This is a genomic window from Exiguobacterium sp. s26 (assembly GCF_018618235.1).
Classification (GTDB): Bacteria; Bacillota; Bacilli; order Exiguobacteriales; family Exiguobacteriaceae; genus Exiguobacterium; species Exiguobacterium chiriqhucha.
The window spans coordinates 1-57,671 of the sequence record NZ_JACSLS010000011.1; the positions used below are offsets into that span (position 1 = coordinate 1).

The window sequence follows — 57,671 nt, forward strand, 5'->3', positions numbered from 1 at the left end:
ATTAGGCTACCTCACACCGATAAAATATGGTGTGGCGGCAGCCTAATCAAGGTGTTTTTATTAGTGTCTCATATAGCTAGGTCAGTCTACTTGTGAGTTTTTTTATGCAACTGATATTATAAGTATTATATCGATTGTCGTGGATTTAGTGTTGAATGACGATGTTTCTCGTTGAACAATCACAACAATAAATGGAGGGAACACGATGACCATCATTAGTGAAAATGAAAACATGATCAGTGCTATGGAATCAATATTACAAATCATCAATTCTATAAATTCCCAAGAAAAGATTCAGGATAAACAAGTAAGTCGACTCTCAGAGTTTACAGCAATGTATAACACACTAAGAAGGTTATATAAAACAGACTACATCGTAGAAGCTAACAGAATGACCACGTCAAACAATTTTGAAATTCACCATAATGATGATGACAGTACATTTTATTTAGGAATTGATACCGGTTTAACTCTAAACGATTTGAATTTATTCACCGGGGACATTCTTAAAGCTTCTAACGGAGAGAACGGAATGATTGTCGCATTCGAATACTATATCGCATCCGAAACATATCACAAGGAACCTTCACTAGGATTGAAACTTATTATGAAGGATAAAAATATTATTATAAATCCAAACCAAGTAAAAGAATTATCAGCTTTCGGTGGACTTGCAAAATTTAAATTAGAAAAACCTTACTATTTGCTTAAAGATCTTGAAGACGTCATTTTTGATGAGAACGATACAAAGAATAGTTTGTACATCACTATAAACGAGCGAAATCATGATGAGGCTCTTGAATGGGAACGACGTAGTGATGAAGAAACCACCAATGAAATGATTCGGCAATTGTTCCCAGAGTATTTCGATTAATAAAGTGATGTTCTTCTCATGCGCAAGGTTAAGTCAGGTGACGCTTCCTCAGCTGCCCATTGCACCTTATCATTGACCTTGCACTTGTATCATTGGACCATAAATACTTGCTTCGTAACCCTCATTCATCTAAAGTGAAATTATCTTATCCTTTAGCAAGCACCCTTAGCTGAGCAAGAGACCCGTCAACAATGTCTCAAACAGCATCTATCAATAAACACGCATAAAGGGGTGATTGTCATGAAAAAATTGTTTACAAGTGCAAAAGGAATGTTAATCGTGTTACAAACCATCACTCTATTAGTAGCATTTCAAGTTTTTTCAAACGAGACTGTTGAGGGAATTGCTAAAGCATAAGAATCAGAATTCAGCTATCGTTTTAAAATGAAAAGAGTCGCGAAACCTTTTATAGGTTCCGCGACTTTTTGGCTTTTATCGCAGTTCTTGACTGAGCGGGATAACTGTTTCATCTAACGTGGTTCGCCACTCCCGCTTCATCGCCGGACCATACTTCAAGGGCATAGCCTCGGGATTGGCTTCCTTGTAACTTGCGAAATCTTTACTGTTGATAATACCGCCGATGTTTGGAATCGGGTCAGCACCGATATTGTATTGAACGGCAGAGGCGTATAGTTCCCTCTCCTCGACAAACCAGAGCTCAGCAAAATCACGGACGGCTTGTTCGTATGCGCCTGTGAAATAGCTTCGTTTCAGTGTGAAGATGTCATCTTCCTCGATTTCGCCACCATCAATCGCATTCAAGATGGAGCGGTATACTTCTTTGACGACCTCAGACTTGTTCAACTTCTGGAGCGCTTTCTCGATCTCAGAACGGACGTCGGCATTATTGGCCGAATAGGTGCCGAGTAACTTGTCGATATAGCTCGAGTCGACATCATAGAGCCTCGCGGTATTGTCCCCAAAGAACTCGATATCCGAGAAATCAGGCGTGTTGTCCGGGTCTCTACCGTCAGGGTCAGGCTCTTCCAGTAGTGATCCTTTGACCGTATTGTAACTGCCGACGAAATCCTCGACCGTCTTCACTTGGTCTTGGAGGGTCTTCGATTTCTCCATATCATCGTTATACTCGTCGTAGGTAACGAGTGCCTCGAAAGCATTGCTCAGCTCCTGGAATGCCTTGACGTACTCGACTCGCTCCTCCAAAGTCGAGTGTTCATCAATCTCGCCAGGGTCTGCCGCCAATTCAAGCAGCGCCTTATGCGCTTTCTTGAATCGCTTCTTCGACTCCTCGTACGTCGGATAGACAAGGCTCGAATCGTCGTTCTCGTTCGAATAGAGGCGGGTCGCATCCTGGACGTTCTTCTCCATGAGGGCCGGCTTCCGGAACGTCACGATCAACCCTTTCGTCTTATCCGGATACGTCCGGTTCGTTCGGGAGAACGCCTGGATCAGGTTCGCATAGCTCAGGTTCCGGTCGACGAAGAGCGTCTGGATGGTCGGCGCATCGAAGCCGGTGAGCAGTCGGTCGACGACGATGACGAGGTCGATCTGGTTCCCGAACTCCTTGAACTCCGCCTTCTTGCGCGCGAGACGGTTGTTGATGTCCCCGTTGTAGCGCTCGATGTCCTCAATCGACCACGCCGTCCCGTAATACGCGTTATAGTCACGGATGACCTGTCGCATCTCGTCCTCGACCTGCTTCGAGTTGTCCTCGTTCTCCTGCATCGAGTACGTGATGGCGATGCGTGGGAAGTCCGGGTCCTCGATGGTGCGTCCCTTCCGGATCGTGTGTCCCACGAACTCGTTCGTCATCCAGTCCGGGTCCTGCTTCATCGCCTGGATGGCCTGATAATACCGTTTCGCCATCGCGATCGAGCTCGTGGTCAGGATGGCCGACTTCTGCGGGCGCCCGTTCTTGAAGTCGAACTTCGTATAGGCATTGTCCGGGCGGAACATCTTACGGATGACCTTCTGGATATGCTCGTCCCGCTCGTACAGGTCGTTCGGGATATGCTTCTCCTTCTCCATCGCGTCCATCTGGTCTATGAGCTCGTTCAACTCGTTGTCGGAAAGGTTGGCATGCCTCTCGTCCTGACGGAGGATGCTGAAGATGCGGTTGTTCAGCGAGGTCGGTTTGATCGTGTCCTCATGTTCGACCTGGAAGCCGAGCACGGCCCCGTCCTCGAGCGCGTTCTTGATTGTGTACGAATGGAGCAGCTCCCCATACTGGTCACGGGTCGTGCGGGCGAGCTGGCCTTGCGCCTGCTTCTTGTTCTCGTTGAAGATTGGCGTGCCGGTGAACCCGAACCAGGTCGAGTTCGGGAAGAATCCTTTGATGGCCTCCATCCCTTCCGCACTAAGCGCACGGTGACATTCGTCGACGACAAAGACGATATGTTGCCCGATGAGTTTTTGGAAGCGATGTGTTCCCTTCTCCTCTTCCTGCTTCTGTGCGATTCGGAGCGCCGCTTCGAGCTTCTGACGCGTCGTGATGATGACCGTGTTCGAGTTCGTGTCGGACAGGAGCGTCTCGCTCAACTTCTTCGAGCTCGACGTCCCGACGATCAGACTGTTGGCCGCGGCGTTTCCCGATGAGATGCCGGTGTTGAACTCCGAGGCGAACTTCGTGAACTCGCTCGTCGTTTGGCTGTCGAGGTCCTTCCGGTCGATCAACATGATAGTCCGGTCGACCCCGGGCTTCCGGGCAAGAAGTTTCGTCGACACGAAACTCGTCAAGGTCTTCCCGGACCCGGTCGCGTGCCAGACGAATCCCGACTCATGTCGCGCCGCCGATGCAAAAAGTGCCTCGATGGCATGGATCTGATACGGATGCAGGACCATGAGTGCCTTGTTGTCCTGGTCCTCACTGACAATCGTGTAGTTAGCGATCAAGCGGTGTGCGTCCGGAATGTTCAACATCTGTTTCACGAACTCGTACAGGTTGTCGACTTTCCGGTTCTCGGTTGTGCGCCAGCTGAAGACGAACTTCCGATGCATGTCCTTCGGGAGCGCGTTCGCGAAATAGCGCGTCGTCTGTTCGTTCGAGATGACGAAGAGTTGGAGCGTCGAGAAGATGTTGTTGCGGAACAGTCCCTCTTCCGCATACTTCTTGATCTGGTTGTGCGCCTGGTATACCCCGTCCTTCGCCGTCACCTTCTTCAACTCAATCTGGACGATCGGGAGGCCATTGATGAGGAGGGTCACATCGAAACGACGGTCACGTCCGTCCTCGTCTACCTTTTGTTTCGCAATTTGGTGGACGACCTCATACGTCGAGATGCCGCCCCCGATGTCACGGTTCGAGTAGAGGATGAGCGACATCGAACCGAGCGAAGAATCTTCCCGCTCGATAGTAATTCCGGCGATGCCGTTCTCGCCTTTCAGCCAACGTGCCGCGTCGAACGGTGTCTGCGTCTTCGAGAGGAGCTCCGTCTTGATAGTGTCGAACTCCTTGTCCGTGAGCGGATGTTCACCGATCTCTGATAGGTTGTTGCGCGTGATCTTATGACGGAGGTTGTCCCAGAGATCCGCCTCCGATTTCAAATCCGGTCGATAGTTCCATTGGTTGTGCCCTTCCCCGAGCACCTCGATCAGTCGATGTTCGACCGCGAGCTCATCACTATGTGTCGTCTTCACCACGATTCCCCTTTTCGTTTTATCAGATTATACGAACATTTTCTGAAGGAAGCCTTTCTTCGTTTCCTTCAAGGCCTCAAGTTCTTTCTCTTTCAACTCGATGACCTCATCCAGTTGCCTGAAGAACTCACCGATTTTGATTTGTTCTTCAATTTCTGGAAAAAGAAGCTGTACTTTTTTAATCTCAGAATTCTGTAAGTGAACTACCGATTTTCCTTGAGCAAATTTACTTAACTCCCGCTGTACTTTCCCGTTAGATAAAGCTAATGCTAAAAATATCGGTTCGACTTTATTTGTCGGGCGGATAATATTTAAATCTCCACCAATGATAATACCAGGCACAGTAATAGCAGAAGCTCGAGCAATATCCTCCGAAGATTCACCAGAAGCAGGAACCACCACCTCATTCCCAGCGCTAATAACTGATTTTTCTTTTTCACTTACATAACTAGATACACTTGAAATAATAGATTTATAATTCGTATATAACTGACCGTAGAGCAAAATAGGAGTACCTTCAGTAATTAAATCTCCTTTTGAATACCCACTACCCTTCGAGAAATCGGCCAAGTTTGCTAGCTTTTCTTCATTCCATTTCTCAGTGAACCCATTAAAACGAAACTGAGGCACAGATTCCCCGTTTTGTGGAAACATCTTTTGCAAGAAACCTTGTTTGGTTTGTTTGAGGGCTTCAAGTTCTTGCTGATGAAGAGAAATCGTATCGTCTAAATCTCTAAAAAATTTGCCGATTTTCATTTGCTCTTCTTTATTTTCGGGAAAATTGAAAAACATTTCTTTTATAGCAGTTCCTGATGTCAAAGCTCTAGTTGTCATAGAACTTTTTGTCTTCATTTCTTCCCTAAAGGAAGCAGTAAAAAAGACGTAACTTTTAAAATCTAAAGTAAGAGGATCTTCCTCTATTGCCCGTCCTCTCAATACAAAACCACTAAACACCGTGTCAATTGCATCATTAATCATTACGGAGGGAAGTCCTATTTCATTAATTGTCTCAGATGTTCTTGTGAAAAAAATATCGCCCTGCTTCACATTGTAATTTTGAATTTCTTTTGTTGATAATTGAACTTTACCTTTTAATTGTTCAAAGAAGATTCTTCTGTTATGAAATACATCGGTAAAGTTTACAATTGGTGTACCGGATCCGAAAAATTCTTTTTCTTTGTTTAATCCGTTTTTAAATGTATAAAAATCTCCGATTTTCTTCTGTTCCCACCTCTCTGAAAACGATGGGAATCTAATTTCAGGTTGTATATTATTTTTCACGTTTAAACACCTCTAACGCCCCTTGAATCCATTCGTCTTCTTTTTGGTCATATTGAAGAGATGAAATCATTTCAAAAAGACTCGCTTCCAGCTCTGCTTTCTTTTCACGAACTGCTTTTAACTCACTCCCGATTATTGCCAAATCGATTTGTTCTTCCTCTTCAAACGTATCGACATATCTCGGGATATTGAGGTTAAAGTCATTTGCTTTGATTTCATCAAAACTTGCGACATAAGCATATTTTTCTACAGCCTCACGCTTTTTATACGTTTCAACGATTCGGTTGATGTGCTCAGCCGAGAGTTTGTTCTGATTTTTCTCTTTGGTAAAGTCTTTACTCGCATCGATGAAGAGGACATCACGCGTCTCACGATTCTTCTTCAAGATGACGACCGTCGTCGGAATCGATGTTCCGAAGAACATGTTTCCTGGTAAACCGATGACCGCATCGATACTTCCATCCTCCAACAACTTCCTCCGGATGACGCCCTCGGCTGCCCCTCGAAAAAGAATCCCGTGAGGTAAGACGATTGCCATCGTCCCGGAATCTTTCAAATGGTAAAAACCATGAAGGAGAAATGCAAAGTCTGCTTTTGTCTTCGGCGCCAGCTTGCCGTAGCGGTTAAAACGTGAATCATCAAGGAACGTTGTATCCGCTGACCAATCAGCAGAATATGGAGGATTCATGAGAACCGAATCGAACGTGTACGGTTCATCCGTCGGCCAGTCCTTGTTCAAGGTGTCCCCGTTCCGTAGGCGCATGTCTTCACTGTCCACACCATGGAGAATCAGGTTCATCTTCGCCAAGTTGAATGTCGTCGTGTTCAACTCTTGGCCGTGATACTTCACGCTGTCCGGATAGTTGAGATAGTTCCGGACGTTCAACATGAGTGACCCTGATCCCATTGTTGGGTCGAAGACGCTGAAGAGTTTCTTGTCTTCTTGGCCGATAGTGACGATGCGTGCCATCATATCCGATACCTGATGAGGTGTATAGAATTCGCCCGCTTTCTTCCCTGCCTCTGAGGCGAATTGGCTGATTAAGAACTCGTACGCGTCACCGATGACATCGCCACCGTAGCCTACTAAATCGACGTACGCCAACTTCTTCAACACTTCAGTGATGGTGATATTCCGTTGCTGATCATCTGATCCAAGTTTCTTCGACTTCAAATCGACGTCATCGAACAGGCCATTGAACTGCACATATTTTGATGCCAAATCGACGAACGCCTTGTTGAGATCGTTCAATTGGAAGATGTTTTGTTGTGCATGGTCGGCCAAGACATTGAAGAGATACTCTGGCGCAATGTCGTAACCGAGCGTGTCGACCAATGTCTCGATCAAGTCATCCTTGATTTCATCATCCGACATCAGCTCTATGTAAAGTTCCGTCTGTTTCTTCTGTGTGTCATATTCCTCTAGCGAGGCGTCCGCGCTCACGACCACCTTCTCCAAGAGCTTGTCTGAGAGATACTTATAGAAGATGAGGCCTAGCAGGTAGTTCTTATATTCTGAGGCGTCCATTTTGCTGCGAAGGTTGTCCGCTGCGCTGAACAGTTTTTGGTTCAATGCTGACATGTCTTTTTTTCCCCTATCTGATATTCGAAGTTTAATGATAAAAAATTATTCCACACTAAGCATTATAGCGGTTTTGATAGATATTCGAAAGTGACACCCATCCCATTTTTTTACACGCCGTGTCTCGTATTTATCTATATAATAGACATCATCCTTCAAAAGATTTACGAGAAGAAGGCTTTAGAGGAAAACGAAGTGTATTCAAGAAATAAGTGGACTGACATGACTATTTCTCAACTACGACTTATTCGACGTCGAAATGTATACAATGATAAATTTCAACCCATCTCTAAGTCTGTTCTTATAAAAAAATGATTGAATTTGATAAACATCAAAGATTTTTCAATTGGAAAATATTATAATTGACCTGATTAACTACATATACCGGGGAGCGATAAAAAATGTCAAACAATGAATCGAAAGAGGCCATCTTGGTCGATAGTTTTAACATTTTGAAGGATGATATCGAGAGACATGATAGCAAGCTCGCAACGATTGTCGAGAAGATGATCACAATCAATGCAGGGCTGGCACTTGAGATGTGGAAATTCCTTCTCGAGAACGGCCAACAGGCACTCAAAGAGAGTGGTTATACGCTGACTGGCGGCATCATCTACGACTTTAAAAATCGAATCGGGGCCGAAGGGGTCATCCAAGTCTTTAAAGACCACGATGACCTCGTCGAAGCATGCTTCGGTATCTCGAACGATGTCTATACATATTCAATAAGCGAAGCTATCCAATACGGGGAAATCAGTCTGGCCGACCGGATGCTCTCACTCGCACAGACCAACCCTTATAAGGACAATAGTTTTGCTGAAATCCTAGAGGAGGTCTGTGACACGTTCGCAAGTGACTTCGAGGACATCCAGACCTTTGATGAGGATTGGGATGACCAGGACGAGCACGATCGCAAGGTCATTGTAGCAAGCTTCGGAAGCAACCTTCTTCTGCGCTGGGTACAGACGGTGACGGACAGTGAGCAACGGGCACGCTTGAATGTCACATTGATTGATTATGTATAATCCTCTCCACTCGACGATTGAGGAATTGAGCTCTGTCTTTTTGAACGAGGCGCTGAACTCGCCTCGATTGTTCTCTGATATGGCGGCCATGGAAAGCTACATGGCCGAAAGTTACGGGGAGCGTGTCTTTGTCGAGATGCTTCAAAATGCCGACGACGCTGAATCAATGAGATTTCACGTGGTCGAACGCGATGGCCACGTGTTCATCGCCAATGACGGGAAGCCCTTCGACGAGACAGATGTGAAGAGCATTTGTCGGTCGGGGGCAAGTGAAAAACAAAGAGGAAAATCCATCGGTTATCGAGGTGTGGGCTTCAAGAGTACGACCCATCTTTCAGATACGATTTACATCCACTCGAACGACTGCACGTTCTCTTTTTCAAGGTCTCTTGCTGCCAGACGCTTGAACATAGAAGATTTGAACGCCGTTCCCACCATCCGAATTCCTTTCTTGGCCGGCGAAATAGAATCGAATGTCTTGGACATGATGAATGAGTTGAAGCGCATGGGTTTTACGACAATCTTCATCTTTCAACATGCGAATTATCAGACCCTGATTCAGGAGGTCGAGTCTCTCACTGAGGACTATCTGTTGTTCTTGAGGCATATCAGGCAGGTCACCATCGATGTTCACGGGATAGCGTTACATGGCTCCATCCAGAAGCGTGGCGACATCATCTCGATACAGTTCAACAACCGTTCATCCTCTTGGAAGCAGCTCGGTCGTGATGGCGCACAACTGGCCTTTTTGTTAAATGACAATCAAGAGATTGTGCCATGTTCGAGGAAACAGGCGGTGTTCCATTGCTATCTCCCGACATATGAAGAGAGCCCGTTCGCACTCAAAATCAACAGTGACTTCTCCACAGACCCGAGTAGGAAGCATATCAGTCTGGATGAGCGGACAGATGAGGCCTTGAATCAAAGTGCCTCCTTGCTTTTTTCCGAACTTCAATCTCAGGTGAACTCTGACTGCTCTCAATTGACTGGACTTGTCGAGGTGATTGGAAAGCGAAACACGTTCAACAAGATCCCTCGTCGTTTCATCGAGGAGTTTTATTCGATGCTTCGCAAAGACTGGATTCTGGCGCGAGATGGAAGAATCGTCTCACCCGAACATTTCAAGAAAAGACCGACTTTCTTAGATGAATCCGAATGGAACTTGATCCGTAGACATACCCCTTTACTTGGGACGCTACCAGTCACAAACGGTGAGGCTTTGCAGGCATTGGACGGCTTTTTGCATGACTTTGCAAAAGAATCCTATACCTTGGCAGAGTGGATTCTCATGATGTCCTCCGAGGACTTTATGAAAAGCTTGCCCCAACCGCTTTATATCAAGTTGTACGCAAATATCTTCAGGATGGCTCGAAACCAAGACCTCTTCTCCCAAACGACACAAGATTTGCATGGTTGTTTGATTGCGAGTGGGGACACCTACGTCCTCATCAAACAGGCCAAAGAGGATGATTTATACACCTTCTTCAATGAGCTTCGTAAACACATCAGCACCAGTGAGTTACGGTGGATTCAAGAGAAATTTGAAATCAATCTAGATTTCACTTCTAGTACCGAGACATCGACCATACAGAAACAGACGTCCCTCTCGACAAATGTGCCTCGGCAGGAACAGTCAACCAGAAAAGTGATATCAAGGTGGCGGGCGGCGGAACAACAGTGTATGGAATTCGAAGTGATACAAGGCAACACACCCCGTGACGTGAGCAAGCAGAATCTTGGCTATGATATCGTCAGCAGGACCCCTTCTGGTGAGGAAAGATACATCGAGGTCAAGTCCGTGAAGAACAGAGGTACTAAAATCTCGTTCACCAATAACGAGTACACTGCGGCCCACATCCACGGAGACCATTATTATATCTGTGTGGTCTATGATGATGCCGAAGACCTTGTCTTCGAGTATATCCGAAACCCCTTGGAAAAACTGGTCCTCGAGAAAGTGGTCAGGCAATGGGAATGGGTCTGCGAAGAATACGACGGTGAGATTTTCAAAGTTCAAGGTCAATAAAAGGAATATGTCCGGCAACTTATAAGTTCCTTTTTTAACATTTGAAAATAGCCTCAACATCGTTTTCTTCCCAATCAGTGTTTTTCGCGATAAAAATCCATGGCATTTCACCCGTTTTTCTATATCTTCTGCCCTCTCATTCATTATGGATTGGATGTAAAGGACGTCTTCTATCAAGGAGACGTCCTTTACGTATGGACAAAGAGGATGAGGAAACAACCACTCTATTCAAAAATCTTTTTCTAATCGTCATTCAAATATCAGATACCATAAGCTGTATGCGGCACGATGAAAGGTCATTTCTTCGTACAACATTCGAAAAGGCAATCTCACTTCCCACTCATTTTCTTATCTATTATTTATAAATAAGACCTTACTCTGATGACAGAATCAGGTGTCGAGTATTGGTACAGAAGGGACTGAGTCGATATCTAGAGTACAAAATCAAGTCGTGGCAAGAAAGAGGGTGACCAAACATCTATCGGCCAATACGAAGGTGATGCCAGCAGAGTGATAGTAGTCCCGACCATTGCATGAGTAGAGGTGAACGGCGACGGTAAGTTCCGAGGAAACGAAATCACGGATGAAGTCTTCATTATCTTCATTCGTGATTCGTTCTTTGAATCGTGTGATGGCATGTCGTGTGAGTGTGAGTTTCATGGTTATGACCTCCAGATCAATGAATAGGTATGAAGCGTTCTCCGACGATCGTATAAACGTCGAGACGATGGATGGAACAGTACCGCAATAAACTGCGGATGAATGAGATGGCGTTGGCATTGGAAGTGCTGTTTTCTAGGAGCAGATAATAGTCGGGGATGACTAGGCAATCATAAAGGTCGACAAATGGAAAACGAGAATGTGTGTCGCTAAGGAAGTGTTCGGCTGAAATGAATGCATCCTCGTAGTCGATGCCATTCTTTAGATTCGTATAGTCGGTGGTGACCTGTTGAAAGGTGTCTATAGGAAGACGGTCTAGAATCCCCAAATCTCCGTTTAAGGAATCTCGGAACATATGGTAAAACGAGGTATCAGAAATCGACAGTTCTTGTGGTTTCAACCCCTTGATGATGTCAGGCATCATGTCACTACACTCTGAATAGCGTCTGCGAAGGCTGCGCCAGTTTCTATCGATGAACGTGTGATAGGTCTGATGATGAAAAGAGATCTCGGGAGAGAATGAGTAACGGCGTCGAGTGATGAACAGACATGATGGATTCGATTTTTTGAACAGGTTGATTTGGTTAGATAAGCGTTCTTGATCAAGTTGATTCATCAGAACTCCTCCTATGATTTTTTCAGGATAACAAAAACTTTTGGGGCGAAGCCCCGGGCATCCGACGACTCAAAAGGAGAAGGCTGTAAGCCCCCGCCCTCCGAGGTTTGGCGGGGACCGCCCACCTTCGACCATCAAGTGCACCGGCGAGGCGGAGCCCTCGCCCGACCTGCGGGCACACCGAAGACGCTCGGGGCAGAGTACCGGGCCCCGACGACTCAAAAGGAGAAGGCTGTAAGCCCCCGCCCTCCGAGGTTTGGCGGGGACCGCCCACCCCCGACCATCAAGTGCACCGGCGAGGCGGAGCCCTCGCCCTCTCTAGACATGACTCAAAAACTTCGGGGCCGAAGCCCCGGGTTATTGGTTTTATTCATTTAAATCGCCAGATACAAGAAAAGACCTCGAGCGCGGGGCACTCAAGGTCTTTTCTTCACTTGATACGTTATGAATAACTCTGATACATCTTCACGGAATCATTCCATAGAACGAAATTAGTGGAGAGGGTCCCACCGCAGACCTTACATTCAGAAGCGTGGTCCTCTGGTTCCTGTTCGATGGAATCTGGATGGTCTTGTTTGACCCTATGTAGAGACTTCTTCAACATCCCACCGAATGCGATGGAACGACGCCTGAACATGGCACTTTCGAATGAATCAAAGTGCTCGTGAGCAATCACGGACTCGATGGACTCAAATTTCATCGGATACTTCGTGACCTCCAGGACCGCCCCCAGTATGTCTTTTTCATCTCCGCTCCGTGACTTCACCCTTCGAATGTCTACAATCGGCGTATAGTCGACCTGTAGACTCTCTTTCCAGAGTGCCGCCCAGGTGTCTTGCTTCAAATAATACTTCCCGGTGAAATATGAGTGTCTGACATAAATGAGAACATGGAAATGTGGATGAAAGGTATGGTCTCGTTCATTAAAGGTCACTTCCATCCCCCTGAACCATCCTTGGAGTACCGAACGTACCTGTTTTCTTTGCGATAGCCTCTGCCAACTCTTCATCATGTGTCCGACTGCATCGCCCAACTCCTCCGGGTAGACGTTTTTGATTGTCAGCGTGAGGAATAACCAATGGCCCTTGCTGATTTGCGCGACTTCATCCACTACCGTCTTCAATTGTGCCCCCAACATATAGGAACGATGTACCGTACAAATCGGGCAGAATCGATTCTTGCAATATTGAATTTGAATCGATTGATGCTCTAGATGATTCTGACATTGCTTCGATAAGATCACATTGCTACATTGTTTGATGCTCAAAGCTGCGTTCCCTTTGCCTATCTTCTCATAGGCCGCTACCAGAGAAGGGATATCACCACTGTTCGTCTTCACTTGCCGGATACTCTCTAGCATCTTCATTTTCTTACCTTCAATCCTTATAGATTCAAACTGCTGTTACTCTCACGTCATCAAAGAATGAACGACCATCCATCAAAAAAGCCAATATTTTCTTTATATTCAATTTTAATCTCTTTATTTTACACTTTATTGTAATCATTAACATGTGTTATCTTGAAGTGAAATCTGAAAGGTCAATCTTGTACCTCCAACTTGAAAGGAGATACCCCGATGAGAATGTTCCTGTCGATTCTGATGTTATACATCCCACTCGTCATCTATTTGAAAATCCTAGTCGAGTGGCCATGGCTCATCCTTTTAATCGGTTCGTGTGTACTGCTTTTCATATCGTATAAAAAACGTAAGAACAAGGCCACGAACTAAAAAGTATCCTGATTCTCTCCTGTCATGAAAAGCGTCATCAACGTCTTTATCATTGAATATAAAACAACGTCTCGTTGTCACTTGGGACGCCGCCAGCATTCGATCACTTCATTCCATCTGTACAATAAAAGGGGGTGGGTAGATATCCTTAAATCGGAATCTCTCCTCCCCCATCCATTGATTGTCACACTGACTCCGAAGACCCAACACGTTCAATAGAGATAATGACTTCTCTGTGAACGCATTTCACGAAACGACGTCTGATTAGGTACCTTTTGTCACAGCTCATAAAACGAACTTAAGAACGTTGTGAATGTCTCGCTTACCTTCTCCGACTTTTGTAGTTCCTCATCCCAAAAGACGACTGTAGGCTCATCTTTCAACGGGTCGTAGTAAAAACATACGTAGTTCCCGAACTGGTCGATCATGAAGGGGAACGTGTCAGGCGGTAGACGACCGCTCATCGTATCATACGTGCCCCAGATGCTCTCCTTAGCCTCAGGGTCGAATGAGAGGAGCGATTTTGCGACCCTTTCCTTTGAATCCTTTGTATCGAAGACGTTCGGTCTTGGACGACCATTATTATGTTCCGTGACGATTTCTTTATATGACTTCGGGAACTGGATGTCATTCTTCTCTTCGAAATCTTGAATCAACTTCTCATTCTTCAACGGTTTGACCAATACCCATTCCATTTTGACACCTCGCTTTATCGATTTATAGACCCGCCGCCCCAGATGGAGCGGCCACCGGTATGGGCGGTCTGTTCATGTATTGCCTTGTCCACCAGTTGCAGCGAGCCAGGTTCCTCTCCATGGTGCCACACATATCCGTCAGGCGTGTCCCCATACTCGATTTCCTCGAGCTGTTCTTCCGTGAACAAGTCACGAAGGTCAGGGTTCTCTTCGACCGCCTCTTTCAGCTGTTCGTTCGCTTCTCTGAATTGACGGGCGTCACGTGCATCATAGAGTGCTTCGTCAAGGGTGGCCTCGAAGGGATATTCGAAGGTCGGGAATACACCCTCGATGGTTGTGCCGTTCGGTAACTCGACGACTTTCTGTTCGAACGGGACGCCGCTCACCTCATGGGTCTGTCCTGCCAATCCCTCATTCCGGCATTTTAGATACGGCGAATCCGTGACACGTACTTCCACCTCTAGGACCGGGGTACGGGGCAGGTCCTTCGTCTTCTCTATGGAGGACATGCCTCCCATATTTTCTAAGCTCTTTTTAGCTATCTCGGTCGCTGCTGTCACCAATACCTCCATCATGATGATTCCCCCTCGCTTTTATAGGTGTACCAGTCTTTATAAAACGAATGGAATGAGGGGACACGGCTGCAATGATAGAGCATCATATACTCCTGAATCTTCGAGGCTCGTGAATCTTCTTCGACGAAGACGGACAGCGCCTTCTTGAAGCGTCTGTCGAATTGTTCGAAGGTATCGGTCGCGGTCGCATACGAAATGATTTCGTCGATGGGGAGGTAGCTCCCAATCAGTTCCCCGATCAAGACCTCGTTGCCGGGTTCGAGCAGGGTCAATGCTTTGTCCTTCGAGAGTTCCTCGACCAGCTGCTCGCGCAATCCAGAACGGACCTCACCGTTCATGCGTATCTGTTCTCGCAACTCGTCACGATTCAACGGTGATGAGAAAAGGTTACCTACGAGTCTGGTCAATGCGTCACGTCGAGATCTGAGCTCTGCCTTCAAGTCATACGTGTACTCATATCGTCCCCCTTGAAGGGATACGCTCACTTTACACAATACGGGCTCCAACCAATTGTTCTGGTAGACGGCTGCCACACCTGTCTCCAATCTTGCCAACTCGTTCAGTTGCTGGTCATTCAGACCTGCGGACGTACCGACGAGTTGACGGTCAGCGAGGTCTGGCAGACGCATGATGATTTTCGTGTTCGTGTTACGGATTGCGGACGGGTCCAGCAGGTTCGGTGACTGGTCCACCAGGATGAAGCCCTCCCCGAACGTCCTCATCTCCGCGATGCCATTGGTGATCATCTCAATCGATTTGCCTTGGAGGTTGCTGCCCTCCGTGGATTGGTCGGTCGTCGTCTTTTTAAGCAGATGGTGTGCCTCCTCCAGGACGGTCACGTGTTTCAATGGACTGTTCATAGTGGTCGCGGTATGGGTCCTGTGCTCCTGCAGTCGCATGAAGAGGATTCCCATCATCAATGATTTCGTCTCGGTGGAGCCTACGAGACTGAGGTCGACGATACAGTTCTCATCGAAGAGAGTCTCTGAATCGATTTCGTCTGCCACCAAGACTTTGCTGAGGAGACCTGTCGTCAACGACCTGACCCGGGTCACGAGCGCCCCGACATAGTTGCTCTTCACCTCTTCAGAGTATCCCGAGCGTTCAATCACCTCAGGTAGGACCCGGACGAGGTCTGTCATAGAGGGATATACGACATATCGCTGGAAGCTGATTGAGTGCTCCAGGTTCCATCCGCTCTTCCGATAAATCTCCTCGACCGCCTCCCTCAAGATGGCCGGCATCGCTGCATACATCGGCCAACACGCATTGAAAATCTCAATCAATCGTTCGATATGCTCAAGGACATGGACCGAATCGGGGAAGCGGAATGGATTGATGCGTAACAACGGGCTGTGCTTCTGATTCGTCCCGAACACGCGGACACTAGGGTCATCACTGAAGACATGCTTGTACTCACCTTTTGCGGGCTCGATGACGAGGAATTTGATTCCCTCTTTGACGAGTTGGCCCAACACTCGGTAAACGGTGTTCGATTTACCAGATCCGGTGGAGCCGGTGATGAAGGTGTGCATGGCAAGGCTGTCCGTATGCAGGTGCAACGGGGTCTTGAACGATTCACCCATATGATACACCTTGCCGATTTCAATCCCTTTTCTCGGAGGCGGTGCCGACAGGTAGGCGACACTTCTTCCGAAGTCTGCCATCTCGACGACTGGCAGACCAGCTGTCGATTTTCTAGGTAATGTGAGCGCGATTGAGAGCTCTCTAGTGTTCACAAGGGAGCCGCTCGTCAGCGGCCAACCTGGTAGCTCAGGACTCATGAACAGTGGATGCTCGAGGCGTCTCAACGCCTGATTGATTTTAGGTAGCTCTGCATGTCCCCTGCCCCAGACAGAGATGGCCGACCCCTCGATGGAGGAATCCTTCCCTCGGATAAGGGACTGGTAATTGGCCGCGGCCACTCGGGCCGTCTGCTCGTCGTCGGCGATGAAGTAGGCGCTGTAATTCCAGAGACCAAAATCGGTCGCCTCGTTCAACCGCTCGAGGTGGACATCGATTTTTTTGAGAATTTCTTGTACCTGCTTGTTCTCCACCTCGAGCTGCAACGTCTTGGAACTCCCCTCCGTATGGGTCTCGTTCGTCGAGATATTCTTGGTCGTCGTCGTCGTTGTCCCGTTTGTCCGCGTCTCCCCATCTGAGGAGGACTCGGTCTCGGATGTGTTCCGACCGCGCGTATAGCTGTAAATTATGACGCTGCCTGTGTGGGAAGAGTTGCTGCCCTCGGTCTGGCTCGTGGTATGGGTCTGTGTCTTGCCGATGCTCTCGTTCAACGAGTCAGATATCCCTTCACTGATTCCTTCGACCAACGAGTAACTATCATTTTTTCCCTCTGAATAGGTCGCTTTCTGATATCTGGATAACGAGGTATACATTTCCTCATACCCCTGTCTCATCGTCACCACTTGCTGTGGGGTGACACACTCTGCAAGAAAGACAGCAGAGAATGGTTCACCGTGCATCGCATTGATCAATCGTTCAAGTCCTTGGACATCGAAAGGTTGGTCGGGGTCTTTCAAAGATGGGATCCCTGTCACGCTGGAAATCATACGGGGCGATTCGACGGACGGCAACACCTCATCAAGGAGTGCTGAGAATGCTGAATTGCGTGTTTTAGTGAACTTTGTTCCCGGTAAGTTCCCACGTAGACTCTTCACCAGACTCTCTTGTGCCGATGCCGCCTCGTCGGATCGAATTCCCACGAACAGACGTACACTCTCTCCGTCACTGTTGATGATCAAGGCTAAGTGATCACGCAAAATCCCGATCGTATTGTAGATGTTCGTCAACTTTTCAAGAATCGGTTCATCTTTTTCATAAACGATTTTTTCAATTTCGACGAACCGGACCTGTTCAATGACGTCATTAGAGGCCTCAACATCGACTGCGCAAACCTCGAACCGATCTAACTGTTGTAAGAAATGCTTCTCTATCATCGTCCGGGCCTGTATGACGATATCTTGTGCCTCTTTTACCTCTAATGTTAAATCGTTCATACCTCTCCTCCTTCACGTCTTTTCATCTCACGCTTTTCTATTCGAGAGCCTTTCTTTCCGCTCATCATATGCGCTCTCTATCAGTTGTCTTTGTGATATCGTTCGGTCCTGCGGGGGTTGGAGAATCCGCTCTTCTTTTAGACTTTCCAGTCTCTGCTGATAGGACCTCAGCTCGGCCGTCATCTTCTCCAATTCACGATAATCACCACGGCTGAAGGGTTTTCCTCCGTTCACCCTACACAGGAACTGAAACATGCTTCTAGGGATGACTTTTCCGAACTCGAAACAGACATCAATTAAGATGATAGATTGCTGTATCAAATTCGAGATTCGAGCAGACGTCACCGAATCCCATTCACCAGAACGACCAATAGAATCAGGAGCAGGCTTGCCACGACGAGCCCGGTCGTGGCTTTGAGCTTTTTTGGCTGCGGGATGACGACATCCTCATTTCTAAAATATGTCGATTCATTAGATTGCGGGTATACATGGGCTCCCACCTCTAACATATGTTTGTATCTCTCTTCAGAGAAGTTATTGCGCAAGTCGACCTGCAGGTCAACAAAGTACTCCTCTGTCCAGCAAGCACGATCCATTACAAGCTCTTTGTCATCCGCTTGGTCGAATACCGTGATGTTCGACTCATCCAAGGTCTTCAATGCATCCTTGATGGTCTTGTCGGTATCTGCGGGATTTCCTGTTATATAGGCCTTCAATAGGTTACGAATCATTTTTCTATCGTTTGTCATCACTGCCTCTTCGAACCTGCTCATGATTTGATTTCCTCCTTCATATTCAAAGCAATGATGTTGTCGAGATAAATCAAAAAATGTCTCACCCACTCGATACCATTCTTCAATCGCTCTGCTTCCCCCGCAAGATACTCTGCTTTTTGGGCGTGCTCTTTGAACTCGTTCAGTCTGAGTCTGGTCAGTTCGTCATATCGTTCCGCCTCATCTTTAAAATAAGCCTCAAATCGTAATAGCTGCTCATATGTGAACTCGATTGCCTGGTCAAACAAAGTTTCGATGTTCTCTTCGATGGGAAAAATGAACGCCTCTGAAACTTCTTTCATATCGACATACTCGACATCACCGTACCTCGGAACACTTACCTTTTTCGGCTTCCAAAATTCAAAAAATCGGCGATTATTGTTCTTCTCTTCCGAATATCCGACAACCTCGTTCTCGACGAAAGTATTCTTCTCGATGATTTTTCCCGCCTCTAGTCTTGGGATGGCAAAGGCGTTTTGCCAAACGTCCAAGTCAAAATGATTGTGTTCGAATGAGATGATGTTCCGGATGTGGTCCTGATAGGCTTGAATGCTTTTATCAATTTGTCCCATTATGATGGAATCGATTTTGTTCTCAATATCGGTCACTGCGTCAAGTTGGAGCATCTCGACATCTTGAATGGCCTTCTCGACGAGTGATTCAGCCTCATTCTTTCGAACTTTCCCCTGCCCTCCGTTTATTTGCTTAGTCAGTTCACTGAAACGTGTAAAAATCTTACGATTTATCGGCTCGAACGACGCCCTCGCATCAATCTCATCGCGAAAATTTTGGATTTCTTTGACCAGCTCCTCAATCTTATCTTTTTTAGAGATTTCCTCTTCAATATGTTCGATGGCTTTTACGATTTCCTGTCGTTTTTCTTGATTCGTTACGATTCGAGATTTCAGCTCTACTTCAGCCCCTTGCTGAACGACATTGTCACGTATGACCTTCACAGCACTATGCACCTTGGATGGCACCGCGTATTTCTCCAGGTATTCGTTGATGGCCTCCTCTAGACTGGTGATGCCTGAATAATGTAAGACCTTCCCATCTTCGTCCTGAACAGATTCGATTTCATTTGAAATTTTAGCTTTGAGCACCGGGTGTAATGATGCATGGTTGTTCAGTCGCATGTCAGGCTCTTCTAGATAGAGTTCTCTAAGAGAAGAGTAGGTGCTCCGCTCTCTCCTCGTGAGTTCGTATCCTGCACTTCTTTTGCGGATCAATTTTGCGATTTCAGCAGAAATCGGGAAGATATTCGGATTTGTGATGTCAAACTTTTCAAGGTCACGTTCGATGTCCTTGATTGCCGCTTCGATGCTCTCTCCTTTTTCTGGGTCAAACTCGTCCGCCTTGTTCAAGGCGAAGATGAAACGGTCTTTCGCATCCTTTCCGTTTTTCGACATATGCTCTGATATGGAATGAAGTAACTTATGATCGTCTTCGATTCCTAATTGGGTCCCGTTGAATACATATAGAATTAACGGTTTCAAAGATTTCTCGCTCTTGATGATTTCCATGGTGCGTAATTTGTGACGATCATCCATCGCATTGTTAGGTCCCGGTGTGTCAACGAGTGCGATGTTCATTCTTTGATTGCGTATCGCGGGAATTCGTCCCTCAATGACGACGTAACTAATTCTTTCGTCGTCATTGAATTCACTTAGAATATTGACGTCAACATCTTTCGTCCTTTTGATGACTTTCATTGATTTGTCATAAGCGACCGCATCAAACCCTGATTTATCAGGGACGTTCTTGATTTTCGTGATTTTCGCCGTGCAAGCCTGATTTTTTGAAGGAAGTAGCTCGCGTCCGACGAGTGCATTGATGAGCGTGGACTTCCCAGAGCTCATCGTCGCGATGACCGCAATCTCAAACTCTCCATCGATTTCTTTTTTGAACAGATTGTTCAATTCTTTGTCTCTCAGTTTCTCGGTTGGCGCATCTTTGAGAGAATCGACCAAGTGGTTCAGTTGCTCAATCCTGTCCTCGTCTTCTTTCACGGGAATGTGCACCAGTTTGACGTCAGGATATCCCTCTCTCATCTCCTGTAAATCAGAAAAATCGACAATCGTCCCTGTAAAACTTAGTTCAAAACGATTGTCATTCAACTCATCTTCCAGTAATGGGAAAAGTTCTTGCACCCATGCTTGTAACATGCGGCCTTGATAACGGGATAATTTTGATTTATTCATCAAATTTGAACCTTTATATGTCATTACAGTCTCTAGCGTGAATGGATTATAACGCATCTCAACTTTCATTCTCTTATTCCCTTCGCGTTTGTTTGTTGAAATTCAGACTCATGTCCAACTGTTTTTATTTTACATAATTTTTCATCGCAAAGCCTGCCGATTTTTATTAAAGGTGATAAATGGTTTTGAAATTCCAGATGGCTCAGGTGATGAAAATAGCTCTACATAGAGCTCAATCTTCAATCCGTATAAAATCTGTGTCGATTGCTAATATATGGATGAATAATCCGATTGGAAAGTTCGTATTTTCTATGTCTGAAAACTCCCTTACTTTTCATCGGTACTTTCTACAATGACGTTCTCAACATTTCGATTGGGTTGATCAGGTGTTAGGGCTATGGTACGATTAGAACACCCTGAGAATTTCACTTCTAACAAAAATGCAAGGGGGGTACATATTGATGAAATACTCTGTCTCCAAACAGATAAAGTACCTTAGACATCAAAAAGGGATTCTCTTTGACAAGATGTCCGAAGATGCGGCCAGACAGGTCTTACAAAATCGAACCTATTACTATAAGGTCACTTGCTTCCGTAAAAACTTCATCAAAAATCAGCAAGGAAGATATCTTGATGTCGATTTCGCGATATTGAACGACCTTGCCGTCATCGACATGCGTCTCAGGTATCTCTTGTTACATCTCACCTTAGACCTTGAACATGCGGTGAAGACAAGACTTGTTGAAAGTATCACATTGAGTAATGAGGACGGTTACTCCATCCTTCGTGAGTTTGATGAGCATGAGAAAAGTCGGTATGAGGCGCGATTAGACGGAGGTCCGTCTAAAAAAAGGTCTCCATATCGCGATATACAATCGATGCATATGAGGAAAGTCGATTCACATGAATACGACTACCATCTAATCAACGCGTACGACCGTAAAAATCCAAGCGGAAAACCTTTACCGGTCTGGGTCTTCTTGGAGAAGGTTTCTTATGGTGGTCTGGAGAAGTTCATTCATTTCTATGTCGAAAGCAAGAAGAGCAACTATAAAATCTTCAAACCTGCCACTGATCTTCTGATGTACAGTAAACGCATCCGTGACGCAGCGGCACACAATCGTCCTATTTTGATGAACATCGGGAACAATCGCCATGCTGGTGTCATCCAGAATCGAGTCTCGTCTGATGTCGAGCGATTCATCATCGAACGAACGGGTCATTCAAAAGGTACACCCGAACATGCCCGCGTCATGAAAAAGATGAAGAACACGAAGGTACATGATTTGCTTTGTGTTTTCATGCTGCATCGTCTCTACGTGAGCCCAGAAATCCAACAGGCACGTCAGAGAGACATCGAATCCCTTCTCGAGCGAGCAAGATATCGTAAAGAGCTCTATGTGATGCATCCACACATGACAAGCATTTTTGAGGTCTTCGCGTCCATCCTGTCCCAACAGATTTTGTCAGAATGAGAATGATATACCCCTGTTTACTGTTTACTGTTTACTTGTTTACTTGTTTACTTGTTTACTTTTTATCACGTTGTGGTAATATTATCAGTACAGATGAAAGACCCCGAAAAACACCGTAAGGTACCATAGGGGTCGCCCACTACCGACAGCCCTTCCTTCTCGCAAGGATTGTTCTGTTTTTAGGGGTTACATGGATGATTTCATTTAAAGAGTGCTGAACAGAGGATGCCCGTCTTCTGTTCAGCATTCTTTTCGTTTACAACAAGGAAACCATGACGTATTACTCTTTGCATCGTCCCTCTTCTTCCACCTGGTCATTTTTCTTACTCACCTTACCTGACGACTTCTCCTATAATCACTATAAAGATGTCAACATCCTGTCGGTCACTCGATGGCATGTGAAGACTGGTATTATCGCATCCAAGAGAATAGTGATGAACAAGGAGGAGAGAATTATGGTATGGTCTTATTGGAAAGCGGTTATTCATTATGGGCATGTCGGCCATCGAAATGAAATCAGTGTGGCAAGGTATCTTGTCACCCCTGAAGAGGCCACGACGGTGGATGTGATGATCCTGATCAATCAGATGCCCGGTACGAAGAAACGGGCCATGGTCTCCATCAAAAAAATTGATTCTTTGGAATATCTAGAGGGCTTACGGATGGAGAAGGAAGACTTCTTCTTACAGCGACTTTTCGAAAGGAAGGAAGCACGGTGACCCTACATCCCAACTTCCAACCGTATACATTTCGACGTCGAAATGTATACGGTGCCCATTTGATGAAAGACTTGACCGCGACTATAAACTAGTAAAGTGGTGAGAACTCCATGCAGTCGAAAGAAACAAAGGTGACCTCGTTCCGAGTGTCACCAGATGTCAAAGAACGTATACAGGAATTGATGGAACATCGACAGTTATCCACCAATCAATTGTTCGAGGAACTCCTGACATTGGCCGACAGACAGGCCTCCGACCCAATCATGGAGGAGGAGGACGCGGTATTGAACGCGGCACTCTCTCAGGTGAGAGCACTGTTCCATGAGCGTGCGACACGGATCGAGGCGCAGACGAAAGAGAATCAACGAATCAAAAGTCGTCATATAGAGGCAGTGCAAGGACTCGAGCAAGATATTCTTCTAGAACGTGAACGGTTAGAGTTGGATTTTCAGGAGAGACTTTCTGAACTTGAGGCGGAGGTTACTCGTTCCCAAGGCGAGCTGGGCGAAATGAAACGGGCCAAGGAAGCTCTACTCTCGACCCTAGAAACCGATAGAGAATCTTTCAAGGAACAGCTCAAGGAACAGAAAACAAAATGTTTTAATCTTGAGGGAGAAGTCAAGAGACTGGAACAAGAGCGCGGCCAACTCTATCGACAGAACCAGAGCCTTTTGGATATGATTGAGGATTTCAAGACCGGAAAGCAGAAGACGGACTTTCTTGAAGAAGAGAACAAGTCCCTTCAATTGGAGGTTCAGATACTTCGACGCGAAAAGGAGACATACGAACTACGCCTGAATGAGCAGATAGAGTTGGCGATTCTTCGTGAACGAAACAAAAGTGTAGATGATGAATGAAAAGGGAGAGGTGTCCACCGAAATGGGGACCCTCTCCTTTTAAGTACTTTTTAATGTATACATCAGTACTATCTCGTTCTCTCTATTCTTTCGTATACGAGTACTGTTTGATATTATAACCATGGTCACAGATAAGGGTTATTGTGTCGTCTGAGGTGCCGTCCACCTCAAAAATGATGACGAGCTCATGATCGTCCTTCAAGAATTCTTTCAATATCAGATATGTCTCATCGACTTTGGCTCGCCCTGCGACTTGGGCTCTGAGTCGTTTGAAACGGTGATTCTCGTATCTCGTACCTGTAAACGAATCTACCTGCTCCCCTATCTCTTTACTCAGCTGTGCCTTAAGTACATCCCACGCCACGCTGGTAAGTACCCATTGCGCGATAAAAAAGAGCACGTGTTCCATACCGCCACTGGCACCAGAGTCTATCCGTTCCTGCTGCCTACGGAGAATTGTGTATTCAACACCCTCATCCTCTAGCTTTTTTGCAAGGATCTCCGCTAACCCGGTCTGACCGATTTCTCTCGCGCTTATAATCAAGCCATCCCCCATCAAATTTGTGGACGGGAGATTCATCAAACGCTCATCAATTTCGGTCGTCGGTTCACGATTAGCTGAAACATACGCTCTACATATCTTTTCAATCGATTCAATCAATTGCTTGTCTTCATCGCTCAGTTCTGACGTGGTGAACATCATCCAAAACGTCACCTCTTGTCTGCCCTCCGTTTGAATCTGTTCGTATCGTAGCCAATCACCTTTTTCCATCAAGATACGGGTATATAAGTCCTCGACCGACTCATTGGACTCATCATTCCAGACTTGAAAGCTGTTTACCTCATGAATTAGCGAAGGCTGGTCTACGGAATCAAAATCAATTATCTCGACCATCAAATTTAATGTGAGTCTTTCCATGACAAAGCTTCCTCCCACCATAGAGCGATATTTGGGGGTGCGTTCATCGAACGCCGACCTCTTTCGACTCCTCGATTGCTCTTTCAAGATACAGCTCTTCCAAAATCTCGTGTAAAATCTTCAACTGACTGTGCCTCTTGTTTGAAATTATCTCAAGAAATGAGACGAGGAAGCGGGCAAAGAAGAACAGGGCGAGGATTCCAAATACGAAAGCAAACTTGAAAGTCGCGGGGAGGTCTGAGACGGTATTCAATATCGCTATAGATGAGGAAATCAGTATCGTGAGGTACACCATGTCCAGTGAATACTTTCTCTCATGGGCTCCAATCCTTACTTTGACTATTTCGGCAAATTCTTTGATATGTCTCGCCTCATGAATGACATACTCTTCTGTCAGAGCAACACTCACCGTCTTCTTCATCTGTTCGAACCTTTCAACCCTCTTCCGTTCCACCTCTTTGTCGGACTCTGTATTATAGTGCGACATCATCACCAAGGTCACGAGTACCGTGACGAACCATAGCACGAGCATCTTGAAGTCGAATATCTGTGCCGTCATAAATATAGGGGACAATAGAACGATGAAGGTCAAGAGAATTGATATGAAGAACCTACCCATCGACGGAACCCTCTTAAAGACACTCCCGGACGCCCTCTGTTCCGCCTCTAACCTCTTCAAGTAGAAATCAATCAATTTTTGTACCATATTATCTTAACTCTCCTGCCTTAGAAGAAATTTATATATCATCACGAACTGACACCAACACCATCTCTCGTTAAGGAAAGGAATTCTGTCATCTCCTCGCTTCTGAAGCGCTCCACCTCTCGAATGTCTTGCAGGACGGGACCGAAGGGTAAGGATTGGAGTATGTGAGGTCTCTGTAAAATCCGCTCATCGAATATGGCGACAACGCCCATGTCGTCCTCTGAACGGATGAGGCGACCGGTCCCCTGTTTCAGCTTAATCATCATCTCGTCCTCGATCATGCTCGGGATCAACGTGGCCTTATGTTGAATAACCGGATCGGGAACCGGATACGGCAGCCTCACCACGACGAGGCAGGAAAGGGCATCCCCTTTGATATTGACCCCTTCCCAGAACGAACCGGTCGAGAGTAACACCTTCGCCCCTCCGCCGGCAAAATCTCTCTGGAGACCCTTGACCGACTTCGTCCCATCCTGTTTCAAGATTTCCCAAGGTGAGCTCCCTCTCAGCTCTAAAAGGATGTCACTCACCTGGTCGAGTTGCTTTTTCGAGGTGAAGAGCACCAAGGTCCTCCCTTCGAAGACATCTGCCAACCGTTTGATTTCGAGCGCGATCGACGACGCGCTCTCCTCAGACTTCACATCGATCCCTCGACCAGGAATGTAGACTCGTGTGTTCCTCACGTAATCATATGGAGAGGGCTGGGGATGGCTGTAACTCATCTGCTTCGGCATGCCGAGCGCCTTTCGCTGGTACGAATAATACGAGTGATGGTCGTCCGGGTCATTCCCGGTCCCTAGTGTCGCCGAGGTCAAGATGACCGACCTCTTTTGGTTGAACAACAGTTTACGAATGATTTCGTTGATGTTCTTAGGAGCGCTACACATCACAAGGCCCTTCTGGCTGAATTCTCGTTCATAAACGGCCCAGTAGACAGACTCGTCGCGGATGATTCCATCAAGATACTCACGGAAGGTGTCGACAAGTGATGTCAATTCCTCATATAGGGTCTCTTTCGTCTCATCGTAATCGAAGTAAAGAAGATCATTGTGCAATGTATCCAACTGTTCGACAATCGACTCGATAGCTTCTCGATGCGAGAGCACGACAGATTTGAAGTCAAGGCGGTTGTCCAATATGTAGTCGGCCTCGTGTATATGTTCTTTTCTCAAGAACGTGTTGACCGAATCCAAGAAGCCACCAAGCGCCGTCTCAAGACTGGTGATATCGAATCGGGAGAGACGCAGGTTCTCGATGAGACGACTCATTCGCTTCACCATGCGATGGTCGAGTTTGATGTTCATCGCATCCCTGACGACATCCTCGAACTTATGTGCCTCATCGATGACAATCGTGTGACCTTCCTCGATCAGGCCCTTCTTCCCGTAGAGTCTCTTTTGTCTCAAATCTTCTACTAACAGATTATGGTTCACTATCAGACAGTCTACCGAGGCCGTTCCCCTTCCTCCGAGACGCTGTCTCATGTTATAGAAGTCGCATGCATGACGATGCTCACATTGTTTGAAGGCACAACGCTCCACACACCATAGTCGTCTCTGCGACTGGGTGACACGTTCATCATCCCAAGTCGCCTGCAGCTCACCGATGCTCGTATGACGGTCTTCCTCTTTACGAGGACTCGATTCATACCTTTTGTAACATGCATAGTTGGTCTTTCCTTTTCCGACCTCGTAGGTGAAATTTTTAGAGAGTATTCGTGATACCTCCTGGACGTCCGCGACGAGCTGCTCGGTCAACTGGATCGATGAGGATGAGACGATGAGGGGTTTACCGGTCGGCCAGCTCCTCAACAGGCCAGGGATGAGATAGGCGAAGGATTTACCGATACCCACGCCCGCCTCCGCAATTAAAGGATAACCGCCTTCTATCGCCTCGCCTATGTCCAGCATGAGGTCCTCCTGGCCCTCACGGAGGAAAAAACCGTGTTCTGTCATCGAGTCGATGCCTTTGAAAATTTGATCGATATACTTGATAAGAATCATCTCCTAGAAACGTATGTTCTTGTTATTTTATCATCCATTTTAAATCTGATCAACATTCTTCAGGAAAACATCTACATTTTCCTTTCCGAATCGGTTCATCAATAACTTGCCATGGAAAGAAACATGATACCTTGATAAAAAAATGATCTACCCTGAAGTGCAAAATAAATTATAATCGATATATGAAAAAAATCCCATCACGACAATCATAACAAGTATATGGATTCCTATATTTGTAATTTAATGATACGCGTAATGATGAGGATAAAATTTGTTGGTCTCGGAGGCATCGCTATGGACACAGTCAGATTTGAAGATTTATCGATGACGAACCTGGTTCCAGGTCGAGTTTATCTTCCAGGTGATACTCGGAACTACACAAGGGACGAACCGATTCAAAGACTTTTCAGGTTCGAGGGTTACAGGGGAATCGGGAATATGGGTGGGATTCGACGCACCATGCAACAGCCACCCCTAGGTGTACCCCGCCGCGAGGAGGCCTTTGTCGTCCTGGTGAACAGCGGCACCCAAACGAACTGGCCAAATATCTATGATTCCACGAGCGGTACCTTGATCTATCACGGAGACAATCAGACCCCGGGCCAAGACCACCTCTCTACGAAACAGTCGGGTAACAAGACTTTCGCCAAGTATTTCCAAAGGGCCTATGATGCGATGGAGACACGCATTGCGCCGTTCTTCTATTTCGAGAAACAGAGTGACAGGAGCGTCAAATATATAGGCATCGCGGTCCCTTATGTGCCTAACTTATCTGAGGATGAGGCGTTGTCACTACGGAGCTTTCAGGACTCGGAGACCGGACAGCCATACGACAATCTTGTTGCACGTTTCACCATCCTTGAGGTGACGGTCACCAGGGAATGGCTCATCGATTTGAAGCACGGGATGGCTGATTCCAAATATGCCCCGAATGAATGGCTACGTTTCATCGCCGAACGTGACCTTTCATCACGCGTCGAACCCCCTCTTACCCCTCGTCATCGACTATGCCGAGAGCGTGCATTGGAGAACATCGGTTATCGGATGACCGCCTTCAGAAGGACACAGGGCAGATTCCGCCGTGACTTGTTGGCCAGTCGCGATTGCTGTGAACTGTGCGGTATGGGAGTAGAATCGTTGCTCGTCGCGAGCCACATCGTCCCGTGGTCGATTGCAGACGATCTACAACGTCAAGACCCGGACAACGGGCTATTACTCTGCGTCACCCATGACGCACTTTTCGACAAGGGGTTCATCAGTTTCGGGGACGACGGGAGAATCCTGATTTCGGAGACGCTGCCCCGCCAAGAATGGCCGAGGATGAACATCGACGAGACGATGTGGCTCTCTTCTGTGCCGAAAAAGAAGGACTACATGCAGCTCCATCGTCTGAACATCTTCAAGACATCTTCAGAATAAATCACTCCATTCAATCAACCTATCGACTATCGCCAGGAGGAAACGATTATGCCATTCGCAGAAAATATCACCTTCATGCAAGGACTGTATGATGAGATGCCGATCCTAGAGATACACGGTAATGTCCATTCCTTAGAAAATCAGGTCCCAGGGCTACAACTAAGGTACCCCGGTTCGCTGGTGGGTCAACAAATCGGGGACTACTGTCTATATTTGAACGATTTCGCCCCCTCGCATCCACACGTGGTCCGTGCGATTCACACGTATTGTGAGCTATCGGGACACGAAGGGGCCGAAGCGATGCTTTGCTTTCTAGAGGATCTGGCTACGAATGGACTGACCGGGACAGTGGAACTTCCTGCCCCGTTCGAACTCGCGGGGCACAGGTTGGAGGGTCGACAGACCAGGGTGCTCCTCTACTGGTTGATCCTGCAGGAGGACATCAATTATCCGAGTCCTCGACACATGGGTGTCCGGATGCCGTTCGTCCGATACACCGAGGCCGTCATCTCTTCGATACACCCTGATCTGCTCGACATCGAGACCGTCGTCACGAGGACCGCCGCCCGTGGCGGGAGACCTGCGCCCAGGTTCGCACATGTCTCCCTGTCCACCCGTTTCCTACGAACGTTCGACGTCATCGAGAACATGAGGCGCTCTGGCATCTGATGAAAAATAAGTCGCCGGCACATGTGTCGGCGACTTATTTGGTTTTTACAGCCATGTCATTGCCGATCCATCATGAAAGACGTTCCTCGAAGGAGTCCAGCACTCCCCGCATCCGTCCCATGAGACGGATGAACTCCTCCCTGTTCTTCTGATCGAGCCTTCCGATATGGTCCATATCGATTGTATCGAGCGTCTTCAGGGACGTGTTGAATGCATCGATTGGTCTCATCTTCGCCCGGGAGATGGCCGTCTCGTCTGCCCTACGGTCGATGAGGGAGGCGGCCTCGTCCCTCAGGTCCTTCATTTCCGAGTTGAGCTGCCTCATGGTCTCCAGGTCGACCTTCTCTTTTCCTTGAAAAGCGTCGGCGACATCATAAACGATTTCGTCGAATTCTTCGAGGAACGCATCTCGATTCGATGCCTTCAAGATGTCATTTCCGATGCGACGGATGTATCTGGTCAAGTCCTTGTTCTTGGAGATTGTCAGCGCTGTGAAGAGCGTGTCCGTCACTCGGATCCGTTCCTCCTCGTCCTTCTCGTTCTTCAGGATGCCGACCATCTCCTGGAGGGGACCATCCAGCTCCAGCTCCCTCGCGAGATAGAATTTTCCGTCGGCGTTGATGAACTCCAGGTACTCGACCATCAGTTTGGCCTTCTCGACCATCTTCTTGACCTCCGAGGGCTTCTTGTTGGTGTTCAACGCATACTCCTGTTCCGTGAAGTATTCATTGACGACGATGTCATTATAGACGTCGACGAGGTTATCAATCGGATTGTAGTCTACCGGGCGCTCCTCACCATGCTGCAGGTTGAGCTCGAGCCGTTTGATGTCGATATCGGAGAGCCCTTCTTTCGGGTCGAGGATAATCGCCTCGAAAAAGACATCCATCCCGTGGTCACGTCTCAGATGGCGGAGACAGGTGAATCGACGGTTCCCGTCAACGATGGTCCCATCGTTGAGCACCACACCTGGGACCCGCTGTCCGAAGTTCTTGATATTGGCCTTCGTCTTCTCGAGCGCCCCTTTGTTCGACTCGATGATCATCTCCTCCACCTTGTCGTTGTATTCATTCTTGTCAAGGGTCGAGACGTCCTCCCCCTCTGACTCGACACGGTTCATCCAGCTGATGATTCGTCCGTTCCGTCGATTGTAGACCAGGTGCTCGAGGGGGATCCGATACACATCGAATACCCTCGTCTCCCCTTTCAATGTGAGCTTCCTCTTCTGCTCTGTAAGAGATATATCTTCCCCAATCCGTTTTCTGAGATTGATGTTCTCTGGTCCTTTCCTCATGTCCAATCCCTCCCTCATGTCCAATCCCTCCCCTGTCATTCGTCAATCGAATAGATGTTGTCCAGAAATGTCTGTTTGTCCTGATAGAGCTTGCCTGTCTCCGGAGAGAAATGACCTCCTCGGTCCCGAACGGCCGAGACGATGGCGCTCTCATCAAAGAGGAGATGAAGGGAGGTCTCGATGTCCTCTCTCAACTCGAGGGGCTCCATGCCCCCATCCTTTGGGAGATGCTCGATGAAGAGACCTCCAAGGCTCCTTGGCCCTTTCCCAAGATAAAAGATGTCACCTGAGCCGGTCCTGATTGCCCCGATTTTAGGATGCGAATGTAAGAGTCCCTCGAAAAAGATATCCTCCAAACCGAGCTCCCACAAGGACGACTCTACCTGATGATGAATCATCGGGACAGTGAAGTATTCCCATTGCTGTCGTTTGACGTGTTCGATCACCTCTTTGATGAATCCCCTCACGACACCCTTGTTGACGCCCGCCTTCCTGAGCCTTGTCAGATGGATGTACTGCCGTTCATCGAACCGAAAGATATCATGTCTATCTTCCAGGTCCTTCACCGCCCTTTTGAAAGTGGCGGTCTTGAATGCAGGTTCGTCCGGGACGATGAAGAAGTCGCTCGCGACGAGTAGTTTTTTAAAATATGAATCTGCGCTATCGTGGTGTGAACGAAGGACGAGACCTCCCCGTAGGGTGAAGCCACAACGTTCCAGGGAGACGGGATTCATGAACCTCGCCTTGAAATCCTCCACCTCTCTGAACATGCCTTCTAGTTCTTCAAGGGTATAGATGTCCCTCGTGAGACGCCTCGAGAACCAGTCGAGCTCTCGCTTCGTCGCTCCCGACATCGTGACCCCGATCATGCCGTCCGGTGAGACGAGTTCTGGCAGCGCATCCTTCAACGTCCGTCTCACGCTGCGAGGAGACAGCCCGAAACTCGCATGCACGATTTCAAGGAAATCACTGATTTCCATCGGCCCATGTCTTCGGACCAGTCTCTTCAGCCAGACCGACTTGTCGTCCACACCGATCGCGATTTCGAGGAGGCGTCCCATGGTCACGTTCTTGACGGTGACGTGGTGTCTGATGATTTGATGGAGCTCTTCATGCGTGATGCAGTCCAAATCCTCCATGAGTGATGGGTCGAGGCCGAAGATGTGTTCGGTGCTATAGAAGCCGGGCTCCAGCCTGAGAACTCCCCTCAGACGTTGGAGGTTTCGTTTGGTGAGCACCGAGTCGTCATGGAATCGATATCGATTGTCCGAGGAGAGTATCCGGCTCGACCTAGAGGCGATGGATGCGAGCTTCCTCTCATCCGCTTTGAGCCTCTCGGTCGTCCACTCATCGAACTGCTCGTCGAGAAAGGCGTCATAGAGGGTCTTCAATCCATCGATGGGCATGTGTGCCTGACCGGCGTTCATCCAGCACACATGCTCGAAGACCCCGGTCATGGTGGCCTCTTCTAGATTTCCCGAACGGTCCACGAAGACAGAGAGGTGACGCCTGAACCGTTCGCGCTGCACCTCGTTCAACCTGGCATACATCCCTCTGACATCCCGCTGGTCGCTTCGTACCTTGAGGGACAGGAAGCGGTACATCCGAGCGTCCTCGGCGAACACCGCCATGAACGATTCTTCGGTGAACGCATAGGACTTGAACCTGTTGAGGTATCGTCGGGCGTCCGAGACATGCGTCACCGGCATCATCGCCAAAGCTCTCTTGAGGTTTTTCTTGAAGGTCCGGAGCGGTAGTCTCCGACGTTCGGCGAGCACGAGGTCGTCCAGACCGGTCTCTAATTTTGCACGAACGAACTCCGACTCCGGGATGTCATCCGAGGACAAAAGCGAGGACAAGGTCCGTGTCCTCTTCTTGAAGTTCTCACCGTCCGGTCTGACGAATCCATACCTCGAAGATCTCTCGAGCAGATCGGCGACATCATCCTTCTCGGTCTTCAGAAGGGTCGCCACCTCTTCTAGGGAGAAGACGTCGCCGAGTTCGTCATATACGTTCTCATAAAAGACATGCTCGACTCCTTTCCTCGCGATTCTCCTCTCGAATGGCTCCCTGTCCGTCCGACCCGCTCGTGCGCCACGTTCCCCAGGCCCGCTTTTCATCTCTCATTCCTCCTCCCTTGACCATCAGACGGCATCTCGTCCGATTTTGAATACATGTATTAGGTCCAGTACCCAGGTATTCATTTTTTTGTCTCCACTTTCCTATCTTTTTCCCTGATTTTTAGGGGACGTATCATCATTTTTACAAAGGAGGGATATCTCTTCGATGACTCATCTGTCCCGATACACCACCTCGTCTGTTTATTTGAAATCGACAAAATGGAGGAGGTCCGCGCCTTCGGCGGACCTCCTCCATCTAAATCGTTCGACTATCGGTTCAATCGAACAGGGCGACGATGTCGTCATAGTTCACGTTCGGGTCAGGTCGGAGCTCGCCGTTCTCGATCGCCTCGAGCATACGCTGTTCCTTCTCCTTGAGTCGGATGTAGATCTTCTCATCGACCATGTTCTGTCTATCGGGCTGGCCCTCCATCATCATGTAATGATAACGGGTGTATTGTCCCTCTTGGAGTCCCAGACGATGGATCCGGTCTCTCGACTGGAGCATATGGGTGAGATTGAACGAATACTCGAGATAGACCGCGTCGTGACAGACATGATGGAGCGACACCGACTCCGCCAGCGTGTGCGGGTTCGTGACGATGACATCGAACTCACGGTTCTGGAAGGCACGGATCAGTCGCTCGCGCTCCTCCTGTGGCGTGCTGCCATAGATGACGGCGGACCTGATCCCGTTCGACAAGAGCTCCTCATGGACCCTGTCTATTGTATGCACGAACATGCACCAGACCACCGCGGTCTTGCCCTCCCTGTGGAGGGAGGTGACGGTGTCGATGGCACGACGGAACTTCCGTGTCTCTCGGACGGACCTGAGGAGACGTATCTCCTCCATATCCAAGGAGACATCGGGCTGCCCCTCCCCGTCCAGAAGAGGGATTTCAGCCGCATCCTCCCCGAACATCTCCGCCATGTCGATGTTCCGGAGGACGAGCTCCGGGCTCGATGCCGCCTGGATGAGGCGGATGTACAGGGCGAACGGGTTCCCACGGTACTTCCGATAGAGGAGGTCGATGATGCGCTGTTCCGTGTCGTCTGCGACGATTCTGTAAAGGATGTCGTCATCCGCGTCCGGCACACCGAGCTCCCGCTTGTTCGTTCGCCAGAAGAACGGCGCCAGCTTCATGTTCACCTCTTGGACCTTCGACTCGTTCGGTTCCTTTAGCTCGTAAGGTTTGAAATTGAAGAATGACTTGTACTCCTCACCGTACAGGATGTTGAGGAAGTTATAGATGTCCTCATAGGTGTTGGGTATCGGTGTCCCGGTGAGGACGAACTTGTAAGGTGCCAGGGGCGCCAACGCCTTCGCGGACTTCGCGCGTATGCTGTTCAGCCCCTTGATTTTATGGACCTCGTCAAAGACCAGCATGGTGGAGCGGTCAATCACCTCGGAGAGGACCCGCTCATATTTCCCGAGCGACTCGTAGTTGACCAGGATAAGGTCATAGAGGTGGGCGTCTGTCTTCAGGGCGAGCAACGGCTCGACCGATTCATGAATGTCGAGCACTTTAAGGTCTCGCTTGTTCCCGAAGTTCGCCCGGAACTCGTCCTTCCATGAGATGAACGTGTTCTTCGGCCCGATGACGACGAGTCGCTCGACCTTGTTTACCTCTCTCGAGGAGAGGTATGCATACGCGCCATAGATCATCGAGGTCTTCCCCGCGCCCGGGACGGAGAAGTTCGCCGCCTTCTGCATCTCGACCATATAGAAGGCCGAACGCATCTGCCGCTCCCGTAGCTTTCGTTCGAGCTCCCTGTCCACCAGGCTCGAGAAGGTCTCATACTTTCGTTGAACCTTCTCATGTGACGATTTGAGGAGACGCGCATATTCCGCCCTCTCCTCGATCATGAACTCCTGGTCTCCCAGGTATTGCCGGAGACGTTCTGTGACGACGACCTCGAAGCCACGTCTTTCCCCGAGGCGTTCCAGATGGCCGATCACCTTCTTGATCTCCACATAGGTGAGATCCGACCGGAAGGCAGGATATCCCCCGTCGCAAAACGGCACGAGCGTCCTCGTCAATATGCGCTCGTTCGCACGTAATTTGCCGGGCGCCACCCGGTCATGGACGACGAGCCTGCCCTGATCCAACGTCAGGACCAGGGCGTCGTCCAACAGCATCTCTTTGTCCAATATGATCCTCCCCTTGTCTCTTCTCAGGATATGACTCAGCACGAGCTCCTCGAACTCCCTGACACGGACACCATGTCTGCCCGAACCGTCGGACCAGAGGCTCTCGAACTCCTCGATGGCCCTGTCAATCTTTTGACGGTCGAAGTCCGAGCACAGCCAGGTCCCGGTGACGTCGAACGACTCATAGTTGTGCTCGATGGCGGCGCGTGTCTCGTTGTTGGACCCGGTGAAATAGAGGATGTTCCCCTCTGCGTCCCTGACGAGCCCGAACTTGGAGTGGAACAGTCCGGCACGGATGAAACCAATCCGGACGTCCACGACCCCTCTCGCGATGAGATGGGCCAGGTTCGAGAAGTCCGCCTCCTCCTGGAGGGAGAGCTTCTCGTCGAGTCGGTCCAACAGGTCCTCCTCGAGCTCACGTCTCAGACGATATCCGTCGGACATCTGAAGGAAGTCCTCCTCTGCAATCTCCTCGGAGATGATGAGGCGCATCCTTCCCCCGTTCCGGACCAGCCCTTGAATCCCTTTCGCATAATGCGCGAACGCCTTCCCGCTGAAATACCCGCTCACACGGTCATAGGAGACGGCGTTCGACAGGACCGGCTCATAGAAGGTTTTCGCGATGCTCGTCTGGTTCGTATAATATGAGGGTTTCAGGTCGAGGAGGCGAAAGTCCGACTCGGCCCTCATAGGGAATCCAGTCTCTCCCGCAACAGGTTCACCAATCGGTCGAACTCGCCCTTCGTGTGTGCATCCATCCTGGACACCTGCTCCGTGTCGATGTTCTCGAGCGCCTTGAGCGAGGTGTTCAACGCGTCGACCGGTTTCATCTGGGCTCGTGTGATGGCCGTCTCCTCGGCACGACGGCTCACGATGTAAGATGCCTCGGAACGTACCTGTTCGAGGTCCTTGTTCACCTCTCGAATCGTCGAGATGTCGACGGTCTCCCTCTCTTGGAAGGCATCGTGTACGTCGTCCACGATGTCCTCGAACTCCTCTAGGAATTCCTCACGGTTCTTGCTTCCGAGGATGTCCTTCCCGATTTTACGGATGTAACGGGTGAGGTCTCTGTCCTTCGAGGTGCTCAATGCCGTGAAGAGTGCGTCCTGTACCCGGATGCGGTCCTCCTCATCCTTCTCTTTCCGCAGAATCCCGGTCATCTCCTGTAGCGGACCGTCGAGCTCGAGCTCACGAGCGACATAGAACTTGCCTTCCGCATTGATGAACTTGAGGTACTCGACCATGAGGTCGGCCTTCTCGAGCATCTTCTTGACATCGGATTCTTTCTTGCCGATGTTCGCCGCGTATTCCTTGGTCGTGAAGTAACGGTTGATACGGATGTCGTTATAGACGTCGACCAGGTTGTCGATGGCGTTATAATCGACCGGACGTTCCTCCCCATGCTGGATGCGCAGCTCGAGTCGCTTGATGTCGGCATCCGTCAGTCCCTCCTCGGGGTCGAGGATGACAGCCTCGAAGAAAAGGTCTCCCCCGTCCTCACGCTTGAGTTGACGAAGGCAGGTGAATCGCCGGTTCCCATCAATCACGGTCCCGTTGTTCAGCACGACACCAGGATGAATCTGCCCGAGGGCCTTGATGTTCTTCTTCGTCTTCTCGAGGGCGGTCCGGTTCGAGTCGACGATCATCGTCTCGACCTTCTCGTTGTAATTGTCTTTTGACAGCTCGTCCACGATGACCCCTTCGGACTCGAGTTTGTTCATCCAGCTGATGATACGTCCGTTTCGTTTGTTATATAAGAGAAGGTCGAGCGGGATTTTGTACACGTCGAAGCTCTTGACCTCACCCTTCAGGGCGAGCTTCCGCTTTTGGTCGGTCTTCATGATGTCATGACCGATGCGCCCTCTCAAATTGATGGTCTCGATTGATTGTTCTGTTCTCAAGTTCATTACCTCGTTCCTATAAATTATGTGATGCTTTCAATCTCAATAAAGATCATCGAGGAATATCGACTTGTCTCGGTACACTTTCTCGGTCTCCGGTGAGAAGAACCCTCCCCGGTCCCTGATGGAGTCGATTATCTTCACGCTGTTGAACGTCATACCGTATCGTTCCTCGAGCCCTCTTTCGAACACGTGGACGTCTGTGCCCTCGCTTTCATGGAGGTGTGCAAGATAGAAATGTCCAAGCATCCTCTTTTCTCTGGAGAAATAGAAGATGTCCCCACCACCTGACGGGATGAAGTTCACGTCCGGATGAAGACGGATCAGCCTCTCGTAGAAGACATTCTCCATCCCCAGGTCGACCAACTCTGAATCGAGGACTTCTTGGAGCATGGGGAATGTGAAATATTCCGTGTCGAGATGTCTTGCAGTCTCGACAATGCCCTCGATTTCAGCCCGGATCATCGATTTTGAGAACCCGCCCTTCTCCAGTCGCCCGATGTTCATGTAGTGGTCGTCGTCTGCCCTGAAGATCTCTAATTCTGTCTCTAGGTCCTTCAATACCTTGAAGTAACTCTGCGTCTTGGCAGCAGGAATGTCCTGTATTCGATACAGGTCTTTGGATTTGATGACGTCCCGGAAATATGCCTCCCCGCTCCCATACTCAGACTTGACGATGAACCCCCCGCTGATCGTGTAGCCGACGCGAGACAGGACCCATTTGTTCAAGAACCTGTCGTAAAGGTCTGGGACGTCCTTATGGAGGTCGAGCAGTTGATCGAACGTGTAGATGTCCTCGGCGAGGATTGTCCTCAACCACTCCGTCTCCTCGTCCGTGATGGTCGGGAAGCTTGCTATCAATATGTTATCAGGCGATAAATGTTCTAACATGGTGGTCTGGACCAGGCTACGCATCGAAGGGATATGAAGTCCAAATCTACGGGACAGCATGTCTAGAAATTCCTCGAGCGGTATCGGGGCATGCTCACGGATTAGATGACGCACCCACGTGAGTTTATCGCTAACACCTATGGCGAGTTCTGGCATCCTTCCCATCGTGACATGAGGATGTGAGATTCTGGTTTTGATGATGTTATGAAGCTCTGAAGGGTCTTGGCAGTTCAACTCTTCCATCAGTTCGGGGTCGAGTTGAAAGATGTAGCGCGTGTTGTATACACCGGGTTCTAGTTGAAGCAAGCGTAGAAGACGTTCGACCCTCTCACCTGTGAAGACCTTAGGGTCATGGAATCTCAGCCCGTGGCCATACGAGTTGATGACAAACTCTGACCTTTCGCCCACCCCTTTTAACGTCATCTCATCGGTCAGAAGAGAAGTGGCTAATTCTGAAGGGATATGCTCTGCTATAAATTGTTCGTAGTGCCTTTTGACCTCCCCGATGTGTAAAGGGGTCGTTGACGCATGAATACGGAGCACATGTTCAAAGATGTTCTTCTTATTGACCGGTACCAGCTCGCCATCATATAAGAACAACGAGAAGTGTCGTTCGAACCTACTCTGCTGCTCTGGTTCCAAATTGTCGTAAATTTCCGAAATATGTCTTTCTCCACGCTTCAGTTTGGCTGATAGCAATCTATATACTCCACGATGCATGTCGAAGATTTCGACGAAAGCATCTTCGGAAAGGCTGAATTGGGTAAAGAGTTTAAGGTGGGCATTGGTCTCATCAATGTGAGTGAGTGGAACGAGTCCCACTGCCGTGTTCAATCGAGTGGATATGCGTTGTCTGGAAATCCCGCGTTGTTCCGATATCTCATTCACACTCTTGAGACCCTGGAATCTCATACGCATAAATTCTTTCTCAGGCAATCCGTCCCAAACCAAAAATTCTTCGAACGTCCTCCTTATCTTTTTTACAACATGCTCGTCATGTGCAAGCAACCCCTTTTGTTCTGACGCCTGAAGGACCAATCGGACATACCGCTCATCTCTCCCGAATTTTTCTCTAAGTTCCTCCACCGTGAACGTGTCATCCAATTCGTCATACCACTTCTGCAAGAACTTCCTTTCAAGGAGCGTGAACTGTCTTTTGCCGATAGGGGCATGCCTGCCAACGGGCGGATTCACTGGTGTCTGGTAAGACTCAGGCAGAACTGATTCCGATGAACATGAACCCATCGCTTCTTCAAACGCCAGGTAGGAAGTCATCAATTTTTCGTATGTATTCAGCCGATTCCTTCCCCCTGTTCTCTCTTTGAACGTCTCGTAGTCGACTCTTTTAAATGAGTGATAGTCGAAGCCTTTGACTTTCAAAAGTCTCGGTAGCGACTCATTCACGCCCATCCCCATAAAGATAAGATGATAGAAGGTCCTTTCGGCACTCATCCGTATAAATTGCTCGGGCCCGTATATGCCCAAAAGGGCGGTGAGCGTTTTGTAAACCGGCTCCCTGAACCGTTCTATGGTAGCAGCTTCACCTGAAATGAAATCTTGAACAGTCAAATGTTGGCGAGTCAATTGGATGACAGAATTGAACGACAAGGAATATCCCTCTCGTTCTGCGACATCAATCATTCCAAGAAAACTATGTTGCAGGTCTTCTAGACGAATATCCTGATATCTTCCCCCTCCAAATCCCGGCTTCCTTTCATCCATCTTCTTATCCCCCGATTCTCATATTAGTTCACTGACGTCCAATCGAAGACAAGTATTCCTGTAGGGCTCGACGAATGATTTCATCCTCGGATACAGCTTCCTCTCGGGCCTTCTGCTGAAGGTTTTGATAGAGCAAGGCATCGTCATCGTTGAATGTAATCCGGATGTTCCGCTTAGGGGTGCTGGAGGTCTCGATAACTCGCCCTTCTTTCCGTTCTAGCAGCATCTTTTTCACCTCACGTAATTCCTCACGCGTCATCTCATATACGCTCTTCTCCCCATTTTTCGTAGGGTAGGTTTTTCCGTCCAAGAGCGCAGGTCTCGGGTCCTCCGGCCAAGACAAGAGTTCGGCGAGCTTCGTCGCGCTGAAGTCCTGTTCGATCGTCTTTTCTAGGATGTTCGGCCCGAACGTGTTCCAGAATGACACGAAACGGCTCACCTGCGGGTGTGACATCCCGATACGATTCAAGAAGTCCTTCCATGTCCCTTGCACCCTCTGAAAATCCTGCTTCGTCTCAGGGTCCCTGAACAGGGCGTTCGCATGTGCGAGTATTCGACATTTCTCGACAAAACTTGTCGCTTGGATGGCATCGATGTGATTGTAATACTGCACGATCCCGTCCATGTCCTCTGGGAGTTTCTTTGTGATGATCCGTGACAATCCCGTCGCCGGAAGTGCTTGATAGGGATTTGACACGGTCGTGGTCGCTGAGAACTCCTTCACGGCCTCGACCTGTTCGGTTCGCGTGTCGGCCGGTTGTTGGTTCTGCTTGACCGGAAGGCTGGCGCTGAACGTCGAAATTTTCGGGGCATGTTTCTTTCGGTTGCGTGTCATAACGAGAGTACCTCCTGGGCAAGTTGTAGATAGGCATCGGTCGCAGGGCTCTTATGGTCGATGACGGGGCGAGACTCGCGCTGTAGCGTCTGGACCTTTACCGCATAGGGAATCGTCGTCAAGACCGGGATGCCGACTTCTTTTCCGAGTTCTTCGAGTTCTTCCACTGTCGTGACGTCTCCTTTCGAGCGAGCGCTAACCATCGTCGGTATGAATGCCGCGATATGGATGTCTTCCCGGAAGCGTTTCATCTCTTCCAGCTCCTCTGGCGCCGAGTAGACCGCGTCCATCGAGAACTTTTGCATCTGGACGGGCATGACGATACGGTCCTGAGCGACGAGTGCGCAGCGGGCGTATGGGTTAAGGGCCGAGGTCGACCCTGGGCAATCAATCAAGCAGATGTCGAACAGTTCGTCAATCTTGGCGAGCTCTTCACTGAGACGATACTCATATCCGATTTGACTCGTCAGGTCACTTGGTGAGGCCGAGCGTCTCGTCGGGACAAGATAAATCGTCCCGGTCTCATACTCGCACGTCACGATGACCTGTTCGATTGGTGTATAAAAAGGGTCGTTCTCCTCGAGAAGACAATCGAGGAGCACCTTGCCCTCATAGTCGTTCGTCAGGCCGAGCCCGTTCGTCGAAGAAGCTTGATCGTCCGCGTCGATGACCAGGACACGTAATCCGTCACGGGCATACGCGTGGGCCAGGTTGATGGTCGTCGTCGACTTTCCGACCCCGCCCTTTCGATTGTACAGTGCGATTTTCTTCATGATTCGTCTCCTCGTTTCTCGTCTGTGACTTGGATGATGTTGTCGCTCACTGTCCGTTGGATGATCTCTGCCAGTAATTCGCTCACGCTTCGATTCTGTGCATGCGCATATTGTTGGAACTGATCTGACAGGTCGGTCGGGATTCGAGCGGAAAGAATGGACGATGGTTTCTTCGCTTTTTGGAACGGACTGACTTTGACCTGAGGCGTCTGGTCACGATTTTTACGTGCCTCTCGGATTTGTTTGACCGTCAACTCGTCGATGTTACGCGACTCCCCATCGATATAAAGTCCTTGCTCGATGACCTCCTCCACGTTGTCGAGATACATCAGTTCGAACAGTTTGGAGGCAGGTACACTCGAAAGTGTGCCTTCCAGTGGGTGTAGCGTCTCGTAGGCTTTGACATATCGTGAGGCGAGAGAGCTGGACATCGACACGGCTTCGAGGAATCCGAGCCATTCCTTCTTGTCATGCATCTCAGAGCGTGCGATGACGAGTCGCTTCCCTATCTCGAACACTGAAATCGTTTGTACTTTTGAAAGCTCATTGATCTCGTTCACGAGGTCCTCGACCTCTTTGGATACCGGAAGTTTTTGAACGAGGGCACTGATATTTGTCAAACCACTCTGATATGGATGCTGCTCGCTCGGTTTGATTTTATGGATGTTTCGATTCCGTGCCTTCATGACGTCTCACCCGCCTTTTCGACGATTTGTTTGGCCAATCGACGGAACGGGTCAGCGAGCACCTTGGATTCTTTTGAGCGGTACTGGATGACGCTCTTCCCGCTATCGGCCGCCTTCTCGATGAACGTCGACCGTTTGATGGTCGGGAGGATCTCTAGCGTCTCTTGTCTCGCAATGTCCTCCATCGCTTCGTAATACTCTCTGTCAGCCTTAAAAGAGGCGTCCATGGCGACAGGAAGGATGCCTGTGATGACGAGGTCCGGATTATAAAATTTCTTCACTTTTTGCACCGTTCGGACGGTACTCGCAAGTTGATCGAAGACGAGCTTCTTCGGCATGAACGGGATGATGGTCATGTCTGACGTCGACAGGACGACTTTCGAGAGTTCGTTGATCGATGGGACCGAATCCAAGATGATCCAATCGAACTCGTCTTCTAACGGGCTTATCATGTCCTTCAATAGAAAGAGCTTGTCTTGTTCCGATATCAAGTTGATCAATCGTGCATTACGTTCGTTCGAAGGGAGAAGACTGACGTTATGCGTCTCATCGTCAAAAAGGACTTCTTTGATGTCGAGGTTGCGTGTATGTACATCAAACATCGTCATGTACTTGATTGTGTCAGATTCTTTCAACATCAGTTTGCTGAGGGAACCTTGTGGGTCCAAGTCGATAATCAGTACCCGTTTTCCCAGCTCACCCAATGCGTAGGCCATGTTCAAAGAACAGGTGGTCTTTCCCGACCCACCCTTTGATATGTAGAACGTAAGTATGTTCATCTTCTCTCCCCTTTCTCTCTCATATCATGTCATAATCTTTTTTTCAATACAACGAAAAAACCGAATGTCCTATATAAAATTATAAAATACATGTATACAAATGTGTTTTAACAAAGTATACAATAAGTTTCATATATATATCTGTATACATTTCGACGTCGAAATGTGTCCGATTAGACGATGGTCATGTGGAGCCTCCACAAGTGTATCGCTTCGGACGGGGCTCATATCAAGGAGAGACATACAAGTTATATCTATACGTCGCTGGATACTTTCACAGAAGAAGACTAAAACCATATTCTTCTGGATTGAAATAATTGAAACAGAATTATAGAGAGTTTAAAAAGGATTAATAGAATTGGAAGAACCAGAAGTCCCCTGGACCCAGTCTTCCCAGGTGTTCAGCAGATTATATCGTCTAGAGAATCTTCAGGAGAGGCCATTCTTTTTTCAGAAGGACTTTATTTATTTCTGTTAAGATTTGTGATCATGACGATAAGATATAAAATCCTTCTTCGTATAATTGATTAATCAGATGAAACATTTGATTTTTTTCCTCAATGGCCGAGCGAAGTGCCGAATCGATGCCCTGACGATCGAGATAAATCTTAAAGCGTGAAATCAAGCGTTTCGCATGATACATATTGGTCGTTTTCAAGAGTTTTTTCAAAAAAGTGCATGTCAAAGAGGCCATCATGCGACAGCCATTTTTTCCTGTATGGTTTTCAGCCGTTGATGAAGATAGAAGATCGGTTCCTCAAAGAACAGCTTGTGCGAGCTCGAGTGGACCAGATCCTCCCGATGGTGGAGGAACGCTTGCTTCAACTCTTCGACCACCTGTTCGAACGATGTTGCTCCGAACGTATCACTCATCGAGAAGAGCGAGTCTCGGCCTATTTTGAGCGCGTCAAAGTCGAAGAACTCCCCGACCCGCTTACGAAGCTCGAACCAAAGGAGCTGGACCGCAGAACGCTCCTGCTCTTTGATCTCCTTGCTGTCGTGCGTCTCCGATAGCTGGACTTCAAGCAAGAGCGGACGTGTCACATATTGGACACGCTTTTTGAGCGATACGCTCTGCTGGACCATGTTCAAGAAGGTCTTGCTGTCCTCGACGAGCGACACGCGTAGGAACTTGAGACCGGACATCATCTTTTGAATGGCGAGCTTGTGGCCGCAGTATTTAGGAAGGAAACCTTTGATCTCATCGTACGTCAACACGGCCTGCTCGTTTGACTGGACGTGAATATCCTTCTCGACCTGGACGAGCGTCCGCAATGCGAGGCGCAACGTATTGACGTTGTCGAGCGCGATTAGCTCTGACAAGAGGCCATGCCAGATAGACGTGTACCCGGTCTTTGAGACGACAGAGGTGCCGTCGAGGAAGAGGTCACGATAATTCTCGCGGTATTCCGTCAACTCGATAGAGATCACCCCAGGGAAATGACGGACGACCGTCATGAGGCCGCACTGTTCGAACATCTTCAGGTTGTTATGTAGGGAACGGGCCGAGGTGCGCGCCGACTCCGCCATCGCAACATCTTCCGCGAAATCGATTTTTCCTTGGTCATCGGCATAGGCGAGGATGGTGAGCATGTGCCGGATCCGCGACTTCGTCCATTTCAAGGATGTGAAGCAGACAGGGATGTTATAATGATGCTGCTCATAACGATAGTGATCTTGTCGTTTAGTCCAACGTGTCAGTCCGCTCATCGCGACTAGAAGTTTATTCGCGATCAAAACATGGCGATTCTTACCGATCATCTCTCCTACACCTCCCCTATCCTAAAATATGCTAGTTTTAGTATCTTGTTCTTTCCAATTGGTGTCAAAGTGCGGTTTCAGTACGACGACTTGCGACCAAATTTAAATAAACATTGGTGTTGAGCCATTTTTAGAGAGGAAAAGAGTGTCGTTTCAGTACGACGGTTTGCGACCAAATTGACACGAACGGCCTGATGAAGCGATTTCAGGCTATATTCGGCTAAAATTTTCCTCACGAAAACATAAATTATGTCGTTTCAGTACGACGGTTTGCGACCAAATTGACTTAAGTGTCGTCTCGGTACGATGTTCGGCGACCAAAATCGAACAAAATGCGGTTTCGGTACGACGATTCGCGACCAAATTTCAGAAACGGGTACTTAATTTTTTTTTGAAATTCTATCGATTTGCCCATATATGTCGTTCTGGTACGACGATTCGCGACCAAAACAAAGAAAGTGTCGTTCTGGTACGATGGTTTGCGACCAAATTGAAGAGGATGTCGTTTCAGTACGACGATTTGCGACCAAATTCTATAGAAGTGTGGTTTCGGTACGATCAATTGCGACCAAATTCATCTCAAATGTGTCTCATTATGGATTGTACGGATTTCTTTAGAACAAACGCGACATTGTAAGGCCGTTCACCCCCAAATCTCCCAGGATGTCATCTTGGTGCGATAGACGATGCTGGTCCATGGCTGTCCTATGACTTTCCCAGGGCATGGAATGTTCCACATGGAACATATTCGGGCGCCATATCAATAAAAAGAAGCCCCTTTTGCAAAGGGCTTCCTAGAATGTACGTCTCTGTCAAAGCATCAAGGTGTCATTGTGGTTCAACATCTCCCACGACTCGAGCGGATAGAACGTGAAGAAATAATAATCACCGGAGCGGTGCCAGTCCTTCAAGATGAACTCGTGCTCCTTGATGCGGTCGAGGTTCGCCTCGAGCTCCATCAGGTTCTCTGACTTACGTGACTTGTTGAAGCGGATCGAATAGGTGAACTGGCGCCAATGTCGCCGGACCGGGTTCTCCTCCCCCGACTGGATGGAGGCCATACGTTCTTTTTGTAGGACGAATGCTAAATGATAGGCGAAGCTCCCTGTCAACTGTTCGATCTGTTCCCCGTATATGCTGACAATCTGCTGTTTGAGCAGGTCATCATAGACCTCCTCGGTGACCGTGACGACCACTTGGCTGTCGGCCAGTGTCGTGGCGTTCCTGATGGTGACGGATGAGAAAAGCCCGCGGATGAAGAAGTCCCCTTCATCGTTATGCCCGGCGACCCGATAATAGCCGAGCTTCATCAACCGCTTCGTCGTCAAATCATAACTCTTCCCGCTTTTGTTGGCATACAGCTTCTCCACCAGCCGGACCAACGGGAAGATGATTTTCCGGCTCGTCTGGAACGAGATGTCGCGGTAAGAGAGGATCTCGGTGAAGGCCTCGAAATCCTTCGAATCGAGGTCAGGGACCTTGCCGTTCAACTCTTGGATGAACTCCTTGCTGACTAGGACGGAAAGGTTATGCGGGACGCCCTCCTTGTATTTGGGGACGACGGACTCATAATTCAACAGGTCGAGGTTGAGCTGCGAGGCATCGTTCAACCTCTCGTCGAGGTGGTCCGTCTTGTTCTTGATTCGATCCGACATGCCGAAGAACGGGATGTCGACGGCCAGCGTCGGTGAGTGGTGCGCGACCCGTTGCGTCAGGTCGATTTCTTTGGCCACCTCCCCTAGGACCATCAGCACGTCGGTCTTCAACGTGGACTTCTTTTGATTGAGGGTCTTCTGCGACCAGTAGGGATATGTGTGGAGCAATCGGTTCGGGTCCTCGGCCCATTCCTGGATCTTTGTGATGCAGAGCTGCATATAGTCCTCGACAGACTTCACGTGAAACTCTCTATAGAGGCCTTCGGGGCCAGCCACCTTCAAATAGGCCGAAATCATGTCATGTTGTGCCCGCAGCTCCTTGTTATATCCACGCCCCTCTTGATAGTTACGGATCGCCGTCTTGACCCAGCGACGCTTCAACTTCATGAAGGAATAATAACGGATCTTTTTATAGGCGTTCTCGATGTTCTCAAGGGCGTATTGTTCCTGATAGAGCGAAGCCACGAAGCCGTTTATGTCGTAAATCGCCGCCTCGTGGAGGATGTCCTCCATGCCGTGCTGTTTGATTGAATTGACCGCTTGCGAAATGATGAGTTGCTGGGAGCGGCTGTTGGAGTTCGATTGGTTCTCCATGCTGATCACCTCTTCTCCACTAAATATAGCACACGTCCCCAAAGGGGGGCTTTAAATTTGATATCACAATATTATTTCAAATACCGTAATTAAAAGTGTGCGCCGGCGCACACTTTTTTCTAATATGATGAGAGGTGAAATTGAATTATAATCCTAGTGTAGGGTTTTGTTAGAATACTCCCTAAAAATGGCTTATAAGTAGGCCGTGACTCAATAAATGTAAGGAATGAGGGAAGTTATGAGCGTACATCTTAAGGCGTTTGACACATATATTGGGAAAGGGGCCAAGATGCTGTCGTGGGATGTCGGTCTCAACCCTGATCTCAACGAGAGCAAGGCGAAGACCTCCAATATAACGAAACGGCTCATCGATCGTCATAGCGATGCGATAGAGATGTTGGAAGGAGATGTCGACGGACGACTGTTAGTGAAGTCTGTCAATCTCAACAAGAAGGGCACTTCCAAACAGAACACTGTCCTCGAGGAAATCGATTTTCTCGAGTGGGTCGAGACGGACTGGGAAAACAGTGCAATCATGCGATGTCTCGGCGGTTCGACCTTCCTATTCATGGTCTTTGGTGAGAACAAGGGGGGAGATGTGTTCTTTCTCGGTCCCGTTCTTTGGAAACTGCCTCAAAAAGAGGTGGAGGGTTTGAAATCTTATTGGCATACGGTGACAAAGATACTGAGAGAAGGGGTCCGGATGTGGGAGGCCTCTCACGGGAAGAAAATGATCACGAAGAACAATCTTCCGGGCCAGGCGGCGCATAAGATGATACATATCCGGCCGAAAGCGAACAATAAGAACGATGTCACCCTCCTCCCTGACGGACAGACGATCACGAAGCAAGGCCTCTGGCTGAACGCGAAATACGTGAGTGGGATCGTCAACCCGCTCTTCGAGGCCAGACGGGATGAAATAAATGTCCTACGAGACATGGAGTCAATCGACGATGGAATAGAGGGAGCCACGATAGACTCCCTTAAAAGGATGCTTAAGGAGGAGGCCTATACCCCGGAGACGTTCGTGGCAGCCTGTCGAGAGGTCATCCCGGGATTCGGCATCGAATCCATCAGCAAGCGCCTTGTAGAGCGTGTAGGGTATCGGATATCCTCACCATACATCTTGGCCAGGAAGCACCTGGACAGCAGGTCTTATATCGAGCAAGTCATTTTGGGCGTCGATTATTTCAAGATGGAGGATACACCGGTACTCTCCCATCCCTATGCGTCCAGGATGATGGCAAAGATGAGGGACGGTTGGAGAATCATTGAAATCGAGCCCGGCCTTTTCATCACAGAACGGGCACTCGTCCGTGCGGGCATAACCACCAAACTATTGGAATCTTTTCGGGAGTTGGTCTTTAACGAGATGGAAGTAGGTCGCTTCTATACGATCGAGCGGCTCACAGAACTTCTCGACTATGACCCGCTCGGGGAATACGGGTTCGATGAGAAGGTGTATGAGGGGGTATTGAGAAGGCCAGGTAAAATCTCTCATGTGAAGGTCGGTGATACCTATCTCTTCATCAGAGGGGTGAGCCGAGACCTTCCCCAAGCATTGATGAACAGTTTGATGGGGGTGTCTCCACATGCACGGCTGACGGATATGTGCGACGAGTTGTCTGACCTTCATGGCAGACCCTTCGACCGTGAAGGTCTCGTCATCTTGGCGAACCGAACATCATTTTATCTGGCGCCAGACATGGATATGGTATTCGTGACCAAGGATGCCTATCTGTCTTACCTTTATAAGGTGTGATTCGGAATAAGCCCCGGTTAGAAAGTGTGCGCCGGCGCACACTTTCTAACCGGGGCTGCTTGATGAACAACTTGTCAAGCAGATACATATAGACCGTTGCGCCCGAAACAAGACCATGGCCATTTCCAGATGGACACAAGGTCATGGTACGGCAACGAGCAAGCTTGATCTGAATCCGATGTATGTTAAACAGATGAAAATATAGGACTAGAATGATTCGATAATGAGCCCCGTTGGCAGGGAATCTGGGACAAAGAGAGAACTGTTTCAATACTGCATCTAAAGAATATGAAACATCGAAGTAAAAGGAGGGTCATGATGGAAGCGAGCAAAATGTTCGTCAATCTCATCGAGTTGTCTCCAACAGATAGAGGGTACGCCCTCGACGCCGTGGGCTACATCGTGGAAGAAGGAACCGGCGGACGACACCTGGATAAGATACACAAGAAGAATTTCCGGATGACGACGGTCGAGTATGTGAATGGGTTGAAAAATAACCTGGTCAATTCCGGACAATGGACTTTAGTCTACGAGGCCATCTCAGAATGGTACGGGTCCTTCCAAAGAGACTTTCAAAACTTGGACATCAACCAATTGAGAAGTAGGTGGAAAGAAAGGCCCATACATACCTGGGCACACTTTCTTTTGAACGGGGAGCTCCATCTGTTGAGGGAACTAGATCATTCGGAGATGGTTTTGATTGAAAAAGAGACCTGGGAAAGGACGCAGAAACTTTCTTTGAAGAACTCGAGCCTGACAACGACCATGGATGATGTTCAGGACAAAGGGACAGAACATGACGGTTTAAAAGAAAAACTCATAAAACTATATCGAATCGATGAAGAGACAAGGGTCAAGGTTTCCCTCTTCGACAAGAGAGTAGCGTTCTTTCTACAGACGCCATACGACGAAGCCTCCGTCAACGAATATAAGAATAGATACAACCTCCACAGCATCACCCAATACTCGTCGATAGATTTATCCACTTTCAGCACCCAACACGACCTTTTCGTGTTCATGGGGACGAGGGCCACCCATGCTGCCTTCTATAAGCTCACTAGCAAGATTCCTAGGGAACGGTTGTTGCAAGTGAGCGGCCAGAACATAGATATCGTATTCAAAGAAATCACACAACAGTTAAAGGGGAAGATGGATGATGCAGCAAATCAATGAAAAGTCAGTATTATTGACCCGGTTTACCCAGGATGTGGAAGATATGTCCCATCGTCTCGAGGGGAAAGAACGAAAGAAATTCCTGTACAAAAAAATCGACCTTGGACAGATGCAAGACAACGAGATTGTTGACGACCTTCTCACATTAAGATATATAGCGAGCAATCGGATGGATGAGTTCGAGAACCTCTTGAAAGAGAAACTTGATGCTTATGAATCAGCATTGGTAAGAGCCATTGAGGAATCATTCACAGAAAGAATCACGTACAATGAGGAATTGCTTGAGACGGTAACAGAGGAGCTGGTCCCTTACTATCACGGACGGTTCCAAATCAACCTGTCCAGAGAAATCAGTTTCTTGCCGCTCGAACTGCGTCTTCTCCTATATACGAAGCTACTTGCCATCGAACCTTATAAAATAATCCGTTATAATTTGCTTGATCGAATCTCTTTGACGTTGTATAAGTCAGGAAACCCGAAGCTTGGAGAGTATGCTACTTTTCTGAAGACAATGCTTGGAGTTGAATTGGCGCCACTCATATTCAAGACAGAGAAACGATTCGAAGAACTGTTCTGGGCCGACATCGGGGCCAACGAGAAAATCGAGACCGTGAAAGAAGAAATTTTAGATGAGGCGAACCTTTACCAAAAAACCATCGAACGAGAGTTTTGGTATGGATTCAAAGGCATGAGTGATTTGAAAAATATAAACGATGTTCACGCAGCCAAGCTATGTTTGAAAGCTTTCACACTATACTTCGAGAAGGTCGTTGAATTATCGAATCAGATGGAAGAAGTGTTTTTGAAGTATTATGACACTAGAAATCGAAAACCGGTGGAGCGCATGTTGAACGAGGAAGGGCTCGAGAGCCTCACAATCAAGCCACGCTATACCATTGCCATAATCGGGCAGAAAGGACAGAGGGAGATGACGGTTGAGGAGAAAGACGAATACGAGGAGGGCATGAGGAGACGCGCAAAAACATGGGCTGGTATCGGCCGAGAGACCTTACTGATGAACAAAGGGAAGACAAGGGCCAAAGATGAAGTGTACCAGGCTCCCGAGGTGTTAGATCAATCCTCTGCGCGTCTTCATCTCACCAATTTGGTCCAACTGATAAGTAATCGTTCCTATACATTGAATCAGTTTGACCGGTATATGTTCGGGTTGGTGATTTCCTCGTTGAAGTCGAAAGACTGGGACAAAAAACGCTTGAATCTCTTTTTAGGTACTTTAACTTACGTCCAATCCATGCTTTGGAACAGAAATGACAGAGATCCGGTAGCTTTACTCAAAATCACAATGGATCTGATTGAGCAGGACAGATTACTAGAATCACATGGAGTAGGTTGGCCAATCGGTCTTGTAGTGAATGAGATGGGAAGAGCGTCTAAGAAAGACTATATCGTCGTATTTGAGAAAATCCAACGGAATGATATTTTCGCAGGGATTGTTTTCGTCTCTTCTCGAGAGCCCCTTCGAAAAGGTGGGAAGAAACAGTCAGAAATCGAGAGTCATATAGACCAATTGTTATATTCACTTGTGATAGATTGGAAGAGAATAGAGAAGAAAATGGGGGCGACCAAAAAAGATTCCTCGCTTCTACGGGACGGCTTGAAAGAACTATCGAAAGAAAAGGAAAAAATGTTTGTAGTCAACCAAGTCGAAAAATAATTACAGTCCTAAAAAAATAACCGGCAGTCCTTTTGTCTTCAATTGAAGGTAATGGGATTGCCGGCTTTGTCATTAGAGCGAAAAAATTCGGTTTAGGTAAGTAAGTCGTTCTGAGCCAAGAATTTTAGAGTTTTATCAGAAGCGAAGACAAGGGGTGAATCTGAACCGTGCATCTGCTGGACCATCTCTCGCATAGCATTAGCGAATAGTTTTTGCTCCTTTGACTCAGCATTGATAAAGATATTTGAGATAAGTGCGACACTTATCAAGGGTGGAGATAAAACTTCATTGTGCACATATTTCGTATAAAAATCTCTAGCCTCACCTGTCATATATTTACGTTTCTTTATCATCGTTAGCATGTTAATAGACCTAAAAATATTCTCAAGGTTCGTGTGAAGGTCTTCGAAGACAGCAGGCACATGAATTTTTTTCAGATGAATGGTTGCCAAATCAAAATCTTCGTTCGCTAGATAAAGTTCGACAAAGAGTGCATCGAGCGCCGTGTTCTCAGGGTTTAGTTCTCCAGCCTTCTCGAGACGTGATTTGATAGAATTGTACACTCTAGATTTTCGATGACCTGTAGATATCCATTTAAGCAGGAACATTGTCAAATCGATACGGGCTATACTGACAAGAGATCCAGATTTTAATTTAGACGATGGACTCTCCTGTACTATGGCATTGAAGTATTCTTTAGACAGCTTAGGATTCTCACCTTGCAAGGAAATAGCTTCTAAATAGAACTTTTCTGTGGCTTCGTAATTCGAAAAATCAATCATGTTTCCAATGTTTTTACCCATTAGTTTTTCATCTCCTTAAATATAGACAAATGAATGAACTAGAGTCGTTCAAACATTTTGAAAAGAATACAATCACATTATAATTCCATCTAAAGTAAAAATGTACAATTATAAAATAATATAAAGAAATTAATGGAATATAGGCTGTTCAATAAAACTTTTTTATTAAAATAATAGTTTGTATTAAAAAGGTATGAGTTAAGGATTTAATAATATATGCCTAAGAAGATAGCCGTTACATTGATCAGAGAAAATGCTGTTTAATTTAAAAGGGAATGCGAGAAATTAAAGGTATAATTTTACTTAACTAAATCTTAGGAGTGATATTGTTGAAAATATTCAAGAAAATAACTTTGGTGATGTTGTGTTTGGGGCTGTTTAGCACTGTTGAGCCAAATGTATTAAGTCCTTTGGATTCAAATTCTGTGGTAGAGGCAAGTGTTCTGAACAACGCGACCTACGTTAAAGTCAGTACAAAGGTTTATACTTCACGTTCATCTAAGTCCAAATCAGTTATGGTGATTCCACAAGGTAAATCCGTGGAACGATTAGCAGTTCATAAGAGTTGGGCTCAAATACGATATAATGGAAAAAGTGGATGGGTCGCATCTCGTAATCTTGTTGAAATTACTAAGACTGAAGTTCTAGATACAAAAAAAGCTACAAAAATGTATTCCTCGCGTTCGACAAAAGCAAAGGTGGTCACTAACATCCCGGCTGATGCATCGGTTACGCGCTTAGCAGTCAATAAGAGCTGGACCCAAGTCCGTTATAATGGAAAAATCGGATGGGTAGCTAGCTCCCAGTTGAAAATACGCTATACCAAAGAAACTTTTGCACCACGTACATACCGGATGAAGGAAGATACTACGCTTAAAGCTAGATATGTCTCTAGTAGTGAAGAGCTTGTCAGCATTCCTAAAGGTACAATCATCACGTCTTCTGAACGTTATAATACATGGTACAAAGTTTCATTCGAAGGAAAGACTGGATGGGTGATAGGGAAGCATATCACCTCTTATAAAGAAACGAATAAGGATATCGCTTTAAAAGTGTTTGGGAATGAGTTTGAGATAAGTGGTGACGGTCACGACATTTACGTGGAAAAAGACGAATTTTATGCTTATTTTAGTAAGAACCGTTTGAATATTCGCGGAGAAAATATTGACGAGTTTCGTTTAGCTGCACTTTATATTGATAAGCTTAACGGGTGTGATTTGGACATTATGACCGACTATATGTGGAATGCACGTCCTGGAGGCAAGTACGCTACTGGTATTATGCATTATAATTATGAAATTTCATTTAGTCCACGTGGCGGAGTGGTAGTAGCTTGGTGATAGTTTCGGTATGATAAAAGCAAGTTTGATTCTTAATGAATATGATTGCATTTTTTAAAAGATTTAAAATGGAATACGATTAGCGTACTGCTAAAAGGTTTAAACAGAGGAATGTCGTTCCAAACGCGGATGGCGCTCCTCTGTTTAATTTCATGTAATTTATTTAGTAAGCCTGCAGGTGATCATTAAATTTAAAATTGGACTATTAAGGTAAATGGAAGACTGTAACGATTCATTTGACGGTATGAAGAGAAACAAATTGACGAATTGCTATACCATGGAAATCAACCTTGCAGCGGAGCGGCTAGGGTTGATTCGTTTTTTCATCGGGACCTTCTTGACGACACATCTTCACGGAAGTCAATGGTGATTCTGAATATACAAAGTATACCATTCTCTTTCTTTATCATATTAAAGAAGTATACAAAATCATTCAAATGGCAAGTCGGAGTTCGATATGTTGGAAGTCCGGTTAAGAGTTTGTAAATAGCCATTTGTCGTGTTTATCGATTCGTGGCCCACCAACTGCATGACCCCGATCAACGGGCTGCCATTGGCCAAGAGTTTGGTGATATAGGCGCGACGGAACCAATGAGGTGGTGTCTTTTCCTCGGTCTCCACATGCTCGACCGCGTTGTGTGTCATCAAACGGAGCGCCTCGTACGTCATCGCTTTATCTAGCTTTTTCGTACTGAAAGCGATAAAGGGAGAGGTGACCTCCTCGATCATCATGAGCGTCTGTAAGCGGTTGATGAGATAGCTCGCCTTCTCGGTGAGCGGGATCCGGCGCCACTTGTCGCGCTTCCCTTTCACCTCGAGGTAGAAGGTGTGCTGATTCCGTTTCATGTCGGTGAATCTGACCGATAACAGCTCGGCTGCCCGCATCCCCGTCGTCAGCAGCAGATAGCCGATTGTCTCGTTCCGGAGCTCCATGAGCTCCTTTTTCTGTGCCCTTTTGACGGTATGGCGGAACGACTCGGCGATCCGCTCGACCTCGTCGAAGTCGACCTCGCGACGGAGCGGCTCGGGACGCTTCTGGTTCTTCACGTGGAAGGCCAGGTTGTGTAGATGGTAATGGTTGACATGTAGGTAGGTCAGGAGTCTCTTCAGCATGTTGTTCTTCCGCTTGGCGCTCCTTGGCGCGTACCGCGCGTTCACCTCGAACAGATAGCGATGTACGTCGAGCACGGTCAGACGCTTCAGGCCGTCGGTATTCGTCATCACGAAACCGAGCACGAATTCGAGGTCCTGCTTGTAGGCGCGGCGCGTGTGGGGGCTCTTCTCCGCATAGATCGGGAACAGCTCCGTCGCCCAGAACAGCTCGATGATTTCCAGGTCGTTTAACGTCTCGAGATTGATGTGGTCACCTTTCAACGCCTCGGCCAGTTTCGGGTTCGCCCCGGTCAACTCTCTCAAAGCCAGTTCGAATTCCTGACGTTTCTTCTCGATTTTCATGCTTCTCCCTCTTTTCGATTCGAATTCACCGTTATACTCATCATTCGCTATTCATAAAGGTGTGATTGAACGTATTACATACGTAATTAAATATTAAATACAATATAAATAGATTTAATATCGTTTGTAATAAATGTATTACATTTTATTGTATAGATAATTATTAAAATCCATTAACTTGTGATAACCCCATATTATCACAAGTTAATTTGAATGCCTAAAAATGAAATTATTTTGACCGGCCGTGTTCCTGAAGGATTGCCTGGTGAAATAATGTAGAAGACCCCCTGAATCCGTTAAACCCGGTTCAGGGGGTCTTTTCATGAAGATTTTGCGGCCTGGGACCTGTTATAGGCCATCCGCATAGGTGCGAACAGACCTATAGCTGTCAACATGAAGTAAGCGGCAGCGATTCCCTGATAGTGGTCAAGCGCAGCTTGTTCATAATAATAGCTGTCGAGCCCATACCCGAATTTGACGAAACAGATAAAGGACAGCAGTACAGGAATTGCCCACAGTCTGCTCTTGGTGATAACAACGGCAATCGCGAACGTCAACATAAGCGCAAACATGATATAGAAGGGCAGGAATTGCCTCACTCCCTCGGACTCATAACCTAGGATTCCCCTGTCATATGATTCCAACAGGAACGTCGCGTGTCCCCATATCCAAAGGCTGAGGATGACGAACAAAGCCCACATCACATATCTCGTTTTTTGAATCACCGACTTGTGGGTGAGGATATCCCCCGGTATCTCATCCTCGCTAAAAATCTTTTGTCCGCATTTCGGACAAAAATTAAAACCCTCTTCGAGCATGAGGTCACATTTCGTACAATTAGTCTGCAACATAAGTTTCCACCTTTTAATGATAATGTTGGTATGAATGTATTCAATGTCACCTGCGGTTCGGGTTGATGGCCTCCAGGCCGTGCTGCACATAGGGTTGGACCAGTTGCGAGTCATAGTTGTGTGCCTCGCCGTTGATGGACTTCCTATACTCCACAATCTGCGGTTTAAGTGCCACAGGGATGTGCCGGGCATCACCCAGGTCAAGGACCGCATGACCCAGATGGTGCAGGAGGTTCATCTTGATGTTCTCATCATTTGCATTCTCGAGGGCGGACAGATAATGACGGATGGCCTCATCACGGCGCCCCGACAGATAACTGATTTTTCCCATGGCGTTGTGCGCCTCGCAGGCGTCGTCCGGATGCTGAACGAGCTTCAGGATGTCCAGGTAGTAGGAATAGGCCTTCTGGTAGTTACCTGCCCTCTTGTGGTTCACCCCTAGGAACAACTTTATATTGAAGAGCTCGTTAAGTATGTGTTTCGGGCTGTGGGCATCGATTTTTTTTAATGCTTCCTCGAGAGACTTGATGGCCTCAAATTTTTCCTTGTTCTGATGAGCAGTGTATCCCAGTCTGATCAGTTCCTCGACACTTTTCCCGTTGTCCTTATTGGAAGAGAACATATCAAATAAGCTCATTTTTCCACCTCACATCTCTAGATTTTTTTGTTTGGTCTCATTTCATCGTGCGATTTTATGAGTGCGTATCCAAGAGTGTCTCTGTCGGAGGGTCATCGATACCTCTTCCCAACAGTCGATAGATATGCTGCTCCTATCACGGACGATGGCCGTGATAAAGCCTTCAAAAGTCTTAGACTCCCAGTTCTGATTGAACACCTGTTCGATCCCGAATATCACAAATTCTTGGATTGAGTCATCATAATCCGCCAACAGAACCGCCCCTATTAAGCTCAAGGCGCCGTTCATGCCGAGGGCCGCCTCATGGTTATGCTTTTGGGACAATGACTCATATAGCCCATCTATTTCGATTGCCAACTGGACGGGACCATAGCCGCTGACAACATTCATGAATCGAAGGTCCGAGTCCGGCGACAAAGTAGACGCCAATTGGGTGCTCTCGTTGGACAGCCTGTCTCTGAACGCTACCATGGCATCTGACAGAGATAGATTATCCACGAGGCCATTGAGTCTTCTCATGAAGGTCGTGAGGGCAAGCTCTTTGGAGTCGATCTCGATATCTGGAGAATCTATGATGAGGTCGAAGTAAAGTCTCAGTGTACCAGCAGAGAATTTTAGATCGTTTCGATAGTCGTCGTGAAAGGAGACTTCCTCATATTCCTCGTAAAATCCTGAATAAGATGTCGTCCTCTCTTCGGACGGATCCACCTCCCCTTCGCCTGCGGCAATCCAGTACAATGCTTCTTCCATGTCCTCCATGGACCAGTCATCGTCCTCCCTGCTCACTGACGCGCCCCGATCTACACTGGATCGATATACTCTTTTCCGTCCCTCTATCTTTTCAATCCAGGACAAAAGGTCTTCGATGATAACAAGAATGTATCTCCCGTTATGAGAGGCTGACATTTGCTTTGACAAATCTTGAGCCAGGCTGCTCCTCAACAGGCCAATATATCTGCTTACCAAAAGTTCCTCCTCCCAATCCTCCAGATTGGGATACGAGGTCAATGACGTCTTTTCGTGGTTGAACAAGAACAGGAAGCTCTCAGCTATTATCCTATTCGCTATGAATGGGGAGACGTAGGTCATGGCCTGCTCATAAATTTTAAGTATGATTTCCGTTTCTTTGAGATATGTGAAATTACAAATATCGGCGATGCACTCGGATAAAAATCGTTGGGTATCCTCTTGACTTCGATAAGCGATATCGTATTCCTCTATCAGACAAAGGACTTCATTTTTGAGGGAAAATGAATTTTCTGGGTCCGGTTCGAAATCTTCGTCAAAGTCTTCTTCAAAATCATCATCATAGAAATCTTCTTCATCTTCGTACACTATTCAAAGACCTCATTCCACAATTTTATTCAATGATTATATGTTAGCATCTCACCCAA

At 47.7% G+C, this 57,671-nt stretch carries 42 protein-coding genes; 12 read left to right on the top strand and 30 right to left on the bottom strand.

Features of this window, described 5'->3' with window-relative positions:
- Positions 1-205: 205 nt before the first annotated feature.
- Positions 206-874, top strand: a complete 669-nt coding sequence (locus tag KNP82_RS13265; protein ID WP_214828322.1) for a hypothetical protein — start codon at positions 206-208, stop codon at positions 872-874.
- Between the two features lie 432 nt (positions 875-1,306).
- Here KNP82_RS13265 and KNP82_RS13270 read toward each other — a convergent pair whose 3' ends face one another.
- The 3 genes from KNP82_RS13270 to KNP82_RS13285 are packed head-to-tail and all read right to left on the bottom strand — an operon-like array spanning position 1,307 to position 7,334.
- Entirely contained in the window at positions 1,307-4,474 is a 3,168-nt protein-coding gene (locus KNP82_RS13270; protein ID WP_214828324.1) for a type I restriction endonuclease subunit R, read from the bottom strand.
- A gap of 24 nt (positions 4,475-4,498) precedes the next feature.
- Positions 4,499-5,752, bottom strand: a complete 1,254-nt coding sequence (locus tag KNP82_RS15700) for a restriction endonuclease subunit S (RefSeq protein ID WP_353049066.1) — start codon at positions 5,750-5,752, stop codon at positions 4,499-4,501.
- A complete protein-coding gene (locus tag KNP82_RS13285; protein ID WP_214828326.1) occupies positions 5,742-7,334 on the bottom strand; it encodes a type I restriction-modification system subunit M in 1,593 nt (530 codons plus the stop codon). The genes KNP82_RS15700 and KNP82_RS13285 overlap by 11 nt, the downstream gene beginning before the upstream one ends.
- Positions 7,335-7,735: 401 nt before the next feature.
- Here KNP82_RS13285 and KNP82_RS13290 point away from each other — a divergent pair, with 401 nt between their 5' ends.
- Together KNP82_RS13290 and KNP82_RS13295 are read left to right on the top strand one after the other, a co-directional pair.
- On the top strand, positions 7,736-8,359 hold the full coding sequence (locus tag KNP82_RS13290) for a hypothetical protein (RefSeq protein WP_214828328.1): 624 nt from the start codon (positions 7,736-7,738) through the stop codon (positions 8,357-8,359).
- Positions 8,360-8,399: 40 nt separating this feature from the next.
- On the top strand, positions 8,400-10,385 hold the full coding sequence (locus KNP82_RS13295) for a protein NO VEIN domain-containing protein (RefSeq protein WP_214828330.1): 1,986 nt from the start codon (positions 8,400-8,402) through the stop codon (positions 10,383-10,385).
- A 444-nt stretch (positions 10,386-10,829) separates the two neighbouring features.
- Here KNP82_RS13295 and KNP82_RS13300 read toward each other — a convergent pair whose 3' ends face one another.
- The 8 genes from KNP82_RS13300 to KNP82_RS13335 form a co-directional block, all read right to left on the bottom strand.
- Positions 10,830-11,045, bottom strand: a complete 216-nt coding sequence (locus KNP82_RS13300) for a hypothetical protein (RefSeq protein ID WP_214828332.1) — start codon at positions 11,043-11,045, stop codon at positions 10,830-10,832.
- A 16-nt stretch (positions 11,046-11,061) separates the two neighbouring features.
- Entirely contained in the window at positions 11,062-11,661 is a 600-nt protein-coding gene (locus KNP82_RS13305) for a hypothetical protein (protein WP_214828334.1), read from the bottom strand.
- 442 nt (positions 11,662-12,103) lie between these two features.
- Entirely contained in the window at positions 12,104-13,027 is a 924-nt protein-coding gene (locus KNP82_RS13310) for a protein rep (RefSeq protein ID WP_214828337.1), read from the bottom strand.
- 641 nt (positions 13,028-13,668) lie between these two features.
- Complete coding sequence (locus KNP82_RS13315; RefSeq protein WP_214828340.1) at positions 13,669-14,085, bottom strand: SMI1/KNR4 family protein; 417 nt, start codon at positions 14,083-14,085, stop codon at positions 13,669-13,671.
- A gap of 14 nt (positions 14,086-14,099) precedes the next feature.
- A complete protein-coding gene (locus KNP82_RS13320; RefSeq protein ID WP_251128762.1) occupies positions 14,100-14,660 on the bottom strand; it encodes an HNH endonuclease in 561 nt (186 codons plus the stop codon).
- Entirely contained in the window at positions 14,657-17,677 is a 3,021-nt protein-coding gene (locus KNP82_RS13325; protein WP_214828343.1) for an ATP-binding protein, read from the bottom strand. The genes KNP82_RS13320 and KNP82_RS13325 overlap by 4 nt, the downstream gene beginning before the upstream one ends.
- 341 nt (positions 17,678-18,018) lie before the next feature.
- Complete coding sequence (locus KNP82_RS13330; RefSeq protein WP_214828346.1) at positions 18,019-18,450, bottom strand: hypothetical protein; 432 nt, start codon at positions 18,448-18,450, stop codon at positions 18,019-18,021.
- The gene (locus tag KNP82_RS13335) at positions 18,447-20,720 is read right to left on the bottom strand and encodes a dynamin family protein (protein WP_214828348.1); all 2,274 of its coding nucleotides are present in this window, start codon (positions 20,718-20,720) and stop codon (positions 18,447-18,449) included. The genes KNP82_RS13330 and KNP82_RS13335 overlap by 4 nt, the downstream gene beginning before the upstream one ends.
- Before the next feature lie 392 nt (positions 20,721-21,112).
- On the opposite strand from KNP82_RS13335, the gene KNP82_RS13340 reads away from it, so the two are divergent.
- The 3 genes from KNP82_RS13340 (at position 21,113) to KNP82_RS13350 (ending at position 23,702) form a co-directional block, all read left to right on the top strand.
- Positions 21,113-22,126 (top strand): Abi family protein, encoded by a 1,014-nt coding sequence (locus KNP82_RS13340; protein WP_214828350.1) that lies wholly within the window; start codon positions 21,113-21,115, stop codon positions 22,124-22,126.
- A gap of 455 nt (positions 22,127-22,581) precedes the next feature.
- A complete protein-coding gene (locus tag KNP82_RS13345; protein ID WP_214828352.1) occupies positions 22,582-22,845 on the top strand; it encodes a hypothetical protein in 264 nt (87 codons plus the stop codon).
- A gap of 110 nt (positions 22,846-22,955) precedes the next feature.
- Positions 22,956-23,702, top strand: coding sequence for a hypothetical protein (locus KNP82_RS13350; RefSeq protein WP_214828355.1), 747 nt, complete (start codon positions 22,956-22,958; stop codon positions 23,700-23,702).
- An 82-nt stretch (positions 23,703-23,784) separates the two neighbouring features.
- On the opposite strand, the gene KNP82_RS13355 is transcribed toward KNP82_RS13350, so the two are convergent.
- From KNP82_RS13355 to KNP82_RS13365, 3 genes are read right to left on the bottom strand one after another with little or no spacing between them, the layout of a single operon-like run.
- On the bottom strand, positions 23,785-24,621 hold the full coding sequence (locus KNP82_RS13355; protein ID WP_214828358.1) for a hypothetical protein: 837 nt from the start codon (positions 24,619-24,621) through the stop codon (positions 23,785-23,787).
- A gap of 43 nt (positions 24,622-24,664) precedes the next feature.
- Positions 24,665-25,327: a hypothetical protein gene (locus KNP82_RS13360; protein WP_214828361.1), complete on the bottom strand. Its 663-nt coding sequence runs from the start codon at positions 25,325-25,327 to the stop codon at positions 24,665-24,667.
- Positions 25,328-25,368: 41 nt separating this feature from the next.
- Positions 25,369-27,237 carry an ATP-dependent DNA helicase gene (locus tag KNP82_RS13365; RefSeq protein WP_214828364.1) on the bottom strand — a complete coding sequence of 623 codons (1,869 nt, stop codon included), beginning with the start codon at positions 27,235-27,237 and terminating at the stop codon, positions 25,369-25,371.
- A 417-nt stretch (positions 27,238-27,654) separates the two neighbouring features.
- Between KNP82_RS13365 and KNP82_RS13370 the strand changes: the two genes are divergently transcribed.
- Positions 27,655-28,749, top strand: coding sequence for an HNH endonuclease (locus tag KNP82_RS13370; protein WP_251128764.1), 1,095 nt, complete (start codon positions 27,655-27,657; stop codon positions 28,747-28,749).
- Positions 28,750-28,797: 48 nt separating this feature from the next.
- Complete coding sequence (locus tag KNP82_RS13375; RefSeq protein WP_214828370.1) at positions 28,798-29,418, top strand: hypothetical protein; 621 nt, start codon at positions 28,798-28,800, stop codon at positions 29,416-29,418.
- A gap of 70 nt (positions 29,419-29,488) precedes the next feature.
- Here the strand turns inward: KNP82_RS13375 and KNP82_RS13380 are convergent, their stop codons facing one another.
- From KNP82_RS13380 to KNP82_RS13430, 11 genes are all read right to left on the bottom strand, one after another.
- The gene (locus tag KNP82_RS13380) at positions 29,489-30,712 is read right to left on the bottom strand and encodes a ParB/RepB/Spo0J family partition protein (RefSeq protein WP_214828373.1); all 1,224 of its coding nucleotides are present in this window, start codon (positions 30,710-30,712) and stop codon (positions 29,489-29,491) included.
- Positions 30,713-30,747: 35 nt separating this feature from the next.
- A complete protein-coding gene (locus KNP82_RS13385; protein ID WP_214828376.1) occupies positions 30,748-32,832 on the bottom strand; it encodes a hypothetical protein in 2,085 nt (694 codons plus the stop codon).
- A gap of 277 nt (positions 32,833-33,109) precedes the next feature.
- Entirely contained in the window at positions 33,110-35,674 is a 2,565-nt protein-coding gene (locus tag KNP82_RS13390; protein WP_214828379.1) for an SNF2-related protein, read from the bottom strand.
- Positions 35,671-36,885 (bottom strand): ParB/RepB/Spo0J family partition protein, encoded by a 1,215-nt coding sequence (locus tag KNP82_RS13395; RefSeq protein WP_214828382.1) that lies wholly within the window; start codon positions 36,883-36,885, stop codon positions 35,671-35,673. Before KNP82_RS13395 ends, KNP82_RS13390 begins: the two co-directional genes overlap by 4 nt.
- 42 nt (positions 36,886-36,927) lie before the next feature.
- The gene (locus KNP82_RS13400; protein WP_214828385.1) at positions 36,928-39,498 is read right to left on the bottom strand and encodes a hypothetical protein; all 2,571 of its coding nucleotides are present in this window, start codon (positions 39,496-39,498) and stop codon (positions 36,928-36,930) included.
- Between the two features lie 28 nt (positions 39,499-39,526).
- Positions 39,527-40,333 (bottom strand): hypothetical protein, encoded by an 807-nt coding sequence (locus KNP82_RS13405; RefSeq protein WP_214828388.1) that lies wholly within the window; start codon positions 40,331-40,333, stop codon positions 39,527-39,529.
- Positions 40,330-41,106 carry a ParA family protein gene (locus tag KNP82_RS13410; protein WP_214762913.1) on the bottom strand — a complete coding sequence of 259 codons (777 nt, stop codon included), beginning with the start codon at positions 41,104-41,106 and terminating at the stop codon, positions 40,330-40,332. Before KNP82_RS13410 ends, KNP82_RS13405 begins: the two co-directional genes overlap by 4 nt.
- On the bottom strand, positions 41,103-41,792 hold the full coding sequence (locus KNP82_RS13415; RefSeq protein ID WP_214828391.1) for a DUF3102 domain-containing protein: 690 nt from the start codon (positions 41,790-41,792) through the stop codon (positions 41,103-41,105). The genes KNP82_RS13410 and KNP82_RS13415 overlap by 4 nt, the downstream gene beginning before the upstream one ends.
- Positions 41,789-42,571 carry a ParA family protein gene (locus tag KNP82_RS13420; RefSeq protein WP_214828394.1) on the bottom strand — a complete coding sequence of 261 codons (783 nt, stop codon included), beginning with the start codon at positions 42,569-42,571 and terminating at the stop codon, positions 41,789-41,791. Before KNP82_RS13420 ends, KNP82_RS13415 begins: the two co-directional genes overlap by 4 nt.
- Before the next feature lie 693 nt (positions 42,572-43,264).
- Complete coding sequence (locus tag KNP82_RS13425) at positions 43,265-44,332, bottom strand: hypothetical protein (protein ID WP_214828397.1); 1,068 nt, start codon at positions 44,330-44,332, stop codon at positions 43,265-43,267.
- Between the two features lie 812 nt (positions 44,333-45,144).
- Positions 45,145-46,581 carry a hypothetical protein gene (locus KNP82_RS13430; RefSeq protein WP_214828400.1) on the bottom strand — a complete coding sequence of 479 codons (1,437 nt, stop codon included), beginning with the start codon at positions 46,579-46,581 and terminating at the stop codon, positions 45,145-45,147.
- Positions 46,582-46,819: 238 nt separating this feature from the next.
- On the opposite strand from KNP82_RS13430, the gene KNP82_RS13435 reads away from it, so the two are divergent.
- The 3 genes from KNP82_RS13435 (at position 46,820) to KNP82_RS13445 (ending at position 51,191) form a co-directional block, all read left to right on the top strand.
- Positions 46,820-48,343 (top strand): PDDEXK family nuclease, encoded by a 1,524-nt coding sequence (locus KNP82_RS13435; RefSeq protein WP_214828401.1) that lies wholly within the window; start codon positions 46,820-46,822, stop codon positions 48,341-48,343.
- Between the two features lie 318 nt (positions 48,344-48,661).
- A complete protein-coding gene (locus KNP82_RS13440; RefSeq protein ID WP_214828403.1) occupies positions 48,662-49,516 on the top strand; it encodes a hypothetical protein in 855 nt (284 codons plus the stop codon).
- Entirely contained in the window at positions 49,497-51,191 is a 1,695-nt protein-coding gene (locus tag KNP82_RS13445) for a hypothetical protein (protein ID WP_214828405.1), read from the top strand. Before KNP82_RS13440 ends, KNP82_RS13445 begins: the two co-directional genes overlap by 20 nt.
- A 92-nt stretch (positions 51,192-51,283) precedes the next feature.
- Here KNP82_RS13445 and KNP82_RS13450 read toward each other — a convergent pair whose 3' ends face one another.
- Complete coding sequence (locus tag KNP82_RS13450) at positions 51,284-51,994, bottom strand: hypothetical protein (protein WP_214828408.1); 711 nt, start codon at positions 51,992-51,994, stop codon at positions 51,284-51,286.
- 329 nt (positions 51,995-52,323) lie between these two features.
- Between KNP82_RS13450 and KNP82_RS13455 the strand changes: the two genes are divergently transcribed.
- Positions 52,324-53,334, top strand: coding sequence for an SH3 domain-containing protein (locus tag KNP82_RS13455; RefSeq protein WP_214828410.1), 1,011 nt, complete (start codon positions 52,324-52,326; stop codon positions 53,332-53,334).
- Between the two features lie 429 nt (positions 53,335-53,763).
- Here KNP82_RS13455 and KNP82_RS13460 read toward each other — a convergent pair whose 3' ends face one another.
- The 4 genes from KNP82_RS13460 to KNP82_RS13475 all read right to left on the bottom strand — a co-directional run bounded on the left by KNP82_RS13460 (position 53,764) and on the right by KNP82_RS13475 (position 57,612).
- Positions 53,764-54,789 carry a tyrosine-type recombinase/integrase gene (locus KNP82_RS13460; protein ID WP_214828413.1) on the bottom strand — a complete coding sequence of 342 codons (1,026 nt, stop codon included), beginning with the start codon at positions 54,787-54,789 and terminating at the stop codon, positions 53,764-53,766.
- Between the two features lie 320 nt (positions 54,790-55,109).
- On the bottom strand, positions 55,110-55,640 hold the full coding sequence (locus tag KNP82_RS13465; RefSeq protein WP_214828415.1) for a zinc ribbon domain-containing protein: 531 nt from the start codon (positions 55,638-55,640) through the stop codon (positions 55,110-55,112).
- Positions 55,641-55,686: 46 nt separating this feature from the next.
- On the bottom strand, positions 55,687-56,277 hold the full coding sequence (locus KNP82_RS13470) for a tetratricopeptide repeat protein (RefSeq protein WP_214828417.1): 591 nt from the start codon (positions 56,275-56,277) through the stop codon (positions 55,687-55,689).
- Between the two features lie 42 nt (positions 56,278-56,319).
- Positions 56,320-57,612 (bottom strand): hypothetical protein, encoded by a 1,293-nt coding sequence (locus KNP82_RS13475; RefSeq protein WP_214828419.1) that lies wholly within the window; start codon positions 57,610-57,612, stop codon positions 56,320-56,322.
- Positions 57,613-57,671: the final 59 nt, after the last annotated feature.

Bases quoted from the DNA above. Each gene is read 5' to 3' on its own strand.
- KNP82_RS13325 (WP_214828343.1), bottom strand. From the start codon at position 17,677: ATGAACGATTTAACATTAGAGGTAAAAGAGGCACAAGATATCGTCATA.
- KNP82_RS13420 (WP_214828394.1), bottom strand. From the start codon at position 42,571: ATGAACATACTTACGTTCTACATATCAAAGGGTGGGTCGGGAAAGACC.
- KNP82_RS13360 (WP_214828361.1), bottom strand. From the start codon at position 25,327: ATGGTACAAAAATTGATTGATTTCTACTTGAAGAGGTTAGAGGCGGAA.
- KNP82_RS13345 (WP_214828352.1), top strand. From the start codon at position 22,582: ATGGTATGGTCTTATTGGAAAGCGGTTATTCATTATGGGCATGTCGGC.
- KNP82_RS13380 (WP_214828373.1), bottom strand. From the start codon at position 30,712: ATGAGGAAAGGACCAGAGAACATCAATCTCAGAAAACGGATTGGGGAA.
- KNP82_RS13310 (WP_214828337.1), bottom strand. From the start codon at position 13,027: ATGAAGATGCTAGAGAGTATCCGGCAAGTGAAGACGAACAGTGGTGAT.
- KNP82_RS13365 (WP_214828364.1), bottom strand. From the start codon at position 27,237: ATGCTGGACATAGGCGAGGCGATAGAAGGCGGTTATCCTTTAATTGCG.
- KNP82_RS13335 (WP_214828348.1), bottom strand. From the start codon at position 20,720: ATGAAAGTTGAGATGCGTTATAATCCATTCACGCTAGAGACTGTAATG.
- KNP82_RS13465 (WP_214828415.1), bottom strand. From the start codon at position 55,640: ATGTTGCAGACTAATTGTACGAAATGTGACCTCATGCTCGAAGAGGGT.
- KNP82_RS13405 (WP_214828388.1), bottom strand. From the start codon at position 40,333: ATGACACGCAACCGAAAGAAACATGCCCCGAAAATTTCGACGTTCAGC.
- KNP82_RS13320 (WP_251128762.1), bottom strand. From the start codon at position 14,660: ATGATGGAGGTATTGGTGACAGCAGCGACCGAGATAGCTAAAAAGAGC.
- KNP82_RS13300 (WP_214828332.1), bottom strand. From the start codon at position 11,045: ATGAAACTCACACTCACACGACATGCCATCACACGATTCAAAGAACGA.
- KNP82_RS13390 (WP_214828379.1), bottom strand. From the start codon at position 35,674: ATGAGGGCCGAGTCGGACTTTCGCCTCCTCGACCTGAAACCCTCATAT.
- KNP82_RS13370 (WP_251128764.1), top strand. From the start codon at position 27,655: ATGACGAACCTGGTTCCAGGTCGAGTTTATCTTCCAGGTGATACTCGG.
- KNP82_RS13350 (WP_214828355.1), top strand. From the start codon at position 22,956: ATGCAGTCGAAAGAAACAAAGGTGACCTCGTTCCGAGTGTCACCAGAT.
- KNP82_RS13415 (WP_214828391.1), bottom strand. From the start codon at position 41,792: ATGAAGGCACGGAATCGAAACATCCATAAAATCAAACCGAGCGAGCAG.
- KNP82_RS13460 (WP_214828413.1), bottom strand. From the start codon at position 54,789: ATGAAAATCGAGAAGAAACGTCAGGAATTCGAACTGGCTTTGAGAGAG.
- KNP82_RS13330 (WP_214828346.1), bottom strand. From the start codon at position 18,450: ATGAGCAGGTTCGAAGAGGCAGTGATGACAAACGATAGAAAAATGATT.
- KNP82_RS13435 (WP_214828401.1), top strand. From the start codon at position 46,820: ATGAGCGTACATCTTAAGGCGTTTGACACATATATTGGGAAAGGGGCC.
- KNP82_RS13305 (WP_214828334.1), bottom strand. From the start codon at position 11,661: ATGAATCAACTTGATCAAGAACGCTTATCTAACCAAATCAACCTGTTC.
- KNP82_RS13375 (WP_214828370.1), top strand. From the start codon at position 28,798: ATGCCATTCGCAGAAAATATCACCTTCATGCAAGGACTGTATGATGAG.
- KNP82_RS13400 (WP_214828385.1), bottom strand. From the start codon at position 39,498: ATGGATGAAAGGAAGCCGGGATTTGGAGGGGGAAGATATCAGGATATT.
- KNP82_RS13355 (WP_214828358.1), bottom strand. From the start codon at position 24,621: ATGGAAAGACTCACATTAAATTTGATGGTCGAGATAATTGATTTTGAT.
- KNP82_RS13385 (WP_214828376.1), bottom strand. From the start codon at position 32,832: ATGAAAAGCGGGCCTGGGGAACGTGGCGCACGAGCGGGTCGGACGGAC.
- KNP82_RS13470 (WP_214828417.1), bottom strand. From the start codon at position 56,277: ATGAGCTTATTTGATATGTTCTCTTCCAATAAGGACAACGGGAAAAGT.
- KNP82_RS13445 (WP_214828405.1), top strand. From the start codon at position 49,497: ATGATGCAGCAAATCAATGAAAAGTCAGTATTATTGACCCGGTTTACC.
- KNP82_RS13425 (WP_214828397.1), bottom strand. From the start codon at position 44,332: ATGATCGGTAAGAATCGCCATGTTTTGATCGCGAATAAACTTCTAGTC.
- KNP82_RS13290 (WP_214828328.1), top strand. From the start codon at position 7,736: ATGTCAAACAATGAATCGAAAGAGGCCATCTTGGTCGATAGTTTTAAC.
- KNP82_RS13265 (WP_214828322.1), top strand. From the start codon at position 206: ATGACCATCATTAGTGAAAATGAAAACATGATCAGTGCTATGGAATCA.
- KNP82_RS13315 (WP_214828340.1), bottom strand. From the start codon at position 14,085: ATGGAATGGGTATTGGTCAAACCGTTGAAGAATGAGAAGTTGATTCAA.
- KNP82_RS13340 (WP_214828350.1), top strand. From the start codon at position 21,113: ATGAAATACTCTGTCTCCAAACAGATAAAGTACCTTAGACATCAAAAA.
- KNP82_RS13440 (WP_214828403.1), top strand. From the start codon at position 48,662: ATGGAAGCGAGCAAAATGTTCGTCAATCTCATCGAGTTGTCTCCAACA.
- KNP82_RS13430 (WP_214828400.1), bottom strand. From the start codon at position 46,581: ATGGAGAACCAATCGAACTCCAACAGCCGCTCCCAGCAACTCATCATT.
- KNP82_RS13410 (WP_214762913.1), bottom strand. From the start codon at position 41,106: ATGAAGAAAATCGCACTGTACAATCGAAAGGGCGGGGTCGGAAAGTCG.
- KNP82_RS13285 (WP_214828326.1), bottom strand. From the start codon at position 7,334: ATGTCAGCATTGAACCAAAAACTGTTCAGCGCAGCGGACAACCTTCGC.
- KNP82_RS13450 (WP_214828408.1), bottom strand. From the start codon at position 51,994: ATGGGTAAAAACATTGGAAACATGATTGATTTTTCGAATTACGAAGCC.